This is a genomic window from Ancylobacter sp. IITR112 (genome assembly GCF_041415945.1).
Classification (GTDB): Bacteria; Pseudomonadota; Alphaproteobacteria; order Rhizobiales; family Xanthobacteraceae; genus Ancylobacter.
This window is the reverse complement of sequence record NZ_JBGCUS010000001.1, coordinates 1,192,655-1,249,136: the sequence shown is the minus strand read 5'-3', so window position 1 is coordinate 1,249,136 and position 56,482 is coordinate 1,192,655. Positions and strand designations below refer to the sequence as shown.

General features: G+C 66.6%; 50 protein-coding genes and 4 tRNA genes (2 of these 54 cut by a window edge). 23 read left to right on the top strand and 31 right to left on the bottom strand.

What is annotated here, in order from left to right:
- The 13 genes from rpoB to AAC979_RS05560 form a co-directional block, all read right to left on the bottom strand.
- Positions 1-1,523 carry the start of a DNA-directed RNA polymerase subunit beta gene (rpoB, locus tag AAC979_RS05620; protein ID WP_371345856.1) on the bottom strand. 2,608 nt of this gene lie to the left of the window's left edge, so 1,523 of the gene's 4,131 nt are visible here — the first part of the coding sequence; its start codon is at positions 1,521-1,523; the stop codon falls past the left edge of the window.
- Between the two features lie 275 nt (positions 1,524-1,798).
- Positions 1,799-2,173, bottom strand: coding sequence for a 50S ribosomal protein L7/L12 (gene rplL / locus AAC979_RS05615; RefSeq protein ID WP_244376926.1), 375 nt, complete (start codon positions 2,171-2,173; stop codon positions 1,799-1,801).
- Between the two features lie 49 nt (positions 2,174-2,222).
- A complete protein-coding gene (gene rplJ / locus AAC979_RS05610) occupies positions 2,223-2,741 on the bottom strand; it encodes a 50S ribosomal protein L10 (protein ID WP_371345855.1) in 519 nt (172 codons plus the stop codon).
- Between the two features lie 469 nt (positions 2,742-3,210).
- Positions 3,211-3,912, bottom strand: coding sequence for a 50S ribosomal protein L1 (gene rplA, locus AAC979_RS05605; protein ID WP_371345854.1), 702 nt, complete (start codon positions 3,910-3,912; stop codon positions 3,211-3,213).
- 4 nt (positions 3,913-3,916) lie between these two features.
- The gene (rplK, locus tag AAC979_RS05600) at positions 3,917-4,366 is read right to left on the bottom strand and encodes a 50S ribosomal protein L11 (protein WP_244376929.1); all 450 of its coding nucleotides are present in this window, start codon (positions 4,364-4,366) and stop codon (positions 3,917-3,919) included.
- A 242-nt stretch (positions 4,367-4,608) separates the two neighbouring features.
- The gene (locus AAC979_RS05595; protein ID WP_371345853.1) at positions 4,609-4,980 is read right to left on the bottom strand and encodes a ribbon-helix-helix domain-containing protein; all 372 of its coding nucleotides are present in this window, start codon (positions 4,978-4,980) and stop codon (positions 4,609-4,611) included.
- Between the two features lie 93 nt (positions 4,981-5,073).
- Positions 5,074-5,688, bottom strand: coding sequence for a DJ-1/PfpI family protein (locus AAC979_RS05590; RefSeq protein WP_371345852.1), 615 nt, complete (start codon positions 5,686-5,688; stop codon positions 5,074-5,076).
- Between the two features lie 171 nt (positions 5,689-5,859).
- Positions 5,860-6,390 carry a transcription termination/antitermination protein NusG gene (nusG, locus tag AAC979_RS05585; protein ID WP_371345851.1) on the bottom strand — a complete coding sequence of 177 codons (531 nt, stop codon included), beginning with the start codon at positions 6,388-6,390 and terminating at the stop codon, positions 5,860-5,862.
- A gap of 11 nt (positions 6,391-6,401) precedes the next feature.
- Complete coding sequence (secE, locus tag AAC979_RS05580) at positions 6,402-6,599, bottom strand: preprotein translocase subunit SecE (protein ID WP_018390587.1); 198 nt, start codon at positions 6,597-6,599, stop codon at positions 6,402-6,404.
- Between the two features lie 196 nt (positions 6,600-6,795).
- Positions 6,796-6,872, bottom strand: a tRNA-Trp gene (locus AAC979_RS05575).
- A gap of 176 nt (positions 6,873-7,048) precedes the next feature.
- Entirely contained in the window at positions 7,049-8,239 is a 1,191-nt protein-coding gene (tuf, locus tag AAC979_RS05570; protein WP_371345850.1) for an elongation factor Tu, read from the bottom strand.
- A gap of 179 nt (positions 8,240-8,418) precedes the next feature.
- A tRNA-Gly gene (locus AAC979_RS05565) sits at positions 8,419-8,492 on the bottom strand.
- Between the two features lie 31 nt (positions 8,493-8,523).
- Positions 8,524-8,608 (bottom strand) — tRNA-Tyr (locus tag AAC979_RS05560).
- A gap of 334 nt (positions 8,609-8,942) precedes the next feature.
- On the opposite strand from AAC979_RS05560, the gene AAC979_RS05555 reads away from it, so the two are divergent.
- The gene (locus AAC979_RS05555; RefSeq protein WP_371345849.1) at positions 8,943-9,764 is read left to right on the top strand and encodes a TrmH family RNA methyltransferase; all 822 of its coding nucleotides are present in this window, start codon (positions 8,943-8,945) and stop codon (positions 9,762-9,764) included.
- Positions 9,765-10,123: 359 nt separating this feature from the next.
- On the top strand, positions 10,124-11,794 hold the full coding sequence (locus AAC979_RS05550; protein ID WP_371345848.1) for an MFS transporter: 1,671 nt from the start codon (positions 10,124-10,126) through the stop codon (positions 11,792-11,794).
- A 103-nt stretch (positions 11,795-11,897) separates the two neighbouring features.
- On the opposite strand, the gene AAC979_RS05545 is transcribed toward AAC979_RS05550, so the two are convergent.
- The 3 genes from AAC979_RS05545 to AAC979_RS05535 all read right to left on the bottom strand — a co-directional run bounded on the left by AAC979_RS05545 (position 11,898) and on the right by AAC979_RS05535 (position 13,433).
- Positions 11,898-12,239 (bottom strand): RidA family protein, encoded by a 342-nt coding sequence (locus AAC979_RS05545; protein ID WP_371345847.1) that lies wholly within the window; start codon positions 12,237-12,239, stop codon positions 11,898-11,900.
- A gap of 107 nt (positions 12,240-12,346) precedes the next feature.
- Complete coding sequence (locus AAC979_RS05540; RefSeq protein ID WP_371345846.1) at positions 12,347-12,976, bottom strand: OmpA family protein; 630 nt, start codon at positions 12,974-12,976, stop codon at positions 12,347-12,349.
- 34 nt (positions 12,977-13,010) lie between these two features.
- A complete protein-coding gene (locus tag AAC979_RS05535; protein WP_371345845.1) occupies positions 13,011-13,433 on the bottom strand; it encodes a cysteine rich repeat-containing protein in 423 nt (140 codons plus the stop codon).
- A gap of 358 nt (positions 13,434-13,791) precedes the next feature.
- On the opposite strand from AAC979_RS05535, the gene AAC979_RS05530 reads away from it, so the two are divergent.
- Both AAC979_RS05530 and AAC979_RS05525 read left to right on the top strand, forming a co-directional pair.
- Positions 13,792-14,322, top strand: a complete 531-nt coding sequence (locus tag AAC979_RS05530) for a hypothetical protein (RefSeq protein WP_371345844.1) — start codon at positions 13,792-13,794, stop codon at positions 14,320-14,322.
- A gap of 104 nt (positions 14,323-14,426) precedes the next feature.
- Positions 14,427-14,501 (top strand) — tRNA-Thr (locus tag AAC979_RS05525).
- Between the two features lie 52 nt (positions 14,502-14,553).
- Here AAC979_RS05525 and AAC979_RS05520 read toward each other — a convergent pair.
- Together AAC979_RS05520 and AAC979_RS05515 are read right to left on the bottom strand one after the other, a co-directional pair.
- Complete coding sequence (locus tag AAC979_RS05520) at positions 14,554-15,252, bottom strand: sulfite oxidase-like oxidoreductase (RefSeq protein ID WP_371345843.1); 699 nt, start codon at positions 15,250-15,252, stop codon at positions 14,554-14,556.
- A 90-nt stretch (positions 15,253-15,342) separates the two neighbouring features.
- Entirely contained in the window at positions 15,343-16,152 is an 810-nt protein-coding gene (locus tag AAC979_RS05515) for a TerC family protein (RefSeq protein ID WP_371345842.1), read from the bottom strand.
- Positions 16,153-16,600: 448 nt separating this feature from the next.
- On the opposite strand from AAC979_RS05515, the gene AAC979_RS05510 reads away from it, so the two are divergent.
- The 8 genes from AAC979_RS05510 to AAC979_RS05475 all read left to right on the top strand — a co-directional run bounded on the left by AAC979_RS05510 (position 16,601) and on the right by AAC979_RS05475 (position 23,849).
- Positions 16,601-17,728: an extracellular solute-binding protein gene (locus AAC979_RS05510; protein WP_371345841.1), complete on the top strand. Its 1,128-nt coding sequence runs from the start codon at positions 16,601-16,603 to the stop codon at positions 17,726-17,728.
- 121 nt (positions 17,729-17,849) lie between these two features.
- Positions 17,850-18,953, top strand: a complete 1,104-nt coding sequence (locus tag AAC979_RS05505) for an ABC transporter ATP-binding protein (RefSeq protein ID WP_371345840.1) — start codon at positions 17,850-17,852, stop codon at positions 18,951-18,953.
- Positions 18,946-19,983, top strand: coding sequence for an ABC transporter permease (locus AAC979_RS05500; RefSeq protein WP_371345839.1), 1,038 nt, complete (start codon positions 18,946-18,948; stop codon positions 19,981-19,983). Before AAC979_RS05505 ends, AAC979_RS05500 begins: the two co-directional genes overlap by 8 nt.
- Entirely contained in the window at positions 19,980-20,777 is a 798-nt protein-coding gene (locus AAC979_RS05495) for an ABC transporter permease (protein WP_371345838.1), read from the top strand. The genes AAC979_RS05500 and AAC979_RS05495 overlap by 4 nt, the downstream gene beginning before the upstream one ends.
- A 62-nt stretch (positions 20,778-20,839) precedes the next feature.
- Positions 20,840-21,430 (top strand): hypothetical protein, encoded by a 591-nt coding sequence (locus tag AAC979_RS05490; RefSeq protein ID WP_371345837.1) that lies wholly within the window; start codon positions 20,840-20,842, stop codon positions 21,428-21,430.
- Between the two features lie 104 nt (positions 21,431-21,534).
- Complete coding sequence (locus AAC979_RS05485; RefSeq protein ID WP_371345836.1) at positions 21,535-22,527, top strand: MBL fold metallo-hydrolase; 993 nt, start codon at positions 21,535-21,537, stop codon at positions 22,525-22,527.
- A 153-nt stretch (positions 22,528-22,680) separates the two neighbouring features.
- Complete coding sequence (locus AAC979_RS05480) at positions 22,681-22,926, top strand: DUF3297 family protein (RefSeq protein WP_371345835.1); 246 nt, start codon at positions 22,681-22,683, stop codon at positions 22,924-22,926.
- An 89-nt stretch (positions 22,927-23,015) separates the two neighbouring features.
- On the top strand, positions 23,016-23,849 hold the full coding sequence (locus AAC979_RS05475) for an NAD kinase (RefSeq protein ID WP_371345834.1): 834 nt from the start codon (positions 23,016-23,018) through the stop codon (positions 23,847-23,849).
- Positions 23,850-23,856: 7 nt separating this feature from the next.
- Here the strand turns inward: AAC979_RS05475 and AAC979_RS05470 are convergent, their stop codons facing one another.
- Together AAC979_RS05470 and AAC979_RS05465 are read right to left on the bottom strand one after the other, a co-directional pair.
- Positions 23,857-24,987 carry a DUF2336 domain-containing protein gene (locus tag AAC979_RS05470; RefSeq protein WP_371345833.1) on the bottom strand — a complete coding sequence of 377 codons (1,131 nt, stop codon included), beginning with the start codon at positions 24,985-24,987 and terminating at the stop codon, positions 23,857-23,859.
- 93 nt (positions 24,988-25,080) lie between these two features.
- The gene (locus AAC979_RS05465; protein ID WP_371345832.1) at positions 25,081-26,331 is read right to left on the bottom strand and encodes a hypothetical protein; all 1,251 of its coding nucleotides are present in this window, start codon (positions 26,329-26,331) and stop codon (positions 25,081-25,083) included.
- 1,182 nt (positions 26,332-27,513) lie between these two features.
- Here AAC979_RS05465 and AAC979_RS05460 point away from each other — a divergent pair.
- Positions 27,514-28,086, top strand: a complete 573-nt coding sequence (locus AAC979_RS05460; RefSeq protein ID WP_371345831.1) for a nitroreductase — start codon at positions 27,514-27,516, stop codon at positions 28,084-28,086.
- Between the two features lie 3 nt (positions 28,087-28,089).
- Entirely contained in the window at positions 28,090-28,689 is a 600-nt protein-coding gene (locus tag AAC979_RS05455) for a flavin reductase family protein (protein WP_371345830.1), read from the top strand.
- A 90-nt stretch (positions 28,690-28,779) separates the two neighbouring features.
- Here AAC979_RS05455 and AAC979_RS05450 read toward each other — a convergent pair whose 3' ends face one another.
- Entirely contained in the window at positions 28,780-29,196 is a 417-nt protein-coding gene (locus AAC979_RS05450; protein WP_371345829.1) for a type II toxin-antitoxin system VapC family toxin, read from the bottom strand.
- 1 nt (position 29,197) lies between these two features.
- Positions 29,198-29,674 (bottom strand): hypothetical protein, encoded by a 477-nt coding sequence (locus AAC979_RS05445; protein ID WP_371345828.1) that lies wholly within the window; start codon positions 29,672-29,674, stop codon positions 29,198-29,200.
- A 1,045-nt stretch (positions 29,675-30,719) separates the two neighbouring features.
- Between AAC979_RS05445 and AAC979_RS05440 the strand changes: the two genes are divergently transcribed.
- From AAC979_RS05440 to sseA, 8 genes are all read left to right on the top strand, one after another.
- Positions 30,720-31,418, top strand: a complete 699-nt coding sequence (locus AAC979_RS05440) for a L,D-transpeptidase (protein ID WP_371345827.1) — start codon at positions 30,720-30,722, stop codon at positions 31,416-31,418.
- A gap of 131 nt (positions 31,419-31,549) precedes the next feature.
- Positions 31,550-32,206, top strand: a complete 657-nt coding sequence (gene parA, locus AAC979_RS05435) for a ParA family partition ATPase (protein WP_371345826.1) — start codon at positions 31,550-31,552, stop codon at positions 32,204-32,206.
- A 1,809-nt stretch (positions 32,207-34,015) separates the two neighbouring features.
- Positions 34,016-35,998, top strand: a complete 1,983-nt coding sequence (locus AAC979_RS05430; RefSeq protein WP_371345825.1) for an autotransporter assembly complex family protein — start codon at positions 34,016-34,018, stop codon at positions 35,996-35,998.
- A complete protein-coding gene (locus tag AAC979_RS05425; protein WP_371345824.1) occupies positions 35,998-40,260 on the top strand; it encodes a translocation/assembly module TamB domain-containing protein in 4,263 nt (1,420 codons plus the stop codon). Before AAC979_RS05430 ends, AAC979_RS05425 begins: the two co-directional genes overlap by 1 nt.
- A 236-nt stretch (positions 40,261-40,496) precedes the next feature.
- Positions 40,497-41,945: a deoxyribodipyrimidine photo-lyase gene (locus AAC979_RS05420; RefSeq protein ID WP_371345823.1), complete on the top strand. Its 1,449-nt coding sequence runs from the start codon at positions 40,497-40,499 to the stop codon at positions 41,943-41,945.
- 75 nt (positions 41,946-42,020) lie between these two features.
- Entirely contained in the window at positions 42,021-43,052 is a 1,032-nt protein-coding gene (locus tag AAC979_RS05415; protein WP_371345822.1) for a cysteine synthase A, read from the top strand.
- Positions 43,052-43,765 (top strand): alanyl-tRNA editing protein, encoded by a 714-nt coding sequence (locus AAC979_RS05410; RefSeq protein WP_371345821.1) that lies wholly within the window; start codon positions 43,052-43,054, stop codon positions 43,763-43,765. The genes AAC979_RS05415 and AAC979_RS05410 overlap by 1 nt, the downstream gene beginning before the upstream one ends.
- Before the next feature lie 27 nt (positions 43,766-43,792).
- The gene (sseA, locus tag AAC979_RS05405) at positions 43,793-44,656 is read left to right on the top strand and encodes a 3-mercaptopyruvate sulfurtransferase (RefSeq protein WP_371345820.1); all 864 of its coding nucleotides are present in this window, start codon (positions 43,793-43,795) and stop codon (positions 44,654-44,656) included.
- Positions 44,657-44,784: 128 nt separating this feature from the next.
- On the opposite strand, the gene AAC979_RS05400 is transcribed toward sseA, so the two are convergent.
- From AAC979_RS05400 to AAC979_RS05385, 4 genes are all read right to left on the bottom strand, one after another.
- Positions 44,785-45,582: an amino acid ABC transporter ATP-binding protein gene (locus AAC979_RS05400; RefSeq protein ID WP_371345819.1), complete on the bottom strand. Its 798-nt coding sequence runs from the start codon at positions 45,580-45,582 to the stop codon at positions 44,785-44,787.
- Positions 45,583-45,598: 16 nt separating this feature from the next.
- Positions 45,599-46,975 carry an amino acid ABC transporter permease gene (locus tag AAC979_RS05395; RefSeq protein WP_371345818.1) on the bottom strand — a complete coding sequence of 459 codons (1,377 nt, stop codon included), beginning with the start codon at positions 46,973-46,975 and terminating at the stop codon, positions 45,599-45,601.
- 7 nt (positions 46,976-46,982) lie between these two features.
- The gene (locus AAC979_RS05390; RefSeq protein WP_371345817.1) at positions 46,983-48,173 is read right to left on the bottom strand and encodes an amino acid ABC transporter permease; all 1,191 of its coding nucleotides are present in this window, start codon (positions 48,171-48,173) and stop codon (positions 46,983-46,985) included.
- A 110-nt stretch (positions 48,174-48,283) separates the two neighbouring features.
- Positions 48,284-49,315: an amino acid ABC transporter substrate-binding protein gene (locus AAC979_RS05385; protein WP_371345816.1), complete on the bottom strand. Its 1,032-nt coding sequence runs from the start codon at positions 49,313-49,315 to the stop codon at positions 48,284-48,286.
- A 285-nt stretch (positions 49,316-49,600) separates the two neighbouring features.
- Between AAC979_RS05385 and metC the strand changes: the two genes are divergently transcribed.
- Positions 49,601-50,791, top strand: coding sequence for a cystathionine beta-lyase (gene metC, locus AAC979_RS05380; protein ID WP_371345815.1), 1,191 nt, complete (start codon positions 49,601-49,603; stop codon positions 50,789-50,791).
- A gap of 36 nt (positions 50,792-50,827) precedes the next feature.
- Here metC and AAC979_RS05375 read toward each other — a convergent pair whose 3' ends face one another.
- The 5 genes from AAC979_RS05375 to ureC form a co-directional block, all read right to left on the bottom strand.
- Positions 50,828-52,600 carry an ArnT family glycosyltransferase gene (locus AAC979_RS05375; protein WP_371345814.1) on the bottom strand — a complete coding sequence of 591 codons (1,773 nt, stop codon included), beginning with the start codon at positions 52,598-52,600 and terminating at the stop codon, positions 50,828-50,830.
- Between the two features lie 99 nt (positions 52,601-52,699).
- On the bottom strand, positions 52,700-53,356 hold the full coding sequence (gene ureG, locus AAC979_RS05370; protein ID WP_371345813.1) for an urease accessory protein UreG: 657 nt from the start codon (positions 53,354-53,356) through the stop codon (positions 52,700-52,702).
- 16 nt (positions 53,357-53,372) lie between these two features.
- Positions 53,373-54,080: an urease accessory protein UreF gene (locus tag AAC979_RS05365; RefSeq protein ID WP_371345812.1), complete on the bottom strand. Its 708-nt coding sequence runs from the start codon at positions 54,078-54,080 to the stop codon at positions 53,373-53,375.
- 9 nt (positions 54,081-54,089) lie between these two features.
- Positions 54,090-54,890, bottom strand: coding sequence for an urease accessory protein UreE (locus tag AAC979_RS05360; RefSeq protein WP_371345811.1), 801 nt, complete (start codon positions 54,888-54,890; stop codon positions 54,090-54,092).
- A gap of 51 nt (positions 54,891-54,941) precedes the next feature.
- Positions 54,942-56,482 carry the 3' portion of an urease subunit alpha gene (ureC, locus tag AAC979_RS05355; protein WP_371345810.1) on the bottom strand. It continues 172 nt past the right edge of the window, so only the last 1,541 of its 1,713 coding nucleotides appear in the window; its start codon lies off the right edge, out of view; its stop codon occupies positions 54,942-54,944.

Below are 56,482 nucleotides of genomic sequence, written 5' to 3'. Positions count from 1 at the left end.
GCCGCCACCGGCTTGGCGTTGATCAGGTCCTGCGGCATCACGGTGTCGATGTCGACGGACGACATCCGCTCCTTGATGGCGCGTTCCATGCGCAGCAGGCCGACGCGGTACTGGTTCTCCATCAGCTCGCCGACGGAACGAACGCGGCGGTTACCGAGATGGTCGATATCGTCGATCTCGCCCTTGCCGTCGCGCAGTTCAACCAGCGTCTTGATGACCGCGAGAATGTCCTCGCGGCGCAGCACGCGCACCGTGTCCTCGGCGTCGAGGTCGAGACGCATGTTCATCTTCACGCGACCCACGGCCGAGAGGTCGTAGCGCTCGGCGTCGAAGAACAGCGAATGGAACATCGCCTGCGCGGAATCGAGCGTCGGCGGCTCGCCGGGACGCATCACGCGGTAGATGTCGAACAGCGCGTCCTCGCGGGTCACGTTCTTGTCGACCGCCAGCGTGTTGCGGATATAGGCGCCCACATTGACGTGGTCGATGTCAAGGATCGGCACCTCGTCGTAGCCAAGCTCGACAAGCTGCTTCAGCATCTTCTCGGTGACTTCCTCACCGGCTTCGACATAGATCTCGCCCGAGGTCGGGTTGACGATGTCCTCGGCCACATACTGGCCGACCATCTCCTCGTCGGAGATCTTGAGCGCCTTGAGGCCCTTCTCGGCGAGCTGGCGGGCCTGGCGGACCGTCACCTTCTTGCCGGCCTCGATCACCACTTCGCCGGTGTCGGCGTCGATGAGATCGGCGACCGCCTTGTAGCCCTTCATCCGCTTGGGATCGAAAGGCATGCGCCAGCCATCCTTCGTGCGGGCGAAGGTAATGGTCTCGTAGAAGGTGTTGAGGATCTCTTCGCCGTCGAGGCCGAGGGCGAAGAGCAGGCTCGTCACCGGAATCTTGCGGCGGCGGTCGATACGCGCATAGACGATGTCCTTGGCGTCGAACTCGATGTCGAGCCAGGAGCCGCGATAGGGAATGATGCGCGCGGCAAACAGCAGCTTGCCGGAGGAGTGCGTCTTGCCCTTGTCGTGGTCGAAGAACACGCCGGGCGAACGGTGCATCTGCGAGACGATGACGCGCTCGGTGCCGTTGACGATGAACGTGCCGTTCATGGTCATCAGCGGGATGTCGCCCATATAGACGTCCTGCTCCTTGATGTCCTTGACGGACTTGGAGCCGGTATCGGGATCGACATCAAACACGATCAGACGAAGCGTCACCTTCAGCGGGGCGGCGAAGGTCATGCCACGCTGCCGGCACTCGTCCACGTCGTATTTCGGCGGTTCGAATTCGTAGCGGACGAATTCGAGCATGGCAGCGCCCGAAAAGTCCGAAATCGGGAATACCGACTTGAAAACCGCCTGAATGCCGTCGTCGGCGCGACCGCCCTTCGGCTCAACGATCTGCAGGAACTGGTCGTAGGACGCCTTCTGAACCTCGATGAGGTTCGGCATCTCCGCCACTTCCTGGATCTTGCCGAAAAACTTGCGGACCCGCTTACGACCGGTGAACGTCTGCGCCATGTCGCTCCTCGCTCCGTCCGAGTATCCGTCAGCGCCATCCACGAACCCGGCGGGAGGGCCGGTGGCCTTGCGTGGAGGCTTAAGATCACAAAACAATCTGACAAGGTTGAGGCACCCTTCAGGCGCCGCCTCCGACTGTTCCGCAACCGACGGCTCGCCAGACGACCCGCCGAGGGATCGTCAGGGAAGCCGTCGGGGCTTCCTTCAGGCATGCCTTCGCCGCTGCGAAGGCGAAGGCCGCCGGCGAACCGGCGGCCCCCGAAATGATCAGGAGATCACTTGAGCTCGACCTTGGCGCCGGCCTTCTCGACCTGAGCCTTGATCTTCTCGGCCTCTTCCTTGGTCACGCCTTCCTTGATCGGCTTGGGCGCGCCTTCGACGAGGTCCTTGGCTTCCTTGAGGCCCAGGCCGGTGATGGCGCGGACTTCCTTGATGACCTCGATCTTCTTGTCGCCGGCCGCGGCCAGGACAACGGTGAACTCGGTCTGCTCTTCGACCGGGGCCGCAGCGGCGCCGGCGGGAGCGGCAGCAACCGCCACGGCGGCGGCGGCGGAGACGCCCCACTTCTCTTCGAGGAGCTTCGCGAGCTCGGCGGCCTCGAGAACGGTCAGGGCGGACAGCTCGTCAACGAGCTTCGACAGATCAGCCATTTTACTTAAGTCCTTGGATTTCGGTTCGAACCAGTATTACCGGGAAGCCTCACGCGGCTTCGTTCTCTTTGGCATAGGCCGCAAACACGCGGGCGAGCTTGGCCGCCGGCGCGGTGCTGAGCTGCGCGATCTTGGTCGCCGGGGCCTGGATGAGGCCGACCAGCTTCGCACGCAGTTCATCAAGGGACGGCATGGTGGCCAGAGCCTTCACACCATCCACATTCAGGGCCGTGGTGCCGAACGCTCCACCGAGAATGACGAACTTGTCATTCGCCTTGGCGAAGTCGACGGCAACCTTCGGAGCCGCAACAGGATCGCTCGAATAAGCGATGATCGTCGGACCCTTCAGCAGGGAACCGACATGTGCGACGTCCGAACCTTCGAGAGCGATCTTGGCGAGGCGGTTCTTCGCCACCTTCACGGTCGCACCATTCGCCTTCATCTGCCGACGCAGGGTCTGCAGCTGAGCGACGGTGAGGCCGGAATAGTGGGCCACGACGACGACCGACGTGTTGTTGAACACCTCGGTGAGCGACGTGACGAGCTCTTCTTTTTGTGCTCGATCCACTTCACTTGCTCTCCGGTGGCGAGGAAGGGTGACTTCCCCGCCGGGTTTGCGCCTTGCCACCCCTCCTTGCGGAGCAGCGGCGGTGGTATCCTGTCCCCTGGGACCGGAAATACCGGCCAAGGCGCTGGTTCGAGCCGAAAGCCAGGACCCGGTTGCCCGGAACCCCTTCGTCGGTCGTACCCCGTCTATGCTGGCCCCGGAGTGGGATTAAGCCACCTCAGATGAGGGGCACCGGCAGTCTCGGACAGGACATAAAGCCGGCAAGGCGAACCCTGCCGGCCTCTCCGCCCGATTTTAAGCGGGCGAAAGCTGAAAATTCATCGGCACGCGGCCGACAATGTCGGCAACGAAACCGCCCATATAGTGAGTCGCGTGGGATTTGTCACCCCTGATAGCACCGAGGGCTTGACAAATCCACACCGTCGCAATCACGGGACCGCGACCGGCCCCGTGATGCGCGCAGGAACAATCAGCCCGCAACCAGCACAGAAGCCGGCTCAACCTTCAGGCCGGGGCCCATGGTCGAGGAGACGGCGACGCGCTGCACATAGGTGCCCTTGGCGCCGGTGGGCTTGGCCTTGACCACGGCGTCGGCGAAGGCGCGGATGTTCTCGGCGAGCTTGTCGACCGGGAACGAGGCCTTGCCGATGCCGGCGTGGATGATGCCGGCCTTCTCGACGCGGAACTCGACCGCGCCGCCCTTGGCGGCTTCGACCGCACCCTTCACGTCCATGGTGACGGTGCCAACCTTCGGGTTCGGCATCAGGCCGCGCGGGCCCAGCACCTTGCCGAGACGGCCGACGAGCGGCATCAGGTCCGGAGTGGCGATGCAGCGATCGAACTCGATCGTGCCGCCCTGGATGGTCTCCAGCAGATCCTCGGCACCAACGATGTCGGCACCGGCCGCCTTGGCCTCATCGGCCTTGGCGCCGCGCGCGAACACGGCGACCCGCACGGTGCGGCCCGAGCCGTTCGGCAGGTTGCACACGCCACGGACCATCTGGTCGGCGTGACGGGGATCGACGCCGAGGTTCAGAGCCACTTCGATGGTCTCGTCGAACTTGGCGTTGGCGCGATCCTTCAGGAGCTGAATCGCTTCGTCGAGGCCATACAGCTTGGCGGGATCAATGCCCTCGCGGACGGCGCGAACACGCTTGGAAATCTTGGCCATCAGCTCAACCCACCACTTCGAGGCCCATGGAACGGGCGGAGCCCTCGATCATGCGCACCGCCGCGTCGACGGTGTCGCAGTTGAGGTCCTTCATCTTCTTCTCGGCGATCTCGCGCATCTGATTCTGCGAGATCTTGCCGACGAAGCCGCCCTTGCCCGGGGTCTTGGAGCCGGAGCCGGGCTTCTTCTTGGTCTCAAGGCCGGCGGCCTTCTTCAGGAAGTAGGAGACCGGCGGGGTCTTCAGCTCGAAGGTGAAGGAGCGGTCCTGATAGGCGGTGATCACGACCGGGATCGGCATGCCCTTTTCGAGCTGGCCGGTCTGGGCGTTGAACGCCTTGCAGAATTCCATGATGTTGAGGCCGCGCTGACCGAGCGCGGGGCCGATCGGCGGGGCCGGGTTGGCCGAGCCGGCGGGCACCTGCAACTTGATGTAGCCGGTGATCTTCTTCGCCATAATGAACTCCTCGACGGTGCGACTGCCGGTCGCAAACGCCAAAGCACGCCGTCGCGACGGCTTCATCGCGGGCGGCGTAGAGGGAGGGTCGCGGTAGCGGCACGTTCAAGATGCTGGCTGGCGAACCGGCCGTGCCTCCCGCGTATGAATGCGCGCCGGAAGCGGAAGCTCCCAGCGCACGGGCTCGCTCATACAGGATGAGGCGGAAAAAGGCAACGCCGCTCTCGACCCTCCCACCGCTGCTAGGCCGCCGAGGACAAAGCACGCCGGCTGCGATGCGCCTCGCGGGCGAGAATCGCGTCGGCATCGAGGTCGCGGATCGGCAGGCGCACATCGCGCGGCACGTCGCCCTCCAGCTGCAGCGCGAGATAGCGCCCGCAGCAGACCCGCAGGAAGGAGGCGAAGTTCTCCACTTCGCCATGCGCGAAGGTCAGTTCCTCATGAAGCTTGGCGAGAAGTTGCGACAGGCTCATGCCGTCGCGCTGGGCGATTTCCTCTAGCACCTGCCAGTACAGGTTCTCCAGCCGCACGCTGGTGGAGAAGCCATGCAGCCGCACCGATTTCAGCCGCGTCTGCCAGAGATTCGGGTCGGCCTGGATGAAGAGCTTGCACATGCGGCGCCTCCCTCGGCGGCGGAGTTCCGCGCTCCGCCGCACGCATCATAGCCCCGTTCCACCGGAAGGCGAAACGGACGGACGCTACGGCCGTCACGCCGCCTTGCGCGCGCCCGTCGTCACCTCGCCATGGGTGATGCTGGTGCCGAGAACGGCGAGGAACTGGCCGATCCAGGCCGGGTGCGCCGGCCAGGCCGGAGCGGTCACCAGATTGCCATCCGTCACCGCTGCGTCGATGGCGATGTCGGCATAGATGCCGCCGGCCAGTTCCACCTCGGCGCGGCAGGCCGGATAGGCCGAGCAGGTCCTCCCCTCCAGCACCCGCGCCCCGGCGAGCAATTGCGCACCATGGCAGATGGCGGCGACCGGCTTGTCGGCGTCGAAGAAGTGGCGGACGATCTCCAGCGCCCGGGCGTTCATGCGCAGATATTCCGGCGCCCGTCCGCCGGGAATCACCAGCGCGTCATAGCCGGCCGGGTCGACGTCGGCGAAGCTGGCGTTGAGCGCGAAATTGTGCCCGCGCTTCTCCGAATAGGTCTGCTGCCCCTCGAAATCATGGATCGCGGTCGCGACGCTGTCGCCAGCCTTCTTGTCCGGGCAGACGGCATGCACGCTGTGCCCGACCGCCAGCAGCGCCTGGAACGGCACCATGGTCTCGTAATCTTCCACGAAGTCGCCGACGATCATCAGGATGCGTTTGCCAGCCATTTTGTCCTCCCTGTTGGCGCCCTCCTCCGCGACGAGATCGCGGCGGGGCTTGGCAGTGAGGATAGGCCGGGCGGCCCGGGCGGGGGTGTTAACCCGTTAACGCGGCGGCCAACGAAAAAGGGCGCCGCCGAAGCCGCGCCCTTGCCACATCTCGATCGGACGGACTGTCCGTCAGACCTTCTCGACCTGGCCGAATTCGAGCTCGACCGGGGTAGCGCGGCCGAAGATCGACACCGCCACCTTGAGGCGCGAGCGGCCCTCGTCGACTTCCTCGACCACGCCGTTGAACGAGGCAAACGGGCCGTCCGACACCTTGACCGTCTCGCCCACCTCGAAGGTGATCGAGGGCTTGGGACGTTCGATGCCTTCCTGCACCTGCTGCAGGATGCGCATGGCTTCCTTCTCGGCGATCGGCATCGGCTTGTTGTCGGCGCCGAGGAAGCCGGTGACCTTCGGCGTGTTCTTGATGAGGTGGAAAGCCTCGTCGGTGAGGTCCATCTTCACCAGCACATAGCCGGGAAAGAACTTGCGCTCGGCATCGACCTTGCGGCCACGGCGCACCTCGACGACCTTCTCGGTCGGAACCAGCACCTGCTCGAAAAGCTCGGTAAGGCCGCGCTGCGCCGCCTGTTCCTTGATGGAATCGGCGACCTTCTTCTCGAAGTTGGAATAGGCGTGGACGATGTACCAGCGCATCGGCATCGCGTCTCTCCTCAACGGCCGATCTGCAGGATCTGAGCCACGACGAAGCTCAGAATCTGGTCGGCGACCAGGAAGAACAGCGAGGCCAGCACCACCATGACGAACACCATCGCGGTAGTGATGAGCGTCTCGCGACGGGTCGGCCAGGTGACCTTGCGGGCTTCCGCGCGGACCTGCTGAAAGAACTCGACCGGGTTCGTCTTCGCCATGCTCGTCTCGAAACGCCTCTGATGCGGCCCGCGCCGGTATCGGCTGATCGCGGCACGCCGCCTGCGGGTCCCGCCGCGCGCACCTTACCGGCGGCGCCGCACGACCCTCTAAAAATGCACGAAGCGGGCGTATAGCCCGCAAAGCCGCCTCGCGTCAAAGAACTTTGGCGCCTTGCCTGCCACCTCTCGGGAAAGGTGGCAGGAGTGGAGGGACTCGAACCCCCAACCCCCGGTTTTGGAGACCGGTGCTCTAACCAGTTGAGCTACACTCCTAGAAGAGGCGGACGGGGCAGCGCCCGGATCGTCCGACTCTCGAATCGCGAGGCACTATAACCGGCGCCGCGTCTACGTCGAGGGGCGCGGCGCCCAGTTTCAACAATAAGGTACCGGAACGCGAAAAACGTCGGCACCAGAAAGGGATGCGCGATACGCATCCCCTTCCAGTGGCGTCACTCGATGATGGAGGCGACGACGCCGGCGCCGACGGTGCGGCCGCCTTCGCGGATGGCGAAGCGCAGCTTCTCTTCCATCGCGATCGGAACGATCAGCGCCACGTCAACCGTGATGTTGTCGCCCGGCATCACCATTTCCGTGCCTTCCGGCAGCGTCACGATGCCCGTCACGTCCGTCGTCCGGAAATAGAACTGCGGACGGTAATTGGTGAAGAACGGCGTGTGACGGCCACCCTCTTCCTTCGTCAGGATGTAGGCTTCCGCCTTGAACTTCGTGTGCGGCTTCACCGAACCCGGCTTGCACACCACCTGGCCGCGCTCCACGTCCTCGCGCTTCGTGCCGCGAACAAGGATGCCGACATTGTCGCCGGCCTGGCCCTGGTCGAGCAGCTTGCGGAACATTTCCACGCCGGTCACCGTCGTCTTCACCGTCGGGCGGATGCCGACGATCTCGACTTCCTCGCCGACCTTGATCACGCCGCGCTCGACGCGGCCGGTCACCACCGTGCCGCGGCCCGAGATCGAGAACACGTCTTCGATCGGCATCAGGAACGGCAGGTCGACCGGACGCTCCGGCTGCGGAATGTAGCTGTCAACCGCTTCCATCAGCTTCAGGATGGCGTCGCGGCCGAGCTTCGGATCGCCGTTCTCAAGCGCCACCAGCGCCGAGCCACGGATGATCGGAATGTCGTCGCCGGGGAAGTCGTACTTCGACAGCAGCTCGCGCACCTCGAGCTCAACCAGCTCAAGCAGTTCCTCGTCGTCGACCATGTCGCACTTGTTGAGGAACACCACCAGAGCCGGAACGCCGACCTGGCGCGCCAGAAGGATGTGCTCGCGGGTCTGCGGCATCGGGCCGTCCGCCGCCGACACGACCAGGATCGCGCCGTCCATCTGCGCAGCGCCAGTGATCATGTTCTTCACATAGTCGGCGTGGCCGGGGCAGTCGACATGCGCGTAGTGACGGTTCGTCGTCTCGTACTCGACGTGAGCGGTCGAGATCGTGATGCCGCGCGCCTTCTCTTCCGGCGCCTTGTCGATCTGGTCGTACGCCGTGAACGTCGCGCCGCCCGTCTCCGCAAGAACCTTCGTGATCGCTGCCGTCAGAGACGTCTTGCCATGGTCAACATGGCCAATCGTCCCGATGTTGCAGTGAGGCTTCGAACGGTTGAACTTCTCTTTGGCCATAACTCGTTTCCTTCAGCGGCATTCGGGCCGCGAAAAATCGGGCCGTGGGATAGGCGGTTTCCCGGCGTTCCGCAAGTGCCGCGTTGCACCGCGCCTGCGGAAGTTGGGAATCGCGCCGCCCTCGGGGCTTGTCGGCGCGGACCCGCGCCGCCGCCTCATATAGGGGCTGCGGTGAAAAGTGGAGCGGGTGAAGGGAATCGAACCCTCGTCATCAGCTTGGAAGGCTGTTGCTCTACCATTGAGCTACACCCGCGAGGGTCGGCGTAGTCTAACGGAAGGCGACGTGGTGGGGGAGGTAGGACTCGAACCTACGAAGGCATAGCCAGCGGATTTACAGTCCGCCCCCTTTGCCGCTCGGGACACTCCCCCTCGCACGTCGGCCGATCTGCGGGACAGGCAAATGCCCCTCTGTCGACCCGACCGGAAACCGGCGCGATGCGCGGCTCCCGTGCGGCCGGCTTTATGGTGAGGTGCCCCTTCGCTGTCAACCCCGGTACACATATAGCCGCCGCAGGCTGTGGATCGCGCGCCCTTTCCCCGCCTGCGGCGCTGCCGGCACTGGCCGCAGCGGCGCCGAATCGCAGCCACAAATCCCGTCCTGCCCGCCGCCGAACCCACGCCGCGCGACGCGCGCGGGGAAAATTGCTCAGCCGCGCCCGCGCCGCAAATTGCCAACGCACGCGCGCCATGACAGAAGGCGCGGATGAATGATCGCCCCAGCCGTCCGCCCGGCCGCTCCAAACCTTCCGCCGGCCGCTCCCGCTCGCCGCGCCCGCGCCCGGCGGGGCGGCCTTTCGGCGCATGGCCGGACGATGTGGCGATTCTCTATGGCTGGCACAGCGTGGTCGAGGCGCTGCGCAACCCGCGCCGCAAGCTGCGTCGGCTGATGCTCACCGAGAACGCCGCGCGCCGGCTTCAGGAAGAGTCCATTCCGCTGCGCCTCGATCCCGAGATCGTCCGGCCCGGTGAGATCGACCGTCTGCTGGATCCCGACGCGGTGCATCAGGGCATGCTCGCCGAATGCGATCCCCTGCCCTCCCTCACCCTGGCGAAGGCGGCGGCCTGCGATCTCATCCTCGTGCTCGACCAGATCACCGACCCGCACAATGTCGGCGCCATCGTGCGCTCGGCGGCGGCGCTGAAGGTCGGCGCCATCGTCACCACCGCGCGCCATAGCCCGGCCGCCACCGGCGTGCTGGCCAAGAGCGCCAGCGGCGGGCTGGAGCATGTGCCGTTCTGCTTTGTCGGCAATCTGGCGCGGGCGCTGGACGAATTGAAGCAGAACGGCGTGCAGGTCGTCGGACTCGACAGCGAAGGGCCGGCCGATCTGGTCGACACCCCGCTCGCCGCCCCGGTGGCACTGGTGCTGGGGGCGGAGGGCAAGGGGCTGCGCCAGTTGACGCGGCAGACCTGCGACACGCTCGCCCGCATCGACCTTCCCGGTGCCATTGTCAGCCTGAACGTGTCGAACGCCGCCGCGCTCGCCCTCTATATCGCCCGGCGCGCCATCGGCGCCCCGGCCTGATCCGGGCGGTTATTCGCACCGGCTTTACTTCGCCATGACCGGTTTTTCTGCCGCAATGCAACATGTGCGGCAGTTTACGACCAATTGCCAATCGTCAAACCGCCCCTCTTTCGCCACTCTCCCCTGAGGCACGCGACGGAATCGGAGAATTCCGCGCGCCAAAACACCGGGGAGAGGCACCGCACCCATCGCGGCGGGCCGTCTCCGGGAGGAGACAGCCCGAGCGTAAGGCGCCCCCCGCGGGGACTCCCAAACTCGGCCATCACAACTGCGGCTCTCGCGAGCTGGCTCTATCGCGCGTGCGAGCGGCCTCGCACGCCACTGCTTTGGCGCGACCTAACTTTGGGGAAGGGAAACACATGAGCGTAACCACCGCGCCCGCCGGCAAGGCGGCGCCGATGACCCGGGAAGAGAAGAAGGTGATTATCGCCTCTTCCGCCGGCACCGTGTTCGAATGGTACGACTTCTATCTTGCCGGCTCGCTGGCGGCGAACATCGCCGCCACCTTCGTTCCCGGCACCAACGATACGGCGAAGTTCATCTTCGTTCTCTTCGGCTTTGCCGCCGGCTTCGCGGTACGCCCGTTCGGCGCGCTGGTGTTCGGCCGCCTCGGCGACCTGATCGGCCGCAAATACACCTTCCTCGTCACCATGACGCTCATGGGCATCGCCACCTTCCTTGTCGGCGTGCTACCCAGCTACGAATCGATCGGCTATGCCGCGCCGGTGATCTTCATCGTCTGCCGCCTGCTCCAGGGCCTTGCGCTCGGCGGCGAATATGGTGGCGCCGCCACCTATGTCGCCGAACACGCGCCGCATGGACGCCGCGGCTTCTACACCTCGTGGATCCAGACCACCGCCACGGTGGGCCTGTTCCTGTCGCTGCTGGTGATCCTCACCCTGCGTCTTTCCATGTCGCCGGAGGATTTCCGTGAGTGGGGCTGGCGCATTCCGTTCCTGCTGTCGATCATCCTGCTCGGCTTCTCGATCTGGATCCGGCTGTCGCTGAACGAGTCGCCCGCCTTCCAGAAGATGAAGGAAGAGGGCAGCCGCTCGAAGGCCCCGCTCACCGAGGCTTTCGGCCGCTGGTCGAACGCCAAGATCGCGCTGATCGCGCTGTTCGGCGGCACCGCCGGCCAGGCCGTGGTCTGGTATTGCGGCCAGTTCTACGCGCTGTTCTTCCTCACCCAGACGCTGAAGGTGGACGGGACGACGGCAAACCTGCTGATCGCCTTCAGCCTGCTGATCGGCACGCCCTTCTTCATCTTCTTCGGCTGGTTCTCGGACAAGATCGGCCGCAAGCCGATCCTGATCGCGGGCTGCCTCATCGCCGCGGCGACCTACTTCCCGCTGTTCGAGAACATCGCCCGCATCGCCAATCCGAAGCTGATCGCGGCCACCGAGTCGGTGAAGATCGACATCACGGCCGACCCGGCGACCTGCGGCACGCTGTTTGATCCCGTGGGCGTACGAGTCTTCACCCGCCCCTGCGATGTCTATCGCCGCACGCTGGCGACCAACTCGATGCACTACACGTTGCTGCCCGGCGCGGCCGGCTCGGCAGTCTCCGTCACCGTCAACGGCACGCCTGTCGTGGTTCCGGAGACCGACAAGACCGGAGCGGCGATCGTGGCGGCGGCGCAGGCTGCGGGTTATCCGACCGTCGGCGACCCGACCATCGTGAAGCAGCCGACGATTGGCGGCGTCATCTCGGACGGTCGTACCCTGTCGCTGATCGGACTGCTGTTCATCCTCGTCTTCTATGTGACGATGGTGTACGGCCCGATTGCCGCCCTGCTGGTCGAACTGTTCCCGACCCGCATCCGCTACACCGGCATGTCGCTGCCCTACCACATCGGCAATGGCTGGTTCGGAGGCTTCCTGCCGCCCACCGCCTTCGCCATCGTGGCGGCGACCGGCAACATCTTCTCCGGCCTCTGGTACCCGATCATCATTGCGGTGATGACCGCGATCATCGGCCTGCTGCTGCTGCCGGAGACCAAGGACCGCGACCTCGAAAACTGGCACTGAGGCGTGCCCTCGCTCCGCCCTGTGCGGAGCTGACAAAGGAAAGGCCCCGGCAATGCCGGGGCCTTTTTTATGCGCCGTGCCGGCGGCAGGAGCCGGCCGCGTCTCAGACCGCCGCGGTGACGACGATCTCGACCTTGTAGTCCGGCGTCGCCAGCGCCGCCTCGACCGTGGCGCGGGCCGGCGTGTTGCCGGCGGCCACCCAGGCATCCCACACCGCGTTCATCTCCGCGAAGGTGGCGATGTCGGCGAGATAGATGGTGGCGGTCAGCAGCCGGCTCTTGTCGGTGCCGGCCTTGGCCAGCAGCGCGTCGATCTGGCCGAGCACGGCCTGGGTCTGCGCCGTCACACTGTCGCCCTTGGCGACCTGCCCGGCGAGATACGCGACCGATCCATGGACCACGGCCTCGCTCATGCGCGGACCGACTTCGATTCGGGTGATGCTCATCTGCTGAAACTCTGGATGTGACGGAAAACGGGGCGGCCAAAACAAAGCCGGCCGGTGCGCACAGGCACCGGCCGGCTTCCTATCACAGGAAAAGGCGGGCGTCCCGCTCAGGGGGCGCTGGTCGGGACCGGCTTGCCCATCGGGCCGACCGTGCCGATGGTGAAGATCTGCACCCGGCGGTTGATCGGGTCGGTCGGCTTGGACGGCACCTGCAGCGCCTCCTGGCCGAGGCCGACAGCCTCCAGGCGGTCAGGCGAAACGCCGAACACGACCACCAGAGCCTGCACGATGGCGTTGGCGCGCTCCTGGCTGAGCTTGAGGTTGAAGGCGCGGGTGCCGGTCGTGTCGGTGTTGCCGACGACGATGAACTTGTAGTTCGCCAGGATCGGGTGGTGCATGGCGTCAGCGATCGACCCCAGCGTCCGGTAGGATTCCGGGCGGATGATGTCCGAACCCAGCGCGAACTGGATCTGCACGGTGATCTGCGCCAGCTTGTCGAGCCGCTTGGCGATCTCGGACTTGTCGAGCGTCAGCGGGGCGTTCTGCGCCACGGCGTCCTGCGCCATCTGGCGCAGCACCTGGGCGGTGAGCGACGGGTCGAACATGGTGGCCTGCGACAGGCCCTGCATGATCTGCGCGTCGGAGTCAGCGGTCTGCGCGGTCGCGGTGCCGGCGAGCGGCGCGGCGAGCGCGGCGGCGAGGGCGAGCCCGCCGACGAAACGGGTGATACGGGTCATGATCTGTCTCTTTCCCTAGCGTTTCGCCGTTTCGTCACTGCCACCAGCCGGCATCGACCAGAATGGACTTGCAGGCCGGCCGGATCACCTTGCTGGCGTCGATCAGGCAGTTGAGGATGTTGGCGTCGCCCGGCTGAACGCCGGCGCAGGCCTGGCGGATATTGGCGTTGCACACGTTCCAGGCGTCGCTCTGCGCGGCAATGCGCTTGGAGATGGAGGCGCGGGCGGCCGCGTAATCGTCGAAGCACTGCTGCGGCACCTGGTCCTGATGCGCCATCAGGCAGTTACGAACCTCGCCCGTGCCGAGATTGTCCTTGGCGCAGAACTTCTCGATGGAAGGCCCGCAGCTCTTGGCGATCAGCGCCCCGGCTTCCGCATAGCTCATGGTCTGGGCCGACGCGCTGCCGGCCATGCCGGCCAGCAGCAGCGCCGCCAGTCCGAACAAAAATCGCTTCATAGTCCAGCCTCCCAAATGGCGTGCCCGTGGTGATCCTCACCCCGGGGGGATTCGGCACGCGCCGTTGCGAACGACTTCCCACGGATTCGTCTCGCAGAAGGCCGCGCTCGGCGCAATGGCGTATTTTGCACGATTTGCGCGTCACGGCCGGTATTTGAGGGATGGAGGCGCTCTCACGCGGCTTTACCGGCCGCGACGGACCCACCTACCGGCGCCGCGACGCGCCCGCGGCCTGCCCGTCCGCCCGGCGGTCGCCCCGGCGGGGCCATCACTCGCCGGCAGCGCCCCCGCCATCCCGTGCTTGACAGCCCCGCCGCGCCGCCTCAGGCAAAGGGCGTCTCACGGGGGAACCACGATCTTGAAAAAGCTGCTTTCAGCCGTCGCGGTGGTGCTGGTCACGAGCGCACCCGCACTCGCGCAGTATTACCCGCCGCCCCCGCCCTATCCGCCGCCCTACCCGACGCCGGATCAGGCGGACGATGCCAAATGCCGCTCCTGGGGCCTGGTACCGGGCACGCGGGCCTATTCCGACTGCCGCATCACGCTCGACCGCAACCGGCCACCCCCGCCTCCCTATCCAAACCCGCCCTACCCCACCCCCCCCTATCCAAACCCGCCCGGCCCATGGGGACCGGGTCCGGGACCGGGTCCGGGCCCGATGCCGGTGGAGATTTCCGACAAGGACGCCATCAGCTACTGCGAGAAGGCGGCCATCGCCGCGCCGGCCTACCCGATCGTCAAGCTCGCCGCCAAGGTCGTGCTGCCCGGCCGCGAGAAGGTGGCGAAGCTCTCGTTCAACGTCATCAAGCCCGGTGGAAAGCCCGGCTTCTGGAATGTCGAATGCCGGTTCCGCGGCGGCAGGATGATAAGCTTCAGCGGGCCGAAATAAGCCCCGCGCCGACACACGCGCCGCGCGCCCGACTTGACCGGGCGGCGGCCATCGGCGAAGAAACCCTCCTCGCCGCTCCGGCGAGCCCCGGCGCCCGCCGGCGGGCCGGCTTAGCACAGCGGTAGTGCAGCGGTTTTGTAAACCGAAGGTCGGGGGTTCGATCCCCTCAGCCGGCACCATTTTCCCCGCCGGCCCGAACGGACGAAGCCGCCGGGCCAGGCGGGGCGCCTCTCACTCCTCGTCGGAATAGCGCTCTTCCTTCCACGGGTCGGCGTGGTTGTGGTAGCCGTTCTCCTCCCAGAAGCCGCGTTTGTCGGCGACGACAAACTCGATCTTCTTCAGCCATTTCGCGCTTTTCCAGAAGTAGAGATGCGGCACCACCAGCCGCGCCGGGCCGCCATGCTCCGTGGTGAGCGGCTTGCCCTCCCAGCTATGGACGATCAGCGCGTCTTCCGCCGCGAAGTCTTCCAGCGCAAGATTGGTGATGTAGCCGTCATAGGCGTGCAGCAGCACGAAGCGCGCGCCCTCGCGCGGCATCACCACATCGAGCAGATCGCGCGTGGCGAGCCCCTCCCAGCGATTATCGTAGCGCGACCAGGTGGTGACGCAGTGAATATCGGTGGTTTCCGCCGTCTGCTTCTGCGCGCGGAAGGTCGGCCAGTCCCAGGAGACCGGGTTTTCCACCTCGCCGGTCACATCGAGCCGCCAGCGGTCCGGTGCGATGCGCGGCTGCATGCCGAGATCAAGCACCGGCCAGTCGCGCACCAGATGCTGGCCGGGCGGAAGGCGGTCCTCTTCCGGGCGGGTGACGCGGCCGGTGAGGAATTTGCCGGCCTGCGCCCAGGCGCGCTTGGTGCGGGTGAGCTTGCTGTCGGGAGGAAGAACGCCGCCGTCCTCCGCGGGGTGGTGCGGGCCTTCGGGATCCGTCATGGGCCGGGCTCCTTCAGTGGAGAAAGAGCCCGATCCTATCATTGTCCGGCGGCGCGGGCTTTTGCTTTCCCACGTCGCCGGCCGTCACATTCAGGCGCTGAGCCGGCTGGAATCCGCCGGCGCGGCGTCCGGCGCGGGGTGAGGATGCCCGGCCGCCGCCTGCCCGGCCGCGGTCGGCCGGCGCTTGCGCTGCAGCATGTTCAGCCCCTCGACGCCAGCCGAGAACGCCATGGCGGTGTAAATATACCCCTTCGAGACATGGGCGCCGAAGCCTTCCGCGATCAGCGTGGTGCCGATCAGCAGCAGGAAGCCGAGCGCCAGCATCACGATGGACGGGTTGCGGTTGATGAAGTTCGCCAGCGGGCCGGCGGCGAACAGCATGGTGAGCACGGCGAACACGACCGCGATCACCATGATCGGGATGTGCTCGGTCATGCCGACGGCGGTGATGATGCTGTCGACGGAGAAGACGAGGTCGAGGATCAGGATCTGCACGATGGCGGCGCCGAAGCTCACCTGCAGCGTGCCGCCGAGCGAGGCTTCCTGCTCGTCATGCGGGGCCATGCTGTGGTGGATTTCCTTGGTCGCCTTCCACACCAGGAACAGGCCGCCGGCGATCAGGATGATGTCGCGCCAGGAAAAGGCATGGCCGAACACCGAGAATACCGGCTCCACCAGCGTGACGATGATGGCGATGGTGCTGAGCAGACCGAGACGCATCACCAACGCCAGCCCGATGCCGATGCGGCGCGCGCGCGGGCGAATATCCTCGGGCAGTTTGTTGGTCAGGATCGAAATGAACAGCAGGTTGTCGATGCCGAGCACGACTTCCATCGCGACCAGCGTCACCAGAGCCGCCCAGGCCGCCGGGCTGGCGGCAAGTTCCATCAAATATTCCACCGGATCACTCCCCAGACTTGGCCAAGACATGGCGGAAGGCGCGGCCGCCCCCACGGTGCGTCAACGCACGAAGCGGACATGCGGATGCGGCGGCTAAGGGTAAAAGGATCATTGCGACACAGTCCTGCCGGCGCGACATCGGAAGCGATCCGACATCACGCGAACGCCGGCGGCTCGCGTCAGAGGGGCCCGGATCAACGGGTCGTGAGAAGGTAAGGCAGGTGCGGGTCAAAGCCATCCTGTCTGTGCATGACAGATTGTCGCACCCCCGGCAAGGATGTGCCGCAGCGGCAAGGCCCTCTCCGGTTGAAGCGCTGGACAAATCCCAGCGGCGGCTGCCGCCGCGCGACAGCCGCTTTCGCGCGCACCGAGGCCGTGTCATCGTCCATTCATCGCCCCGAACTAGAGCGGACGCCGTTTCGCCCTCCGGGGGCAATGGGAGGTACCTATGACCCGCTTTTCCCGTCGTGACCTGATGAAGGCCGGCGCCTTCGCGCTTGCCGCGCCGGTCGTGCTGCGCGCGCACGACGCGCTTGCCACCTCCGGCTCGCTCAACGTCTATGCCTGGGGCGATTATTTCGACAAGAACACCCTGCTGGCCGACTTCACCAACGCCACCGGCGTCAAGGTGAACCTGTCGACCTATGGCTCGAATGAAGAGTGCGAGAACAAGCTGCGCGCGGCGGGCGGCAAGGGCTTCGACATCATCTTCCCGTCGGTCGACACCGGCCCGAATTACTACAAGGACAACCTGCTCCAGCCGATCGACGAGGCGAAGTTCCAGTCGAACCTCATCATCCCCTCGATCTACCGCAACTCGCTGAAGCTCGGCGCCGCCTATCGCGGCAAGCGCTATCTCGTGCCCTTCGACTGGGGCACCGAGGGCATCACCTGGGATTCGACCAAGTTCCCCGGCAAGAAGTCCGGCGAGATTTCCTATGGCGACATGTGGCTCGCCGACCATCCCAAGCAGACCGCCATCCGCCAGAAGTCGGTGTTCAACGGCGTCGCGCTCTATCTCGACGCCACCGGCGAGCTGAAGTCGGACCGTGGCATGGACCTCTACAAGTCGGAGGCCGAGTCGCGCCGCGTGTTTGAGGGCGTGCTCAAATACATCCTCGCCCATAAGGGCAATATCGGCGCCTACTGGAACAACGCCACCGAGGCGACCGCCGCCTTCACGGACGCCGGCTGCTCCATCGGCCAGACCTGGGACACGACCGGCATCCTGCTCCACCGCAACACCGACAAGAAGTGGAGCTACGGCATGCCGAAGGAAGGCGGTCTCGCCTGGACCGACACGCTCGGCATCCCCTCGGGCGCGGAAAATGTCGAACAGGCCTACGCCTTCGCCAATTTCATCTACCAGCCGGAAGTCGGCGCCCGCTTCGCCAACACCACCGGCTACAACAGCTGCGCCGCCGGCGCCCAGCAGTTCCTCTCCGAGGAAGCCCGGGCGGCGTTCGATGCGGCCTATCCGGCCGGCACCATCGACAACCTGTTCTGGTGGCCGATGCAGACCGATTTCTACGCCAAGCTGCGCGGCGAGTATGTCGAGAAGCTGACCAATAGCTGATCGACCGGCCGCGACCGACACCACCGCATCCCCGGGGCACGCTCCGGGGATGCCTGCCGCCCGCCGGGCACGGCCCCGACGACATGGACGGCCGGACACGCCGGCGAGGACAGACCCCACCATGGCTGAAGCAAGCTCCCTGCGCGGCAAAGATGTGCGTCTCGACCAGGTGTCGATCCGCTTCGGCGATTCCACCGCCGTGCAGCCCACCGACCTGTCCATTCACGCCGGCGAGTTCTTCTCCATCCTCGGCCCCTCCGGCTGCGGCAAGACCACGCTGCTGCGCACCATTTCCGGCTTCATCGAGCCGAGCGCCGGCCGGGTGCTGATCGGCGGCGAGGACATGGCGGGCAAGGGCCCGAATGAGCGCCCCACCGCGCTGATCTTCCAGAATCTCGCGCTGTTCCCGCTGATGAGCGTCGCCGAGAATGTCGCCTTCGGGCTGGAGGCGCGCGGCGTGCGCAAGGCCGAGCGGCTGAAGCGCGCGCAGGAACTGCTCGAACTCGTGGCGCTCGGCGGCTATGGCGACAAGAAGCCGGCCGATCTGTCCGGCGGGCAGCGCCAGCGCGTCGCCATCGCCCGGGCGCTGGCGGTGGAGCCGGCCGTGCTGCTGCTGGACGAGCCGCTCTCCGCCCTCGACCTAAAGCTGCGCCAGCATATGCGCAGCGAATTGCGCGCCATCCAGAAGCGGGTGGGCATCACCTTCATCTACATCACCCACGACCAGGGCGAGGCGCTGGCCATGTCCGACCGCGTGGCGGTGATGAGCCGCGGCCGGCTGGAACAGGTCGCCGACGCGGACACGCTTTATGCCGACCCTGCCACGCCGTTCGTGGCCAGCTTCGTCGGCGAGCAGAATGTGCTGCGCGGCACGGTCGCCAGCATGGCCGACACGCAGGCGCTGGTCGACACGTCGATCGGCCGGCTCGAAGGGCGCGTGAAGGGTCCGCTGCGCGTCGGCGAGGAGGCGCTGCTGCTGGTGCGGCCGGAACGCATCGCGCTCGGCAGCGGCGACGCCGCCACGGCCAACACGGTTCCGGTCCGTCTCGCCGCCCGCAGCCTTGAGGGCGCCTCGGTGCATCTGCAATGCGCCGCCGCCGGCCAGACGCTGACCGTCACCGTGCCGAACGGCCCGGCGGTGCGTGCGCTGCCGGACGAATTGACCCTCTCCTTCGGTATTGATGACGCGCTCGTCTATCCGCCGGGAGCGCTCGCCCATGGGTAGCCTGTCGCGCGCCTATGGCCGGCCGCTCGCCGCCGTCATCATCGGCATCGCCGTCGCCTGGGTGCTGGTGCTCATTCTCGTCCCGCTCGGGGCGATGGTGGAGCAGTCACTGTGGTGGCGCGAATCCAAGGGCGATGTCTCGCTCACCATCGACCGGCTCTATAACGACATCTCGCTGATCGAACTCGATCGGCAGGCCGAGACCGATCCGGCGAAGAAGGCGGCCTTCGACCAGAGCCTGGCGCAGAAGCAGGCCGAAATCGCCACGCTGGAGGCGCAGGAAAAAGACCCGCCGAAGAGCTACGGCCTCGCCAATTTCACCCGCATGAGCGGGCTGCATTTCTACATCTTCGTGCGCACCATCCTCTACGCGCTGATGGTCACGGCGCTGGCGCTGATCGTCTGCTACCCCGTCGCCTATGTGGTGGCGCTGGCGAGCGGGCCGCGCAAGGCGATCATCCTGATGGTCGCGCTGATCGTGCCCTATGCCATCAACGAGCTGCTGCGCGTCTATGCCTGGCTGATGATCCTCGACTATCGCGGCGTCATCAATGGGCTGCTGCAGTGGATGGGTTTCCTCAATCTCGACGCACGCGAGTGGATACCCTTCCTGGAAAACCCCTCCGCCGTCTTCCTGGCGATGATCTACACCTATGTGCTGTTCATGGTGTTCCCGATGGTGAACACGCTGGAGACGCTGGACCGCAACCAGATCGAGGCGGCGCGCGATCTCGGCGCCTCCACTCTGCGCATCCATCGCCGCGTCATCATTCCCCATGCCAAGCCGGGCATCGCAGTGGGCTGCATCATGACCTTCATGTTGTCCGCCGGCTCCTATTCCGTGCCGGCGATCATGACGCGCGGACAGGGCGGCGACTGGTTCAGCCAGCTCGTCTACCGGCAGTTCTATGAGGCGAACAACTGGAACATGGGCTCGGCCTATGCCGTGTCGCTGCTCGTCGTTTGCACCGCCTTCATTCTTCTGATGATGCGCCTGTTCGGCGTCGGGCTGAGGGATATCGCCAAATGAGCGCCGCGACCGAGAGCGCCGGCGCGCGGCTGGTGCTGAACATCTATATCGGCCTGTTCGTGCTCTACCTGTTCCTGCCGCTGGCGGTGATGTCGGCGGCGGCGTTCAATTCGTTCGATTATCCCTCCGTCACCCAGTGGCACGGCTTCACGCTGAAATGGTTCGTCGCCCTCGCCCATGACCAGCGGCTGCTGCAGGGGCTGGTGAATTCGGTGCTGGTGGCGCTCGGCGTGATCGCCGTGTCGATCCCCGCCGGCCTCGCGGGGGCGCTGATCCTCACCCGGCTCGGCCAGCGCTCCGGCACCGTGCTCTATTCGGTGCTGGTCTCACCGGTGCTGACGCCCGGCATCATTCTCGGCATTTCCAGCCTGATCTTCTGGCGCGAATTCGGCGTACCCGGAGGGCTGTTCGTCGCCGTCATGGCGCAGTCGAGCTTCATCGCCTCCTACGCGATGCTGCTGTTCCTCGCCCGGCTGCAGCGGCAGGACCGCACGCTGGAAGAGGCGGCGCTGGACCTCGGCGCCAGCCACACGCTGGTGTTCCGGCGCATCACCCTGCCCTTTCTCGCGCCCACCTGCTTCACCGCTGCCGTTGTCGCGTTCCTGCAATCATTCGAGAACTACAACACCACGGTGTTCGCCATTGGCGGCGAGTGGACGCTCGTTACCGAGATCGCCTCGCGGCTGCGCTTCGGGCTCTCGCCGGTCATCAATGTGGTCGGTGTGATCTTTGTCGGCCTGACGCTCATTGCCGCCGTCGCCTATGTCGCGCTGAAGAAGAGGCCGCAGGCGTAGCCGCGCCGGGCGCCCGCCTGCCGCTATTGCCCCTGCTCCGCACCTCACTTCCGGGGACGCTCATGCGCGCCGTACCGCTTCTCGCCGCCGGCCTCCTGCTCGCCGGCCCGCTCACGCCCGCCCTTGCCGGCAGCACCACGCTTTATGGCAATGTCACCACCGAGCGCCGGGCGGACGATTTCAGCGACACCACCGGCACCGATTGGGGCCTCGGCCTCACCCACACCTTCGACAACAATGTCGTGGTAGCATTAGCCGGCAAATATTATGACACCGCGCGAACCACGGACTACAGGATCAATGTCGACGGCTCGCTGGGCTACACCCATAATTTCGGTGCCTTCGCGCTGACATTCATGGCCGGCGCCGGCCAGCATTTCATCGAATCCCGCCGGCCGGAGAACTTTCCCTATTACTTCTTCACCGGCAGCCTCGACATTCCCATCACGCCGCAGCTTACCTGGACAGCAGTGAAGCTGCGCTACCGCAACGCTTTCGACAACAGCAACAATTACAACACGCCCGAAGTCGCCACCGGCATCAGCTATTGGGTGAGCGAACACACCGCCATAACCCTCGTGGTCGAACGCGACTGGACCGATGGCCGTCCCGCCTATGACGGCATCGAACTGGGCTTCAAGCAGAAATTCTAAGCCGGCTATCTTCACCCGAACGTGATGCCTGCGGTCGTGACCGCCCGGCGCGGTCGCACTAGCGTGCGCTAGCCCTCGACGCACGTCACACAATGGAGACCGCCATGAGCCCGATGTCTCGCCGCCATGCGCTCGCCGGCGCCGCCAGCCTGGCCGCGCTGCCGGCCGCCCTGCCGCTGCTGGCCGCGGCTCCCTCGCCGGCGGCGGCGCAGACCGGGTCCGGACAGCAGGTGCCGGGGCTGTACCGCTACCGCGTCGGCTCGGCGGAGATGACGGCAGTGAATGACGGCATGCGCACCTTCCCGCTGCCGGATGGCTTCGTCCGCAATGCCACGCGCGAGGAGGTGAACGCGGCGCTCGAACGGGCCTTCCTGCCGAAGGACACGATGTCGATCCCGTTCAACCCGCTGCTGATCAATAATGGCGGCAAACTCACCCTGATCGACACCGGCAATGGCCCACAACCGGGCAATGCGCCGGTCGGGCGGCTGCAGGCCAATCTCGCCTGGGCCGGGGTCAAGCCCGCCGATATCGAGACGGTGGTGATCTCGCATTTCCACGGCGACCACATTAACGGCCTGCGCACTCCCGATGGCGGGCTAGCCTTCCCCAATGCGGAAATCCTGGTGCCGGAGGCCGAATGGGCGTTCTGGATGGATGAGGGTGAGATGAGCCGGGCGCCCGAGGCGCTGAAGGCCAATTTCGCCAATGTCCGCAGGGTGTTCAAGGATATTGACAGCAAGGTCAACCGCTATGGCTGGGACAAGGAGATCGCCCCCGGCCTGACCAGCGTCAATGCCGCCGGCCACACGCCGGGCCACACGGCGTTCATCTTCGCCTCCGGCAATGAGCGCCTGTTCATCCAGTCCGATACCACCAACACGCCGATCCTGTTCGCGCCGAATCCGGAGTGGCAGGTGCAGTTCGACATGGACGGCGCCAAGGCGGTGGAGACCCGCCGCCGCATCTACGACATGGTGGCGGCGGAGCGGCTGCAGCTCACCGGCTATCACTACCCTTTCCCGGCCACCGGCTTCATCCGCAAGGAAGGCGAGGGCTACGCCGTGGTACCGGTACTCTGGCGCCCGGTGCTCTGACGGCGCCGGCGCGACGCGGGGTGCGCGACCTGACGCGCCCCTTGGCGCGCGACGTGGCGCGCCCCTTGGCGCGCCCCTTGGCGCGCGACTTGGCAAAAGCGGCGGGGCGGGGCTATGTCTCGCCCCATCTGTTTTGCAAGCTGAGGCCTCGCCATGTCCGACACCCTTCCCGACCGCCTGTCGAGCGATCCGAACAGCCCGTTCCACGACGCGGAACTGCTGGAGCGCGGCATCGGCATCCGCTTCAAGGGCGTGGAAAAGACCAATGTCGAGGAATATTGCGTCAGCGAAGGCTGGATTCGCGTCTCCGTCGGCAAGGCGCGGGACCGTGCCGGCAACCCGATGACGGTGAAGCTGGTCGGGCCGGTCGAGCCCTATCTGCGCACGCCGGGTGAATGAGCGGCTCGACGGCCCGCCGTTACGGCGTATAGATCACACGCAGGCGGCCCCGTCGGGCCTGTCACCGCACTCCACACCGGGCTGCCCGCATGAACGACATCGCACGCCCTGCCGTTTCCAGCCCCGCCGCTTCGAGCCCCGCCGGGGCCGAGGCTGCGCCTGGATTCGGCCGCATCGCCTTCGTCGCCAGCGAGGCGCCGGATGCGCAGCAGGCGCAGGCCCGCCTGAACGCGCGCTACGGCGCGGTGGCGGCTGAGGATGCTGATGTCATCGTCGCGCTCGGCGGCGACGGCTTCATGCTGCAGACCCTGCACCGCTTCCGCGACACCGACCGGCCGATCTATGGCATGAATCGCGGCTCGGTCGGCTTCCTCATGAACAGCTTTCGCGAGGAGGATCTGCCCGCCCGCCTCGCCGCGTCGCAGCGCGTGGTCATCCACCCGCTGATGATGGAAGCCACCGATGTGAAGGGGCGCCAGCATCGCGCCTGGGCCATCAACGAAGTGTCGCTGATCCGCCAGTCCTACCAGGCGGCGAAGCTGCGCATCGCCATTGACGGCAAGGTGCGCATGGAGGAACTGATCTGCGACGGCGTGCTGGTGGCGACGCCCGCCGGCTCCACCGCCTATAATCTCTCCGCCCAGGGCCCGATCCTGCCCATCGGCACGCCGCTACTGGCGGTCACGCCGATTTCCGCCTTCCGCCCGCGCCGCTGGCGTGGGGCGCTGGTGCCCGACCGCGCCCGCGTCGACATTGCGGTGATGGAGTTCGAGAAGCGCCCGGTGAACGCCACGGCGGATCATTTCGAGGTGCGCGACGTGGTCGCTGTGCGCGCCCGGCTCGACCCCAACTCCTCCATGACCATGCTGGTCGACCGCGATCACTCGATCGAGGAGCGCATTCTGGCCGAGCAGTTCGGCTGAGTCGCCCTCACGCGGCGAGGCTCTGCCGCTCCGACCGCTCGCGCGCTTCCGTCTGCCAGCGGTGCAGCATGCCGACGATGCGGTTGCCCTGCGCGCTCTCGCCCGCTTCCTCATAAGCGGCGAGCACCTCGTCGAGAATGCGCAGCCGCAGCCCCGGCTCCTCGTCGAGATCGTCGACATAGGCTTCGCACTGCACGACGCCAAGCGCGGTGCGGAAGGCGATATAGGCGCCCGGCGGCAGTCCCAGCCGGTCATAGAGCACCCTGAAGGCGTCGCCCGAACGGTCGGCGGCGAGCGCGGCGACGTGGTCGACGGCGATGCCCGACAGCACCGAGACCGCTTCCAGAAACAGCCGCATCTGGCCGGAGAGCAGCGAGCGCAGCACCAGCGCCGAGGTCAGTTCCCCCCTCGCCTGCAGGCCCTGAACCAGCGCGCGGGTCTGCGAGAAATCCGCGGCGGCGGCCTGGGTCACCGTCGCCTGGTCGCAGGCTTCGCGCGCCAGCCGCGCCGCCTCGGGCGGCGAGAGCCACTGGCGCTCCTCGATGAAGGCCGAGAGCGCGCCGGCCACCACCCGGATCAGCGCCTGATGCGCCGCCGCCGGCAGGTCGGGCCGGCTCAGCAGCGCCTCGCGCAGTTCCGGCACGCGGCCGAAGCGCGAGACGATATGGCCGAGAGCGAAGCCGGGCACATCCGCCGTGGGGTTGCTTACCAGCGCCAGCACCACGCCGACATCGCCGATCTCGGCCAGCAGCGCCGCCACCGGCGCCGGCAGGCCCTCGCGCCGGGCGATGGCTTCCTGCCGCAGCGCGTCGCCGCTGGCGGACAGCGCAATCAGTTCGCGCATGTTGAGAACGGGGGAATGCTGCAGCATCTGTTCGCCGGCCTCGCCGGGAAGCCGCGCCAGCCGCAGCGCGATATCGGCCGGCACCAGCGGGTGGCGGCAGAGCGCGGCGGCGAGCTCTCCCTGCACGCGCGGCGAGGGATCGGCCACCAGCGCCGGCAGCGCCTCGTCGATCTCGGCGCGCTCGGCCGCGCCGAGTTCCGGGCGGACATAGGCGCGGGCGAGCGCGGCGACCGCCTTGGCCCGCGCATCCTCCGGGGCGGTCCGCGCCCAATCGAGAAACTGACGCACGATCATGGCGCACTCCCGGCCCGGTTCAACTCGGCAGCGATGATGCGCGCACCCGGCTTAAGAAAGCGTTGACCATAGCGGGCCGCGATGACGGGACGATCAATCGCCGCTGCCGTCCTGCCCGTCGAGCGCGCCCGGCGTCACCTGTTCGCCGACAAGCACCTCGACCTGCTCGTTCTTGCCGGTCTCGACCGTGAACACCTTGCTGTAGGTCTTACCCTCGAAGCGCGCCAGCGCGGTATATTCGCCTTCGGCGAGGGCGAAGGTCGGCTCGGCATTGATCGATTCCTTGACGCTGTCGCCGCCCGGCGTGCTGATCGACCATTGCGCCTCCGGCAGCGGATCGCCTCCGGCCACCTTCACCAGACGCAAGGTCACCTCGCCCGCGCGGTGGTGCAGCGTGGCGTCCGTCACCTTGCCCGGGGCCACGGCGAGATCGGCCTGAATCACCGCATTGCCGTCGCCATAGGTGGAGACGACATAATAGTCGCCGGCCGGCAGGATGATGAGATCGCCGGCATTGGCCCCGCGATAATAGGGCCGGCTCGACGCCCGCCCCTGCAGGAAGCTGCCTTCGAACAGATCATAGGTCACCTTTTCCGGCGGCACCGGCTTGTCGCCGACATCGCTGTGCAGGGTGACGGCGCCGGCGGGGACGACCAGTTGCTCGCGCCGCGATTCCTCGCCGACCACGATGCGCCGCGCCACGCTGGCAAGGCCATAGGCGACATGCACGACATAGCCGCCGGGCGAGAGGAAGAACACCGGGGCGGGATCGGCCGCCTCCGCCACCAGCGGATAGGCACCCGACGCTTCCGGCCGATCGGCAAAGACACGCCAGATGAGGCCGCGCGCAATCAGCCCTTCCTTTTCGCCGAAACGCGCGCTCATGCCGATCGCCACCTTGCCGGCCGGTGGCTGCGGCAGGATGGTGTGCGGATCGCCGCCCTCCGCCCGCCCGGTGGCAGGAATCCGGGCCGAGGGCCCGGCGCTGCCGGACGGCGGGGGCGCCGGCGGCGGCGCGCCGACAAAGGGCAGCGCGCGGGAGGGCTGGATCTGCGGCGGGTTGAAGGGCGAGGGCGTCGGCGACTGGAACGGCGCAAGCTGCGCCAGCCGCTCCCCGTCCGCGCCCGCATTCGCCGCGAGCCCGGCGGCAATCGGCGCCCCGGCCATCTGCGTCATCGTCGGCTGCGCCGCCGCCTGCTGAACCATGGCCCCGCTTGCAAACGCCAGCGCGCACAGAAGCGCTGCCGCTCGGCGCACCGCCGCGGCGGCGGCATAGCCGCGCTTCTGCGTCGGCCGAACAGGGGCAGGACACCGGCGATCAGGGGAGTGCACACGTTGGGACATCGCCGCCGTTCGTGCCTCCAAACAGAGGCGAATTCAAGTCAGCTCTTCGCGCGCGGACGGGCCGCGAGCCCTCCACCCGATAAGACGCCCCCGGCCATTGGCGAGAGCCGCCATTGGCGAGAACCGCCGCCAGCGACAGGCACCGGCACGGGCGAACACGGGCACGGGCAGAAATCGGGAAGGAAAGCAACCGCCCGCCTTGCAGCGCGAGGGCTGCCGGCGCGGCGGGGCCGCGCCCCACGGCGTGAGGATCGACGGCCCCTGTCGCAGCCCGGCAGGCGCAAGGGCACATCACCTCCCGCTCCTCGTCCGGGTCGCGCCGTGCGGCGAGCGTTCGGCGGAGCGAGGCTCAAGGCGTTGCGCGTCCTCTCAGCCGGGTGACGGGGAGTCGGCGCGACTCTCCTCCGCCCCCCGGGACGCACTCTTGCAGCACCATCGCCCCGCCCGCGCCCGGACAAGGAACACAGCCGATAGCCCGGCGGCGCGAAGCTCATCGGGTACGGGTCGCGGTGGAGCGACACGGGCAAAGGAGCGCTCCTGCCTTCCGGCACCACGGCACGCCGGCCCGCATTCGGCGGAGCGAGGCACGGCAGCCCGAAGCTCGTGCCCCGTCGCCCGCATCTGCAGCCGGCGATGCCGAGCCGGCGCGGATCAGCTCTGTCCCTGGGGCGGATCAACAGCAGCAGCGTGCACCGCCCCGCTGAGATGCCCGGCGCGATGCCCCCACTCCCGGGTTGTGTCTCCGCGGTTCTGTCACCCATGGGAGAGGAAACCTCCGGCCCCACACCGGGCCCGCTGCCGGCGCCGCCTGGCCCCGGCCCTTTCCGGCACTCCCTGCAGGAAGCCGAGCGCCCCTTACCCCCGCGGGCGCCGTCCCGAAAAGCACCGCGCGCCGCCCCCCGTCCAGCCGCCCGGCCTCGCGTGGTCCGGCCGCGCACGACCCAGCCGAGACACGCATGGCTCCTGCCAGCCCGGCCACCTTTCCGGCCGCCTGCCTCCCCGCGACCTCGGCTCTGCGGGCTCGGGGCGGCGGCGACTCCTTATTATACTGCAGGGGTGATTCCCCCGGCGCCGCGGCGGCCGGTAGCAGCCGTGTTTGGGGTGATCCGCTTCCCGCCGCCCCGTGGCGGCTCCCGCACCGGTCGGCACGATCGCCTTCCGAATTCACCGTGGAACGCGCCCATGAGCTCCGCCGACCCTGCCCTCGAACTGCTTCGCACCCGCAAGAGCCCCAAGGTTTTCGACCTCACCTTCCCCGCGCCGGATGCGGCCGAGTGCGACTCGATGCTGGCCATCGCCTCGCGCGTGCCCGATCACGGCAAGCTCGCCCCCTGGCGCTTCGTCGTCTTCGAGGGCGAGGCGCGCGAGTGCGCGGGCGAGGCTATTGCCGCCGTCTTCGTCGCCGACAATCCGGCGGCCGATGCCGAGCGGGTCGCGCTCGAACGCACCCGCCTGTCGCGCGCCCCGCTGGTGATCGCGGTGGTCTCCCGGGCAGCCCCGCACGCCAAGATCCCCGAATGGGAGCAGACGCTCTCCGGCGCGGCGGCCTGCACATTGCTGCTGCTCGCCGCGCACGCGCATGGCTATGCCGGAACCTGGCTGACCGAATGGTACAGCTACGATCCGCGCGTGCGGGCAGCACTGGGCCTGTCGACGGAGGAGCGCATCATCGGCTTCGTGCATATCGGCAGCCTGGCCCGGCCGCAGGATGACCGCCCCCGCCCTGCCCTCGCCGACCTCGTCACCCGGTACTGAGCCATGTTCTACGAACCCGGCCTCAATAATCACGGCCTGCCGCACAATCCGCTCAAGGCCATCGTGGCGCCGCGCCCGATCGGCTGGATCTCGACCCTCTCCGAGCAGGGGGTGGCCAATCTCGCCCCCTATTCCTTCTTCAATCTTGTCAGCGAAAATCCGGCCATCGTCATGTTCTCCAGCAGCGGGCTGAAGGACACGGCCCGCCACGCGCGCGCCACCGGAGCCTTCGTCTGCAATCTCGCCACCCGCGCTCTGATGGAGGCGGTCAATCTCACCTCCACGCCGCTGCCGCCGGGCGAGAGCGAATTTGACCTCGCCGGGCTGGCCCGGGCGCCCTGCCATGTGGTTTCGCCGCCACGTGTGGCCGAAGCGCCCTGCGCGCTCGAATGTGTCTGGATCGACACAGTCCAGATGGTCGACCGCTTCGGCCGCGCGACCGGCTCACACGTTACCTATGGCGAGATCGTCGGGATCCATATTGACGACCGCTTCCTCGATGCCGGCAGGGTATGCATCGAGAGGTTGCAGCCTCTCTCCCGCGCCGGGTATCTCGACTATGCCTGGGTCGAGGCTGTGACCCCGCTGCCACGCCCCCGCTGACCTATGGCACGCAGCGGCGCCCGTCCGTGCGTGTCCTGCGCGCCACAGGGACGTCGGCCGCCCTCGCCCGCGACAGCCCAAGAACCGTCCCTAGCAGGCAACCGCCTGAACATAGCCGGTTGCGGCGTAGTCCAGAATAACCCGATCCCGCGTCATCAGCCGGTAGCCCTGGTCGCGCGCCGTCGCGATCAGCACCCGGTCGACCGGGTCCAACGGCGGCAGGCCGGGCAGGAAGGAGGAGGCAATCAATGTCTCCGGCGTCATCAGGGCGATGCTCATGCCTGGCAGGCCGGCAAGGGCGGCGAACCACTTCGCCGGCTCCATCGCAAGGCGCACCCGCCCCTGTTCGACCAGGCGACCCAGTTCCCAGGCGGTCATCGGCGAAAGAGAGATCGGCGCGCCGCGCAGGCGGGCCTCGATCAGCGTGCCCCGCGCCTCGTCGGCAATAGGCGCACCCTGCGCCACCCAAAGCGCTGCGCAAGTATCCAGGAGAAGCGGCATGCCCATCTCAATTCTCCCCGGAAAGGTTGCGCCGCAACAACGGATTATTTTCCTGTTCCATTAGGTCGAGTTCGGTCGTGTGATCGGATCGCCACAGCGGCTGCGACGGCGGATCGGTGCCCTCGATCTGGGCCTCCACTTCGCTGCCGCCATAGAGATAGATGGGCGCCGTGCTGGGCAGGGTCAGATCGGTTCCGGCCTCAATGTGCAGCGTTCCCTTGAGCCCGCCGAACAATCCAGCAAGCGGCGAGCCTGTCGACGCAGGCGCAACCCTGTTCGCCCCTGCCGTGCTTGGCAGTGGCACCTGGCGACTGAACACCAGCTTGCGCGCGGTCATGTCCACCTCTTCCGATCGGAAGCCCGCAGCCAACCAGGCTTTTGTCATCACACTGTTGGTTGGATTGTTGCTCCACCAGGCCCGGTGATTGAAGGCGGATTGCGGAAGTTTTGATCCAACGATTCTCTCTATGTCCTCGAATGACATAGATATTCGCGGCTGAGAGCGACTCGAGAGAAACGTTGTAAGGGCACTGTATTTAGACATGGCCGACCCTTCTCATATCCATCATATGCCGATGCTACTTATATCACTGTTTCTTTCAAGTCCGTCCCGAAGCTCGATTCACCACCTAGAACCGGCCATCAGCGGCAGCCGCCCTCCCGGCCAGCACCCGGCAATGCCCTCATCCAAACGAGCCGCTCGCCCTACTAGGCCGCGATAAATATTCATTCAACACACCTATCTCTACCACTGCCTTTTTAGTTCTGCGTGCCGGCACGCGACCTAACTTTACGCTCAATGTTTCTCGCTTAACTACTTGGTATAACCCCATTTTTTATACCGTTTATGACGCTCGCTTCAGCTAATTTCCCGAAATCGGTCACTGAGACAGTGGATATGTCAATCGAAACACTAAGCCGGGCATTCATACACTATTGCTAACTGAGCTCCACGCCTGGACGCGGCGTGACTCGCGCGCGTGAACAGCCGAGAGCCTCACCCCGCGCCCCATCGACGCAGCACCGCCCGATTGTCGAGTTCGGCGCGGCACCGCATCCGCCGATGTACCCAGGGAGCCCTTTTAGCCAACCCCACTTCACGCTGGGTAGCCTCACAAATCGCAGCGACACCAGGCCATTGGATGAAATTGAGCCTTCATATGTCTAGGCGTTGGTTTGCAGTGATGTTACCGCCAAATGCAATCACTCGATCTATTAGATTTTTCAGCCATCCCATTGTTTAAACACTATTATCGCGTAACAAATGATCCGACACATGATTGCGGTTGATAGATGCACTCTTTGGGGGAAATGGCCAGGACTGAATGAGGAGAGATAGTTAGTATTTATGCTTAAGTGCCTTCGCGGCGCGCCGATCAGCACCCATATTCAGAGTACATGTCGTGAGTCGCCAACGGGTGACTGCCCGCACGGATCAACCGAATCGTCCGCTTACCCGCTTCCGGTGCAAGCATTTGTTTACCAAACTAAGGTTAAGATTCAGCAAACAACGCCCGAAAGGTTGCTCTATGCCTGACGTTCATCGCCGCTCGTTCCTCGGGTTGTTCGCCGTCGGCGCAGCCGTAACCCTGGCCGGATGCAAACGCACCACCGCGACCAGCAGCCCCCTCACCTCTCTGGGCGCCACCACAGGATACGCACCTCCCGGCCAGTATGGAGCGGTGTCGGATAAATTTCCTATTGCTGCGGTTGATACGTCACAGATCGACCCTGTCTATCTCCGCCGCGAGGTGGCCTATACCTCCAGCTACCCACCGGGCACCATCGTCATCGATCCGCGGGCGCATTTTCTCTATTTGGTGCAACCTGGCGGTCGCGCCATCCGCTATGGTGTCGGTGTTGGCAAGGAGGGGTTTGGTTGGTCCGGCGTTGCAACCATCAACAGCAAGCAGGAATGGCCGGACTGGTACCCACCCAAGGAGATGATCCAGCGTCGCCCCGACATACAGGCGCAACTCACAAAGCTGCAGGGTGGCGACGGGGTACCTGGTGGCCTCTCCAATCCGCTGGGGGCGCGGGCCATGTATCTCTGGCAGGACGGACGCGACACACTCTACCGGATCCATGGGACCCTTGAGCCCGACACCATCGGCACAAATGTCTCATCCGGCTGCATTCGCATGATCAACCAGGACGCCATCGACCTTTATGGCCGCGTGGGAGTAGGAACCAAGGTCGTCGTGCTCGGTTCGCCGGCCGGCACCTAGGCCGGCGGCGGGTGACGGCTCCACAATCTCAAGGTGTGACGTCCCCACAATCTCTCCACCCGCATGATGCGCCCGCGAGTCGTTGCTTCTGAGACACCCTCTGAACGTGCCGTCGAAAGCGAGGTCATGAGATGAGTGGCAGAATTATCACTATCGCCCAGCAGAAGGGCGGTTCGGGCAAGACGACGCTGGCGGCCCATCTCGCTGTTGCCCTGACGCGACACATGGTTCTGGGGCTGCCGGCCCGTATCGCCCTGCTCGATTGCGACCCCCAGGGTAGTCTGGGCGAATGGTTCGAAGCCCGCGAAGCCAGCCTCGGCGAACGGGGCACCGGATTGTCGTTCCGTACGGCCTCGGGCTGGGGCGCGCGCCGCGAGGCCCGCAGCCTGACGCGGGACCACGACATCGTCGTCATCGACACCCCACCGAAATCGGACGTGGAATCCCGTCCGGCAATCGAGGTCGCCGATCTCGTCGTCGTGCCCGTTCAGCCGACGCCCGTCGATCTGTGGGCCACCCGTCCCACGCTGGAGATGATCGGCAAGGAAGGCACGGCCTGCCTGCTGGTGATCAATCGGGCGCAGCCGCGCGCCGCGCTGACGCAGGAGATGGCGGCGGCCATCGAGGCACTCGGCCATCCCGCCGCGCAAACGCGGCTCGGCAACCGCGTCGGCTTCGCCGCCAGCATGGGCCGGGGCCTGACGGCGCTGGAGACCGAGCCCGGCTCGAAAGGCGCGGCCGAGTTCGGCGCGCTCGCCGCCGAGCTGGCGGCGCGCCTGGATCTCTGACTTTAAGCGGCGGCAATCGGCGGCCGGCCGGTCACCAAGCGCTGCTGTCGGCGCCGAGCCCCGCACCGGACGCGCGCGCCGGCGGGCCGCACCATCACCGGCAGGCAGGTCGACAGGGAGCGGGCGCCAGCGCCGGGCGAGGGTGCTTGGACGCCGCGCGACGGCTCCGGCGCCTTCCCTTCTCAGGCGCGGCGCAAGCGGCACATGCCGGACGGGTGCGCTGCCGGGCGCCATCCCGGCCGGCCCGCGCGGCCTTCGGGGGAAAGGCGGTGCGGCGGGCCGCTGGCGGCCGGCGGTGGCGTCGCGGCCGCCCGCCTATCACCGCCAATGCCCCGTCGCCCGATCCGTCAGGATGCGCCACGTCGCCCGTTCGGCGTGAGGGTGCCCTCGGCGACGGAACGGCGACGGCGCGAGCGCGCTGCCGCCCACGGGAAGGGTGATCGCCACCGGGGAGACGCCGGACCCCTCACCGGCGCCGGCGGGGCCACGCTCAGGACGGACGGCTGGCGGGAGCGAGGCCGGGGACCGCCGGCAGTTCAAAGATCGTTCACGTTCCGGCACAGCACGGGCATGGTAGGAACCGCCGATGTCGGCGCGTCCGTGCGCGTCGGACGACATGGCCTCGTCGCCGCGACCTTGGCGGCCCATCCTCGCCCGGCATCGGGGCCGAGACGGCCATGGCCGGGGCGACACGACGTGATCATGGAGACCGCTGGTATCGGCGAGAGGCTGGCGAAGCACGGCGCTCGTCTCCTTGGTCTCGATCACCGCCGCTTCCGGCACTCCTGCGGGAAGCGCTCACCCTCGATCATGGGGGACACCGGCCTCCCGCCTCCGGCCGGCAATATCGCTGGCCGGAACGCGCCGGTCGGATTCCGCCGGTGGAAATCCGCCGACCGGAGCCCGCCCGCCTGCGCAGGGCTGCCCGGCCGGGCGCGCCCAGGTTGTCTCCGGGGGTGTCGGCACGCGCCGCCGGCAAGGCGATCACCACTCGGCCATGTCGGCTCGGCCGCGGGCGCGGGCGGTGATGCAGGCCGGCGGCGAGTGAGGTGTCGTCGTCCCCCGTCTCGGCCGGATTCTGCCGCTGATCGCCGTGACCGCATGCCATGGCCGCATGCCCGCACCTTGTCACCTCGTGGGCGCGCCGCGCCGGCAGAAAATCGCCGCGTCCGCCATTGGCGAGGTTCCGCCTCGGGGGGCAGGGAGGAGTTTTCGCGACAGGGTCTCGACGGGCCGCCGCCCCGGGAAGCTGAATTGGCGGGCCCAGCCTGCCGGAAGGACAAGGGGAGCGAGCCACGCGGGAGAAACGGAGGCAGAGGCGGAGGCCGCGCGGCCTATCGGCACCTCGCCGCCGGGGATGGGCCCGCTGGGGCGGCGCCACCCACGGCAGCACCACGGCGCCCCCGAGGAGACCCACCAATAGCGGGCGCCCTGGCGAGGCCCCCGGTGCCTCACGGCCGGCCGGCAGCGGACCGCAGGTCGCATCGGCGGCGTCCCGCCGCCGGGCACAGTCCGCCACGCCCGCCCGCCAGGCTGGCGCGGCGTCCAGAGGTACCCCGCACCGGCACGCACGGCCAAGCCGTTGCGTCATGCCGGATTTTGCCGTCCGAACGGCGCGGAAATTTGCATTCTTCGGCCAGAAAGGTTGACGCTTGCCGTCCCGGCACGGCAATCAGGGGCAGGTTCTCCTATGGAAAGCCTGCGTTCATGATCGGCGCGTTAGGGTCGCGGCCGACAGAGAGCGTCGCCACCGGCCGGGGCCCGGCGACGATCGAGGGGGGAGGAAGCAGGTTGGCGGTTGGAAGGCGGATGCGGCGGTTCTGGCAGGTGCTCGCTCTCAGCGTGCCGCTGCTGCTGTCGGCGCTGTGCCTGCCGGCTGCGGCCCAGCTCTTCGGCGGCCCGCAGGACCAGAGCGGCGACAGCGACACGTCGGGCGGCTTCTTCGGGCCGATCATCAATCTGTTCAGCCCCAAGCCTCTCGCCGAAGGCCCTCCCGCGCCGGACGCGACGCCTTATACCGTCACGATCAACGTCGCCGGCGGCGACAGCGACCTTACCGAGCGCATCGAAGCCGCCTCGAATCTCGAGCGGCTCAGCAGCCGCGCCCCTTCCGGCGCGGCCGGGCTGGTGCGCCGCGCGCTGGCGGACCGGCGCGACATCAATGCCGCGCTCTATGCCGCCGGCTATTACGGCGGCATCATCCGCATCCGTGTCGCCGGCGTGCCGCCGGATGCGGAAGATGTGTTCCAGCGGGTGGAAGCGGCCCGCGCGCGCGGGCCCGTGCCGGTCGAGGTCCGGGTGGAGACCGGCCCGCTGTTCCATTTCGGCCGCGTCGAGCTGCTGGATGCCGCCACCAAGCGCCCGCTGGCGCAGGCGCCCTCGCTGGCGCGGCTGCGGCTGGAGCCGGGCGAGCCGGCGCTGGCGACCGCCATCGTCCGCGCCGAGAGCGCCGTCGTCGATCACTGGCGTAACCTCGCCCATCCCTTCGCGCGCGTCGCCGAGAAAGAAGTGGTGGCGGATCACAAGACGCAGAAGGTCGATGTCACCTTCTTCGTCGCGCCCGGTCCCGTCGCCACCTTTGGCCGCTTCACCGTGACCGGCGCGGATTTCCTCACCCCCGGCTTCATCGAAGACCGCATCGAAATCGCCCCCGGCACGCCCTATTCGCCCGAGGTGCTGGACCGGCTGCGCCGTCGCCTGCTGGAATATGAGGCCATCGCCAGCGTGCGCATCAGCGAGGCCGAGACGCTGGCGCCCGATGGCAGCCTGCCGATCACCATCGAGGTGTCGCCGCGCCTGCCGCGCTATGTCGGCTTCAGCGCCACCTATTCCTCGACGGAAGGCTCGGCCGCCAACGCCTATTGGGGCCACCGCAATCTGTTCGGCGGCGGCGAGACGCTGCGACTGGACGCGCAGGTGTCCTGGTTCGGCGAGAAGTCCGAGGCGGTGCCCGATGCCGATCCGTTCGGCTACAAGCTCGCCGCCACTTTCGTGAAGCCCGGCATCTACACGGCGCAGGACGATCTCGTCGCCAATGCGGCGGTGCTGCGCGAGGTGACGAACGCCTATGTGCGCGAGGCGGTGACGCTGCTGGCGGGCATCCGGCACCGCTACAGCGACGACCTGACGCTGCAGGTGAGCCTCGATCTCGAACAATCGCGGGTGGAGGACACCACCGGCACCCATGATTACGGCATTGTCGGCGTGCCGATCGAAGTCACCTATGACAACACTGACAGCAAGCTCGATCCCTCGCGAGGCTGGCGCGCCACGGCGACAGTGGAACCCTTCGCCTATCTCGGCGATGCCGGCGCGGGGCCGACCCTGTTCCGCGGCTCGGTGGCGACCTACCACGCCTTTGACGAGAACAAGCGCTTCATCCTCGCCGGCCGCATGGCGGCGGGTAGCATTGTCGGCGCCGGTCTGTATGACGTGCCGCCCCAGCGGCGTTTCTATGTCGGCGGCGGCGGCTCGCTGCGCGGCTATGACTACCAATCCGCCAGCCCGCGCAATGAGGAAGGCGTGGTCATTGGCGGGCGCAGCTTCTTTGAAGCATCGCTGGAGGCGCGCCTGCGCGTCACCGACACGATCGGCGTCGTGCCCTTCTTCGACATGGGTTCGGCCTTCGCCTCCGAATGGCCGGACTTTGACGGCATGAAATATTCGGCGGGCATCGGCCTGCGCTATTACACGGCGATCGGTCCTCTGCGGGTGGACCTCGCCTTCCCGCTCAATCCGGGACCGGAAGACGGCGATTTCGGCGTCTATGTCAGCCTGGGGCAGGCCTTCTGATGACGCGCGCGCTCAAACTCCTCGGAACGGTCGTGCTGGCGCTACTGGTGGCGCTGGCGGCGGCCTTCGGCGCGCTGCAGACCCCGCCGGGCAAGGCGCTGCTGGCCAATCTCGTCTCCTCCCTCGCCTCCTCGCCCGGCCTCGCCGTCTCCATTCGCGGGATTGGCGGCTTCGTGCCGTTCGACATCAGCGTCGCGACCGTCGAGTTGTCCGATGCCGACGGCCGTTTCGCCCGCATCGACGATGCGCGGCTCGACTGGCGGCCGCTGGCGCTGCTCTCCGGCCGGGTTGACATCACCGCGCTTTCGGCGGCGCGAGTGGCGCTGGAGCGCCGCCCCGTGCTGCCGCCCTCGCCGGCCGAAACGCGGGGGGATAGCTCCTTCGCCTTGCCGGTGCGACTGCAGCAACTCACCATACCGGAGATCGAGCTGGCCGAGCCGGTGGTCGACCATGCCGCGCGGCTGTCGCTGAACGCCTCCGCCGATCTCACCTCGCTGGCACAGGGCGTGTCGGTCAATTTCACGCTTGCGCGGCTGGATGCGCCAGGCACGCTCAGTGGCTCGGCCGGGTATGCGCCGCAGAGCGGCCGCCTCGACCTCGACCTCGTCGCCACCGAGCCGGCCGGCGGGCTGATGGCGCGCGCGGCGGGATTTGACGGGCTGCCGGAAATCGCCGCGTCGCTCAAGGGCGCGGGCCCGCTCGATGCGTGGGACGGCCATGTGCGGGTCACGGTGGGCGACCGGGCGGAAGTCAGCGGCGCGGCCGGCATCCGGGCGCTTGCCAGCGGGCATAAGATCAACCTCGCCCTTGACGCCGACATCGCCAATATTTTGCCGGCAAACATCGCACCGCTGTTTGAAGGCCGAAGCGAGATAGCCGGCTCCGCAACGCTGGATTCCAACCAGAATCTGGCCATTGAGGCGTTCTCCGCGCGCACCGCAGGTTTCCAGGCGCGGCTGAGCGGATCGGTGGCGGCCGACCTCAACGCCGACCTCGCCTTTGACGCGACACTGGGCGAGGCGGAGCGTTTCGCCGGGCTGCTGCCGGGCCTTGGCTGGGCCGATATCGGCCTCAACGGGACGCTGAAGGGCGCGCTGCGCGCCCCCACCCTCGCGACACGGCTGAACGCGACCGCACTCGCCGGGCAGGACTACAGCGCCCGCACGCTGACGGCGACGCTGCGCACCCTGCCGGAGGCCGGGGACGCCCTTGCCTTCGCCGTCGAAGGCACGGCAGAGGGGCTGGCCGCGCCCGACCCGCAGGTGGCCGCCGCCCTCGGCACGCAGGGCCGCTTCACCGCCGAGGGCACCCTGTCGGCGGATCATCAGGCGGTGCTTGAAGTCGTCTCCATCGACCTCACTGCACTGACTGCCCACTTCATCGGTCGCATCGAACCGCGCGCGATCGAGGGCGATCTCAGCATCAGCCGGCTCAACCTTGCCGCCTTCTCCCCTCTCGCCGGCCGTACCCTCGCCGGCTCCGCCACCGCCGAGGCCCGGCTGTCCGCCTCGACCGACCTCACCCGCGCCAGCGCCGCGATCAAGGCCCGTGCGCGGGGGTTGGAAACGGGCGTGGAGCGGCTGGATGCGCTTATCGGTCAAGAGGTTAGCATTGACGGCACGGTGGCCCGGGATGGTGCCAATGCGCTCGCCGTGGACACGCTGAAGATCAACAGCGACGGCATCGCAGCCACCGTCAATGGACGCCTCGCCACCGATCTCGCTAATCTCACCGCGACCCTCACCCTGGACGATCTCGCCCGCCTCGACCCGCGCCTCGCCGGCGCGCTTCAGGCCGATGCCGCCTTTTCCGGTACGCTCGACGACCTCGCCGTGACGGCGAAACTGACGATTCCGGACGGATCGGCGGAAGGTCGCCCGCTGCGCGACGTGACGCTCGACATCACGGCGACCGATGTAACCCATTCTCCAGGCGGCACTTTTTCGCTCACGGGCGATATTGGCAACAAGCCGGCGCGCGGTACCGCCACGCTGGCGAGCCAGCCGGACGGCACGCACCGCCTCTCCAATCTCGATCTCGCCATCGGCTCTGTCACCGCGCGCGGCGATGTCGCGCTGGACCCGGCGGGCCTCGCTTCCGGGCACCTCGCCATCGCCGCCGGCGACCTCGCCGACATCGCCGCGCTGACGCTCACCGAAATGGCCGGCGCGCTGAACGCCGATGTCACGCTCACCAGCGCGGAGGGGCGGCAGAACGCGGAGATCCGCGCCGAGGCGCAGCGTCTCAGCGCTTTCGGCCAGAGCGTCGGCGCCGCCAGCATTGATGGCCGTGTGCTCGACCTGCGCGGCGTGCCGCTGCTGGATGGCAGCGCGACCCTGCAATCTCTTGACATATCCGGCGTTTCCGTCGCGAACGCGACCCTGCGCGCCGCGGGCGGTGCGTCGGGCACCGATCTCTCGGTTGAGGCGCTGGCGCAGGGCACTACGCTGCGCGCCGCCGGCCGGCTGGAGCCGCGCGGCGACGGCGCCCGACTGCGGCTCGACCGTCTCACCGCCACCCGCCCGGGACTGAACGCGGCACTGAGCGCGCCGGCGACCTTCACCCTGTCCGGCGGCACGGTGGCGATCGACCGCTTCGCGCTGACTGCGGGCGGCGGCTCCGCCACCGTATCGGGTACCGCCGGGGAGCGGCTCGACCTCGCGGTGGATCTGCGGGCGCTACCTCTCTCGCTGCTCGACATCGTCGCGCCGCAGACCAGTCTTTCGGGCACGCTGGCGGGCACGGCGCGCCTCGGTGGCACCCTCACTGCACCCACTGGCCCGTTCGACCTCCGCCTAACCCGCCTCTCCCACCCGGATCTTGCAAATTCCGGCGCCGGGCCGTTCGATATCACGGCCAATGGCACGCTGGGCAATGGCCGCGCGCAGGTGCGTGCGACCATTGCCGGCGCGAACGTGCAGAACTTTGTCGTCAGCGGCTCGGTTCCCCTGGGCCCGGGCGAGCTGGACCTTGCCTTGCGTGGCGCGATCAACCTCGCCATCGCCAATCCGATGCTCGCCGTTACCGGCGCGCGCGTCACCGGCATCGCCAATGTCGACGCGACGCTGCGCGGCACGGCGTCCGCGCCCCGCGCCGGTGGAACGGTGCGGGTGAGCGGCGGCCGGTTCGATGACTCCGTCAATGGCGTTGCGCTGAGCAACATTGATGCCGTGCTGACCGGCACCGACCGCTCGGTGACGATCACCAGCTTCCGCGCTGCGACCACGAATGGTGGCAGCATTACCGGTCGCGGCAATGTCGCGCTCGATCCGGCCGCCGGCTATCCCGGCCGCATCGACCTCGATCTCGCCAACGCCGCGCTGGTGAACAGCGACCTCATGCGACTGGTTGCGGAAGGCCGCCTCGGTATTGAGGGCGCGTTTCTCAACGGCCCGCGTCTGACCGGAAGGCTGGTGCTCCGCGCCCTCGACATTAACGTGCCGGACCGTTTCCCCGGCGGGGTGCAGGATCTGAATGTCCGCCATGTCAACGCTGGCGCCGAGTTCAAGCGCAAGAGTCCCACCGTTCAGCGTCAGCAAGGCGCGCCCGCTCCGAGCCGCGACGGCGTAGCGCTCGACCTCGTGCTGTCGGCCCCGAACAACAACGTGTTCGTGCGCGGCCTCGGCATTGAGGCTCAGCTTGGCGGCGAGCTGAAGCTAAGCGGGACCACCCGGGCGCCGGTGACGCTGGGCGCCTTCCAGCTTAGGCGTGGCTCCTTCGATTTCGGCGGTCGGCGCCTGACCTTCACGCGGGGCACCATCACCTTCACCGGCACGACCGACCCGGAACTCGATTTCGTCGCCGAAACGACCACGACGGACATCACCGCCCGCGTTCTGGTCTCGGGACCGGCCTCCCGGCCGGTGGTCAGCTTCTCCTCAACGCCCACCCTGCCGCAGGACGAGGTGATCTCGCGCCTGCTGTTCGGCCGTTCCGCCGGGTCGCTCAATAGCGGACAGGCCCTGCAGCTTGCGCAGGCAGCGGCGCAGTTTTCCGGTGGTGCCGGAGTGCTGGAGAATGTCCGCCGCTCGCTTGGCGTCGACAGTCTCGAACTCGGCACCAATGCGGAAGGCACCGGCGGCCAGGTCGGCCTCGGCCGCCGGCTCAACGACAATATCTATCTCGGTGTGCGCCAGGGCACATCGGCGGGATCGAGCCGGGTCACGGTCGATGTTGATGTGACCCGGCACATCCGCCTGCAAGGGGCCACGGGTGCCGACGGTGCCGCCGAGGTCGGCATCGGCGCCCAGTGGGATTACTGAGTCGGCGCGCAGGTGCGGCCCCGCGGCCGCACAGCCTGTGGTTTCGCGGCAAGCTGGCGAATACCCGCCCTGTGAGGCGCAGCGCGAAGCGGCTTTTCATCTGCCCCCAAGTTCCCGTCCCCAGCGCGGCACCTGCCTTGCGGTCGCCATCTGCAACGTTTGTGGTGATGTGACTCGAAAGACTGATCGGCCTCCCGTGCGGTTGCGTACAAAGCCGACACAGCGGGAAATGCTCCATGCCCTCCTCCCTCGACCGCGTCGCCCTTGTCTGGTTTCGCGACGATCTGCGTCTCGATGACAATCCGGCGCTCCATGCGGCGCAGGCGAGCGGGTGTCCATTGCTGCTTGTCTTCATTCATGACGAAGAGACCTCCGGGCAGCGCCCGCTCGGTGGCGCCGCCCGCTGGTGGCTCGGCCGTTCGCTCAAGGCTTTGGAAGCCGCGGTCATGGCCAAAGGGGGAGAGTTGCTCCTGCGGCGCGGGCCGGCTCTCAACACGCTCACCCGTCTGGCGCGAGAGGTGAACGCCCACACGGTCTATTGGAACCGGCGCTATGGCGCGGCCGAGATCGCTGTCGACACTGCCGTGAAGTCCACCCTCTGCCAAAATGGCATCGCCGCGGAGAGCTTCGGCGGCAATCTCCTTCATGAGCCGTGGAAGGTCGAGACGCAGTCCGGCGGGCCTTTTCGTGTGTTCACGCCATTCTATCGCCGTGCGCGGATGATGACGCTCCGCATGCCGTCACGGCCCGGGGCGCACTGGCGCTTCGGTCATCTGCCCGCCAACGAGCGGCTGGAGGACTGGGATCTGGAGCCAAGGTCGCCCGACTGGGCGGGTGGTCTGCGCGCCGCCTGGACACCAGGAGAGGAAGGCGCTCGGGAGGCGCTTACCGGCTTCATCGACGGCGCCATCTCCGGCTATGCGGAGCGGCGCGACCGGCCGGATCTTCCGTCGACATCCCGCCTTTCTCCGCATCTGCGCTTTGGTGAGATTTCGCCGCATCGTGTTCTCGCCGCGTTGCGACACGCCGAAGCGGACGGCAGCGCCGCGACGCGCGACGTGGAGAAATTCGTCTCCGAAGTCTATTGGCGGGAGTTCAGCTATCATCTGCTGTTCCACTTTCCCGAGATTGGCACTGCCAATTTCAACAATCGCTTCGACGCTTTCGCGTGGGAGGACACGCCCGCGCTTCTGCGCGCCTGGCAGCGCGGGATGACCGGCTATCCCATTGTCGATGCCGGCATGCGGCAACTCTGGCAGACCGGCTGGATGCATAATCGGGTGCGCATGGTGGCTGCCTCATTCCTCATCAAGCACTGCCTGACCGACTGGCGCCGGGGAGAAGCGTGGTTCTGGGACACGCTTGTCGACGCCGATCCCGCGAACAATCCGGCGAGTTGGCAATGGGTCGCCGGCTCGGGCGCAGACGCCGCTCCTTATTTCCGCATCTTCAATCCGGTCGCACAGGGCGAGAAGTTCGATCCATCGGGCGACTATGTCCGGCGCTACGTGCCTGAGCTCGCAGCCCTCCCGTCTGAGACGATTCACCGCCCATGGGAGGCCACGCCCGAGGTGCTGCGGCAGGCGGGCGTTCGCTTGGGCGACACCTATCCCCGCCCCATCGTCAACCACGCGCTTGCCCGCGACCGGGCGCTTGAGCGGTTTCAGGCCATTCGCGGGGATTAGCCGGACGGCCGGTTGCCGAGCCCGGCACGGATCACTACTTTCGTGGACCTTCGAATAGGCAAAAGAAACAGGTCCATGGAACTCCGTAACGGCCTCGTCGAGGCGATCGGCAACACGCCGCTCATCAAGCTCAAGCAAGCCTCCGAGGCGACGGGCTGCACCATTCTCGGCAAAGCGGAGTTTTTGAATCCGGGCCAGTCGGTCAAGGACCGTGCGGCGCTGTTCATCATCCAGGACGCGGTGGCGCGCGGCCAGCTTCGTCCCGGCGGTGTCATTGTCGAGGGCACGGCGGGCAATACCGGCATCGGTCTGGCGCTGGTGGGCAATGCGCTCGGCTATCGTTCTGTGATTGTCATCCCCGAGACGCAGAGCCAGGAAAAGAAGGACATGCTGCGCCTCGCCGGTGCCACTTTGGTGGAAGTGCCGGCGGTCGGCTACGCCAACCCGAACAACTATGTGAAGGTTTCCGGCCGACTGGCGGAGGCGCTGGCCGCGACGGAGCCGAACGGCGCCATCTGGGCCAACCAGTTCGACAATGTGGCGAACCGCCTCGCCCATATCGAGACGACGGGACCCGAGATCTGGGCACAAACCGATGGCAAGGTGGACGGCTTTGTCTGTGCCGTCGGCACAGGGGGCACGTTGGCGGGCACGGGCATCGCGCTCAAGTCGCGCAATCCTGCCATCCGCATCGGCCTCGCCGACCCCTTCGGCGCCGCATTGTACAGTTACTACACCACCGGCGAGCTCAAGGCCGAAGGCTCGTCCATTACCGAAGGCATCGGCCAGGGCCGCATTACCGCCAATCTGGAGGGTGCCCCCATCGACTGCGCCTATCAGATCGCCGACGCTGAAGCGGTGCAGATCGTGTTCGACCTGCTGGAACATGAGGGACTGTGCCTCGGCGGCTCGTCCGGCATCAATATCGCCGGTGCGATCCGGCTGGCAAAGGAACTGGGCCCCGGCCACACGATCGTTACGGTGCTGTGCGACTTCGGCACACGCTACCAATCGAAGCTCTTCAACCCCGCCTTCCTGCGCGAGAAGGGCCTTCCCGTTCCGGGGTGGCTCGAGCGCCATGTGGATGTGCCCAACGTGCTGGTGTGATGGCTACGCTCCTGCTCTTCCGCGACGACGCCTACAGGACCGAGACGCCGGCCGTCGTCACCGCGCTCACGCCCGAGGGCGGGATCGTGGTGGATCGTACGGTCTTCTATGCCAGCGCCGGCGGTCAGCCGGGCGACCGCGGCACACTGCTCCGCGCGGATGGCCGGGAGATTGCCGTTGAAACGGCGATCTACGGCCCCTCCAAGGTCGATGTGGTGCATGTCCCGTCGCCTGGTGCAGAACTTCCTGAATTGGGGGAAGCAGTTGTTCTGCGGCTGGACTGGGCGACACGTCATAAGCGCATGCGGATGCATACCGCGCTCCATCTTCTGTCTGTCGCCCTGCCCTTTCCGGTCACGGGTGGATCCATCGGCGAGGAGGAGAGCCGCCTCGACTTCGATATTCCAGATGCCGGTCTCGACAAGGAGGCGATCACGGCCAAGCTCGCCGCCATGATCGCCACCGGGGGCCGGGTGACGGAACGCTGGATTTCCGATGACGAACTGCTCGCCAATCCCGGCCTGGTCAAGACGATGTCAGTCAAGCCTCCCATGGGAACCGGCAAGGTGCGCCTGGTCGAGATTGAGGGGCTCGACCTGCAGCCCTGCGGCGGAACCCATGTGCGCAGCCTCGACGAGATCGGCGCGGTGCAGGTGACCAAGATCGAAAAGAAGGGCCAGCAGAACCGCCGCGTGCGGCTGGCCTGGGCATGAATATGGCACGCGGCTGCGGAGGACCCCATGCCCGAGACCGATCTGCCCGACGTTAGCCGCTTCGTGTCGACGGAATGGTTGGCGGCTCATCTCGGTGCGCCCAACCTCGTCATCGTCGACGGCTCCTGGCATATGCCTGCGACGGGCCGGAACGGGCGCGAGGAATATATCAAGGCGCATATTCCCGGTGCCGTGTTCTTCGACATTGACGCCATATCCGACCTGTCGAGCCCGTTGCCGCACATGCTGCCTTCCGAAACGCTGTTTCGGGCAGCGATGGAATCGCTCGGCATTGGCCGGCAGATGAAAATTGTCGTTTACGACACCCAGGGGCTGTTCTCGGCACCGCGCGTATGGTGGACGTTGCGCGCCTTCGGAGCAGTGGACGTCGCGATCCTCGACGGCGGGTTTCCGAAGTGGCTGGCGGAAGATCGCCCAACCGAATCGGGTGAGGCGCCCTATCTGCCGGCCCATTTCGATGCCCGGCTCGACCGAGACTGGGTAGCCTCGCTCGAGGATGTCGCTAACCGCCTCGCAACGCGCAGCGTCCAGGTGCTGGATGCACGCGCGGCGGAGCGCTTCCGCGGTGAGGTACCGGAACCACGGGCCGGCGTCCGGCCAGGGCATATTCCCGGCGCCCGCAACCTGCCGGTTTCGGAGGTTGTGAAGGATGGCCGCTTGGCGGACCCCGTCTCCATTCGGCGAGCCGTCGCGGCGGCCGGAATCGACCTGTCCCGTCCAGTCATAACGAGTTGCGGCTCGGGTGTGACCGCTGCCATCCTGTGGCTGGCGCTGGAGACCATCGGCGCCCCGCCCAGCGCCCTCTATGACGGCTCCTGGACGGAATGGGGTTCCTCAGACAAGCCCGTGGCGACGGGCCCGGCAGACTGATATGGGCACGGCTGCGCTGAGGCCGGACGCGCAGCCGTGCCCAATCTCAAACTGAAAACGGCCGGAACGCTGTGCACACTCCGGCCGTTCGACTCGGTCGCATCCATGTCTGGGTGCAGGTCGGGTTCTCAGTGCAGTATCTGGCTGAGGAACAGCTTGGTGCGCTCATGCTGCGGGTTGGAGAAGAACGCTTCCGGCTCGTTCATCTCGATGATCTGCCCGGCATCCATGAAGATCACCCGGTTCGCTACCTGACGCGCGAAGCCCATTTCATGGGTCACGCACAGCATGGTCATGCCCTCTTCCGCCAGGCTCACCATGGTCTCCAGCACTTCCTTGACCATTTCTGGATCGAGCGCCGAGGTCGGTTCGTCGAACAGCATGATCTTCGGCTTCATGCACAGGGCGCGGGCGATGGCAACGCGCTGCTGCTGGCCGCCGGAAAGCTGGCCGGGATATTTGTGGGCCTGCTCGGGTATCTTCACCTTGGTGAGAAAGTGCATCGCCAGTTCGTCCGCGTCCTTCTTGGGCATCTTGCGGACCCAGATCGGCGCGAGCGTCAGATTTTCCAGAATAGTGAGGTGCGGAAACAGGTTGAAATGCTGGAAGCACATGCCGACCTCGCGGCGGATCTCGTCAATGCGCTTGAGGTCGTTGGTAAGCTCGATGCCATCGACAATGATCGAGCCCTGCTGGTGCTCTTCCAGCCGGTTGATACAGCGGATCATGGTCGACTTGCCCGAACCCGAAGGCCCGCAGATGACGATGCGCTCGCCGCGATGCACTTTCAGATTGATGTCCTTCAGCACATGGAATTCGCCGTACCATTTGTGCACGCCGACGAGATCGACGGCGACCTCCCGGCCTGGCGTTGCGTGGACGGCGTGAAGAGCCTCGGGGGAAACGGTCGAATGCAGCTCGCTCATATGGGTTCTCCGTTTCTCAATGCCGGTGGGAGGTGTTGAGCCGCCGCTCGACGAAGAGCGAATAGCGTGACATGCCGAAGCAGAAGAAGAAATAGACCACGCCGGCAAAGGCGAAGCCGGTGTAGAGGGTGACCGGTGTCGCCCAGTTGGGGTCGGTAAAGGCGGCGCGCAACTGGCCGAGGAAGTCGAAGATCGAAACGATCAGCACCAGCGTCGTGTCCTTGAACAGGCTGATGAAGCTGTTGACGATGCCGGGAATGACCAAGGTGAGCGCCTGCGGCAGAATGATGAGGCGCATCATCTGGCTCCAGGTCAGCCCCACCGCCATCGCGCCCTCATACTGCCCCTTGGAGATCGCCTGCAGCCCGCCGCGCACCACTTCGGCCATGTAGGCCGCGGAGAACAGCGCAACGCCCACCAGAGCCCGCAGCAGCGCATCCGGGTTGGTGCCCTGCGGCAGGAACAGCGGCAGCATATAGGTGGCGAAGAACAACACCGTGATCAGCGGCACGCCGCGCCAGAACTCGATGAAGATCACCGAGAGCAACCGGACTACCGGCATTTGCGACCGCCGCCCGAGCGCCAGCAGGATGCCAAGCGGCAGCGAGGCGACAATACCGGTCACTGCGATCACCAGCGTCACCAGGAGACCGCCCCACTGGCGGGTCTCGACATAATCGAGCCCGACATCCACGTCCCAGCAGAAGATGACCACCCCTAGCGCCAGGAAGACGAACAGGGTGGTGCGGGCGGCGGAGCGGCCATTGCCTCCCAGCACCGCGATCAGCCCGCCAATGGCGGCCATGAACAGCAGCGCGGTGAGCGCGAAGTCGACCCAGAAGGCGAGGTTGATGCCAGCCACCTGCACATCCCCGACCAGCGGCCCGATCAGCCCGAAGCGCTCCAACAGGAAGGCGGAGGCGTCAATATTGCCGCCGGTCAGCAGCACGAAGGCGACCACGGGATAAACGACGAAGAACAGCAACGATCCGACACGCTTGAACGGGAAGCTCGGCACCAGAAGCGGCACCAGCAACAGCGCGCCGGCGGCGAAGACGATATCGACCCGCCAACGCTCGGCGATGGGGTAGAAGCCATAGATCAACTGGCCGAACTTGGCCTCGATGAACGGCCAGCACGCCCCGACCTGGGGGCCGAGACAGGCTTCACGGTTCTCGCCGGTCCAGACCGCGTCAAGAAACATGAAGCGGACAAAGGGCGGCACAACCCAGATCACGAGCAGAATGCCGAGAAGGGTCAGCACGGTATTGAAGATGCCGGAGAACAGGTTCTCCCGCATCCAGGCAATGGGGCCGATCCGCTGCTTGGGCGGTGGCAGCACCGGGGCCATCTCGTTGCGGATGAAGGTTCCGTCGTCGAAGGTCAGACTCATGGCCGCCTCACCGTTCCACCAGCGCGACGCGCTTGTTGTAGGCGTTCATGATGATCGCTGTAATGATCGAGAGCAGGAGATAGACGCCCATGGTGATGGCGATGATCTCGATCGCCTGGCCGGTCTGGTTCAGCGACGTGCCGGCGAAAACCGCGACGAGATCGGGATAACCGATGCCGACCGCGAGCGAGGAGTTCTTGGTCAGATTGAGATACTGGCTCGTCAGCGGCGGGATGATGACCCGCATCGCCTGCGGGATGACCACCAGCCGCAGCGTCTGTCCGTTGCGCAGTCCGAGCGAATGCGCCGCTTCGGTCTGGCCGTGGCTGACGGACTGGATGCCGGCCCGCACGTTCTCGGCAATGAACGCGGCGGTATAAGTTGCGAGCGCGACCGTCAGTGCGACGAATTCCGGAATGACCTGGATGCCGCCGGCGAAATTGAAGCCCTTCAGGACCGGCGTTTCGAAGCTGATGGGAAACCCCGTCGCAATCATCGCCGCGAGCGGCAGGCCGATGAACAGCGCGAGCGACACCCACAGCACCGGAAGCCGGCGGCCCGTCTCCTCCTGCCGGCTCGCCGCCCAGTGTCGGAACAGGATGCTGCCGAGAAGGGCGAAGCCGATCGACCACAGCACGATGCCCGCCCCGTCCCCGAACAGCGGGCGGGGAATGATGATACCGCGGTTGGAGATGAAGACCTCGCCGAACAGGCTGATGCTGTTGCGTGGCCCCGGCATGGCGCTGAGCACGGCGAGATACCAGAACAGGATCTGGAACAGGGGCGGAAGATTGCGCAGCACCTCGACATAGACCGTCGAAATAGTACGCACCATGAAGTTCTTCGACAGGCGCCCGATGCCAACAAGGAAGCCGATGATCGTTGCGAGGAAGATGCCGACCACGGCGACCAGGATCGTGTTCAGCAAGCCGACGACAAAGGCGCGGCCATAGGTCGACGTTTCGGAATAGGGGATCAGCGTCTGGTTGATGCCGAAGCCTGCCGTATTGTCCAGGAAGCCGAAACCGGTGGCGATCTTCTGCGCCGCCAGATTATCGCGGGCATTCTCGGCAAAGCTCCAGCCGAGAAAAATGACCACGATCAGGGCGATGAGCTGAAGGCCGATGCTGCGGACCTTCGGATCGTTGATGAATGAACTCTTCTCGTGCCCGCCGACGGGCCCAGCCAAATCCGTCATAGTCCCCCTCGCCTCGGATCGAGGCCCCTGATCTCCCCGGCGCCGGACTGCCGCCAGCTTTGCCGGAGCGGGGAGGCTCCCGTCGTGCGGGAGCCTCCATTGTGTTTGCGTCAGCGGATCGGCGGGGCGTACTGGATGCCGCCCTTGTTCCACAGCGCGTTCAGGCCGCGGCTCAGCTTGAGCGGGGTGTCGGGACCAACCGTGCGGTCATACATCTCGCCATAATTGCCGACGTTCTTGATGATCAGGTAGCCCCAGTCATTGCCGAGGCCGAGCCCCTCGCCATACTTGCCTTCGGTGCCCACCAGGCGCTTGACCTCGGGGTTGGTGGCGTTCTTGAGCTGGTCGTCGACGTTCTTGGAATTGACGCCGAGCTCTTCCGCGTTCAGTTGCGCGAAGAGCACCCACTTGACGATATCGAACCACTGGTCATCGCCATGCGCGACCACCGGGCCGAGCGGCTCCTTGGAGATGATCTCCGGCAGCACGATGTGGTCGTCAGGGTTGGTCAGCTTGAGGCGTTCACCGGCAAGGCCCGAGCGATCGGTGGTGAGCACGTCGCAGCGACCGGCGTCATAGGCCTTGACCACCTCGTCATTGGTGGCGAAGGCAATGACCTCATAGGTCATGTTGTTCGCGCGGAAATAGTCGGCAAGGTTCTGCTCGGTCGTGGTGCCGGTCTGCGTGCAGACGGAGGCGCCGGACAATTCGAGCGCCGAGTTCACCTTCTTGTCCTTGCGGATCATGAAGCCCTGGCCGTCATAATAGGTGACGCCGGTGAAGTTCAGCCCCAGCGACGTGTCGCGGGTGATGGTCCATGTCGTGTTGCGCGACAGGATGTCGATATCGCCGGACTGCAGCGCGGTGAAGCGATCCTTCGCCGAGAGCGGGGTGAACTTCACCTTGGTGGCGTCGCCGAAGATGGCAGCCGCGACGGCGCGGCAGAATTCCACGTCGAGGCCGCTCCATTCGCCCTTGTCATTGGGGTTGGAGAAGCCGGGCAGGCCCTGGCTCACGCCGCACTGGACAAAGCCCTTCGACTTCACCTGCTCGAGCTTCGACGGCTTGGTCTGCGCCTGCGCGGCGACGGCCGAAAGGCCCATCACACCGGCAAATGCGAGCGTGGAGAGGAGGCGTTTCATGGTGGCAGCCTTCTTCATTCGGATTGGAGCTGACGTATCCGCCGCGACGGTGCGGGGCGGCACGGGCGATCGGTAAGGCAATTCGCATGCCGCAGATGGTTTCTGGCGACCTGTCATGCCTGCGTCCTTCGTCTTACAGTGCCCAGAAGACCCCCCTCTGGCACCACCGCAGCGAACGCAGCGTCATCAGAGCGCCGCATTCGGGCCCGGTCAAGCGCTTGACGGCGCAACGGCGCTCCCTTCCCTATGCGACCTTCGATAAATCGGCTCCAGCAGGCTACAACCATGGCGCACAAGACAAAAACCTCCCTCCCCGGCAAGCTGTCGGTGGAAACCGAACTGGTACTCGCCGGCCGCGATCCCTTTCGCCATGACGGCTTCGTGAACACCCCCATCGTCCGGGGATCGACCGTGCTGTCTCCCAGCGTCGCTGATCTCGAGGGTCATACCGGCCGCTACAGTTACGGCCGGCGCGGCAACCCGACGGTGGAGAGCCTGGAAACCGCACTCACCCAGCTTGAAGGTGGCGCCGGCGTCGTGCTCACCCCATCGGGACTTTCGGCTGTAAGCCTCGCCCTGCTCGCCGTGCTGAAAGCCGGCGATCACCTGCTCATGGTGGACAGCGCCTACCAGCCGACACGCCGGATTTGCGACGAAGTGCTGACGCGCTACGGCATCGAGACCACTTATTATGATCCGCTCATCGCCGGCGACATCGCCGGCCTCCTTCGCCCGAACACGCGGGCAATCTTCCTCGAATCGCCCGGCTCGCAATCCTTCGAGATTCAAGACATTCCCGCCATCGTTGCCGCCGCCTCCGCGCGCAACATCACGACGCTGATGGACAATACATGGGCAACGCCGCTGTTTTTGCGTCCGCATGACTTGGGCGTGGATGTCTCGATTCAGGCTGGCACGAAATATCTGAGCGGCCATTCGGACCTCAACATCGGTACGATTTCCGCCAATGAGAAAACGTTCCGCCGAATTCTTGTCACCCATGGCGACCTCGGCATCACCGTCGCGCCGGAGGATGCGTTCCTGGCTTCGCGCGGGCTGCGCACCATGGCGGTGCGGCTTGAGCGCCACCAGCAATCCGCGCTCACGGTGGCACGCTGGCTCGCCGAGAGGCCAGAGGTGCTGAAGGTGCTGCACCCGGCGCTGCCGGAGCATCCCGGCCATGGCTTGTGGAAGCGCGACTTCAAGGGCGCCTCCGGCCTTTTCAGCATCATCCTCCAGCCCGCTCCCAAGCCGGCGGTGGATGCCTTTCTCGACAATCTCGCCCTGTTCGGCCTCGGCTATAGCTGGGGCGGCTATGAGAGCCTTGCCATTCCCTTTGACTGCAGCGCCTACCGCACAGCTACCGCGTGGAAACCGGGCGGCCCGGCGATCCGCCTGCAGATCGGCCTTGAGAACCCTGCGGATCTGATTGCCGATCTCGATTGCGGCTTTCGCGCCCTGGCGGCGGCGCTCTGAGAGAACAGCCGCCCGCGGTGGCGGGGCGCGGGAGCTTCAGCCCGGCCGATAGGGGGCCAGCCGGACTTCCCGCAGGCCGTTGTAGTCGAACCCGCGCAAATCGGCCCCGCGCTGGATGCGCAGGCCGATCGCTTCCGCTCGGCGGGCAAAGCGCGGCTCTTGGCGTCGCTCGACAAAGACGACCCGGCAGGTGCCCCCGGCCTTGAGGAAGTCCGCCGCCGCCGCCCCATCCAGGAAGCGGGGCGCGTTCGGCATGAGCAGCGCAAAGCTCGGCTCATTATAGCCGGCGATGCCGACCTCGATGGGGCCCGTCCCGGCACCGCACGGCTCGCGCGCGGCGGCCGCAACGACGCGCGGCGCCAGCCAGAAACTGTCAATATTAGGCAGGACGAGTTGCATGACGCCAAAGCCGGAAATCAGCATACCGGCGAGGGCGGTGAGTGCCGCCTTCTCCACGCCGTACTCGCGCACCGACGCGGCTGCGATGACGAGGGCAAAGAACCCGACGAGCAGTAGCGGCCACGCCAGCACGCTCGTCGTGCGGTCAAACACGGCCATGCCAAGCAGCGCGCCGACAGCGATGACGGCCCCGATCAGCGGCCACAGCCACAGCACGCGCGTCAGCCGCATATTTCCCAGCGCCAGCGCCCCGCGCTCGACGGCAAGGGCAATGAGAATGGCGATGGCCGGCAGAGTCGGGGCCACATAGGCGGGCACCTTGGTCGGCAGGATCTCAAACAGCAACCAGACCGGCACCACCCAAGCCAAGAGGAAACGCACCGTGCCGATGCGACGCGCTTTCCAGACGATCGGCAGCGCCAGCACGGCTAGCGGCGCCGCCGGCCAGAAGATCACGAAGAACAGCAGGAGATAGACGCCCGGCGGGCCGGTGAAACCCTGATATTCGCGGGCCACCGGCCCGAGAAGCGTGCGGGCGACAAACTCCGCCTGCGTCTCCGGCATTCCATAGCGACGTAGAAGGAACCAGCCCACAACCACGACAAGGAGAATGGCTAGTCCACCATAAGAGCGTGCCCGCCGCAGGAACAGCGCCGAGCGGTCCACCGCCACCAGCGCCGCCAGTGGCAACACGACATAAAGCGGTGTCGCCAGCCCCTTGGTGAACAACCCCATTGCCAACGCCGTCCAGAACACAAGCGCCAGACGGGACTCGTGGGCGGATTGCTGCCACGCAACCCCTCCCTCACCATGGCGCTCGGCCAGATAGAGCCGCGCCATCGCACCCATCATTGCCGCCACCGAGCCGAGGAGAAACACTTCCGGCACGGCGAGCCGCCCCCCGACGCCGAGCGCGACGCTGGCCGCGATAAGGCTGCCGGCGAGCATGGCGGCGCGGCGCTGGATGAAGGCGAGTGCGGCCCAGAAGGTCAACAGCACCGCAGCGATCGCCGCCGCCAGAGACGGGATGCGATACAGCCAGATGCGGGTGGGGGCTTCGGGTATACCGACCAGTTCGGCCGCCCTCACCACACCGGCCTGCAGCCAGTGCAGTCCCAGCGCCTGAGTGCGCTTGGGCTCCCACCCGAGGCGCGTATCCGTCAGATTTCCCGTCTCGGCCATGTGTCGGCTGACAAGTGCATAACGGGCCCCATCCCGATCCACGGGCGGAATCGAGAAGAAGCCGGGAAGCAACGCCACCAGCGTCAGCCCGGTCAGGAAGAGGCAGGCCCGGAGATTCGTGCGGCTGCACGCTGCGAACAGCGCGACGATCCGATCCGGAAAGCGTGGTCCGCGCGAGGAATAGAGCGGGGCGGAACGCGCCTTGCGGCCCGCAGCAAATGACTTCATCGACCGGAATCCCTCCCACCTCGATGAACCTTAGCAGACCGGACCGGTCCGCCGCATCCCGCTCTGCGGTCGTCCACGCCAGTCGCGGACAAAGCGTCGTCAGGCTGGCACAGCAGTCCCTGCCGCGCCGGTTGCCGCGGCAACGAGGCCGCCGGCCTGCTCGATGAAGCGCGCGACCTCGGCGACGCCGTCACCGGCGCGCACATTGGCGAACACAAAGGGACGCCGCCCGCGCATGCGTCGCGAATCCCGGTCCATCACATCAAGCGAAGCGCCGACCAGCGGCGCCAGATCCACCTTGTTGATGACGAGGAGATCAGAACGGGTGATGCCTGGCCCCCCCTTGCGCGGGATCTTCTCCCCGGCAGACACGTCGATCACATAAATGGTGAGGTCCGCAAGTTCAGGCGAAAAGGTCGCGGCGAGATTGTCGCCACCGGATTCGATGAGGATCAGGTCGAGCCGAGGGAAGCGCGCCCGCATCTCGGCGATAGCGGCGAGGTTCGCGGAGGCATCCTCGCGGATGGCGGTGTGGGGGCAGCCGCCCGTCTCCACGCCCATGATGCGCTCGGCGGGAAGCGCGCCGGCGCGGGTGAGTATTTCCGCATCCTCCTTGGTGTAGATGTCGTTGGTGATGGCAGCGAGGTCGTAGCGCTCGCGGAAAGTCCGGCACAGCGCTTCCATCAGCGCGGTCTTGCCCGAACCGACCGGCCCGCCAATGCCGACCCGCAGCGGGCCGCTCGTGTCGCTCGCCATGAATGCCTCCTCGCCTTCAACTTCGGAACAGCCGCGTGTACTGCGTCTCGTGACGCATCGACGCGATATCGGATTTGAGCGCCGCCCCGCCGAGTTGGTCGAGCGGCACTCCGTCGACCAGCGGCGCCACCTCACGCACCGTCTGCGTCGCCGCCGCCAGCGCCCGGTTGCCGTCGGTCTGGCCGAGCGGCACGAGCCTCACGGCGGCAGAGATGAGGTTCGCTGCGACGGCGTTGAGGAAGGCGGAAGTCGTGGCCGCGAGAGGAAGCCCATGCGCCGCCGCCGCGAGGCCCACAGCTGCGGGATAGGCGACACGCCCGTCCCAGAGTGCGGGCAACCGCTCCAGCAGCGGCGCCGGCCACGCGGCGCGGGTGGCGGCGAGAAAGGCGTCGCCCTGGTTCAGCGTTTCCATCTGCCGTTCGCGCGAGGGGGCGAAGGCGGCGGCGAGTTCCAGCACCTCGCGCAGCCGTGCGTCGTCGCCCTCCCGCGACGCTTCAAAGGCGTGAGCCAGCAGGACGGCGTCGGCAAAGGGCCCGCCATGGCGCAGCAGATCGTCAACCCAGTGCGTAAGCGAGGCGAGATCGGAGACTTCCTGCGTCTCCACCGCCCATTCGAGACCGTGCGAATAGGCGAACGCCCCCACGGGATAAGCCGGAGACAGCCAGACGAACAAGGCCAGGAGATCGGGCGAGGCGCCAGGGAGCGCCACAGGTGCCTCGCTCATCGCCGCGCCCTAGTGACTGTGCTTATGGCCGTGACCATGTTCATGGTCGTGATCATGGCCATGATGTTCGTGGTCATGGCCATGCTTGTGGTCATGGCCGCAGCCGCAGTCGGGGCCGTGCTCGTGAGCATGCTCATGCTTGTGATCGTGGCTGTGGCTGTGCTCGTGCCCATGGACATGCAGCACGTCCCGTTCATGCGGGGCGTGACAGTGGCCATGATGGACATGTTCATGGTGATCATGACCGTGGTGGTCATGGTCGTGGTGATCATGGTCGTGGTGATCATGGCCGCAGCCGCAGGCCTCGCCATGAGCGTGGTCATGAGCGTGGTCATGATGGTGCTCGTGGCCGTGAGCGTGGTGCCCGTGCGCCTCGGCGGCTTCATAGGCGCCGCCTTCCGGCTCGAAGGCCGAATCGACCACCTCGACGGTGGCGCCAAGGCCGCGCGCCATCTCCTCCAGCACGCTGTCGCGGGCGATGCGGATGCGATCCGCAAGAAGCTCCGCCGGCACATGGCGGTTGCCCAGATGCCAGGCGAGCCGCGCCAGATGATGCGCATCCTGCGCGACGATCTCCGCCACCGGCTCCTCGGCCGCGACTACCGCCACGATGCGCTCGTCATCCAGTTTCAGACCATCGCCGTCCCGCAGCCGCGTCGCCTCGGCAAGGTCGAGCAGAAACGCCACGTCGCCCTCACCGCGCATGGCGATACGGCGGCGGTAGCGCCCGTCATGCGGCAGCACCACCCGGTCAGCGGCGGTGGCGGCATCCCAGCTGCCGGCGGGGAGCACAGTGCGGGCACGGATCATGGGAGAACTCCGGTGGGTGCGACGCGCGGTTTAGGCGTCCTCTCCCAACCCTTAGAACAGGAAATAGCGCTGCGCCATGGGGAGTTCGCTAGCGGGGGCGCAGGTCAGCAACTCGCCATCGGCCCTCACTTCATAGGTTTCCGGGTCGATCTCCAGATGCGGGGTCGCGTGGTTGTGAATCATCGACGCCTTCGAGATGCCGCCGCGCACATTCTCCACCGCCACCGCGCGCTTCTCCAGTCCCAGCTTGTGGGCGACATTCAGCTCCATCGCCGCCTGCGAGACGAAGGTGAGCGAGGTTGCGGTGCGCGCCTTGCCATAGGCGCCCCACATCGGCCGGTAATGCACCGGCTGCGGCGTGGGGATGGACGCGTTGGGATCGCCCATGACCGCCGCCACGATGGTCCCGCCCTTGATCACCATGTCCGGCTTGGTGCCGAAGAAGGCCGGCGACCAGACCACGAGATCGGCCAGCTTGCCGTTCTCCACCGAGCCGATATGTCGGGAGATGCCGTGCGCAATGGCGGGATTGATCGTGTATTTGGCGATGTAGCGCTTGGCGCGGGCATTGTCGTTGCGCTCGCTATCCCCCGGCAGCAGGCCGCGCTGCAGCTTCATCTTGTGCGCGGTCTGCCAGGTACGGGTGATCACCTCGCCCAGCCGGCCCATGGCCTGGCTGTCCGAACTCATCATCGAGATCGCGCCGAGATCATGCAGAATGTCCTCGGCCGCAATCGTCTCCTTACGGATGCGGCTCTCGGCAAAGGCGAGATCCTCCGCGATCAGCGGGTCGAGGTGGTGACAGACCATGAGCATGTCGAGATGCTCGTCGAGCGTGTTGATGGTGAAGGGCCGCGTCGGGTTGGTGGACGACGGCAGCACATTCGGCAGGCCCGCCACCTTCATGATATCAGGCGCATGGCCGCCACCGGCGCCTTCGGTGTGGAAGGCGTGAATGGTGCGCCCCTTGAAGGCGCCGATCGTGTCCTCGACAAAGCCGCTTTCATTGAGCGTGTCGGTGTGGATCATCACCTGAATGTCGTACTCGTCGGCCACCGACAGGCAATTGTCGATGGTCGCCGGCGTCGTTCCCCAGTCCTCGTGCAGTTTCAGCGAACAGGCGCCGGCCTCGATCTGCTCGACCAGCGGGCCCGGCAGTGAGGCATTGCCCTTGCCCGACAGGGCGAGGTTGACCGGGAAGCTGTCGAAGGCGCGAAGCATCATCTCGATGTGCCACGGGCCGGGCGTGCAGGTCGTGGCGTTGGTGCCCGCCGCCGGGCCGGTGCCGCCGCCCAGCATGGTGGTGACGCCGCTCATCAGCGCGTGCTCGATCTGCTGTGGGCAGATGAAGTGGATATGGCTGTCGAAGCCGCCGGGGGTGATGATCTTGCCCTCGCCGGCGATGACTTCCGTCGATGCGCCGATGACGATGTTCACGCCCGGCTGAATGTCCGGATTGCCGGCCTTGCCGATGCCGCAGATCCGGCCGTCGCGGATGCCGATATCCGCCTTGACGATACCCCAGTGGTCGAGGATCAGCGCGTTGGTGATGACGGTATCGACCGCCCCCTCCGCCCGCATGACCTGCGACT

What these genes read in the sequence shown, in the direction of transcription:
- rplL (WP_244376926.1), bottom strand. Translation starts at nt 2,173, where the DNA reads ATGGCTGATCTGTCGAAGCTCGTTGACGAGCTGTCCGCCCTGACCGTT.
- rplA (WP_371345854.1), bottom strand. Translation starts at nt 3,912, where the DNA reads ATGGCCAAGATTTCCAAGCGTGTTCGCGCCGTCCGCGAGGGCATTGAT.
- rplK (WP_244376929.1), bottom strand. Translation starts at nt 4,366, where the DNA reads ATGGCGAAGAAGATCACCGGCTACATCAAGTTGCAGGTGCCCGCCGGC.
- AAC979_RS05595 (WP_371345853.1), bottom strand. Translation starts at nt 4,980, where the DNA reads ATGTGCAAGCTCTTCATCCAGGCCGACCCGAATCTCTGGCAGACGCGG.
- AAC979_RS05590 (WP_371345852.1), bottom strand. Translation starts at nt 5,688, where the DNA reads ATGGCTGGCAAACGCATCCTGATGATCGTCGGCGACTTCGTGGAAGAT.
- nusG (WP_371345851.1), bottom strand. Translation starts at nt 6,390, where the DNA reads ATGCCGATGCGCTGGTACATCGTCCACGCCTATTCCAACTTCGAGAAG.
- secE (WP_018390587.1), bottom strand. Translation starts at nt 6,599, where the DNA reads ATGGCGAAGACGAACCCGGTCGAGTTCTTTCAGCAGGTCCGCGCGGAA.
- tuf (WP_371345850.1), bottom strand. Translation starts at nt 8,239, where the DNA reads ATGGCCAAAGAGAAGTTCAACCGTTCGAAGCCTCACTGCAACATCGGG.
- AAC979_RS05555 (WP_371345849.1), top strand. Translation starts at nt 8,943, where the DNA reads ATGAATGATCGCCCCAGCCGTCCGCCCGGCCGCTCCAAACCTTCCGCC.
- AAC979_RS05550 (WP_371345848.1), top strand. Translation starts at nt 10,124, where the DNA reads ATGAGCGTAACCACCGCGCCCGCCGGCAAGGCGGCGCCGATGACCCGG.
- AAC979_RS05545 (WP_371345847.1), bottom strand. Translation starts at nt 12,239, where the DNA reads ATGAGCATCACCCGAATCGAAGTCGGTCCGCGCATGAGCGAGGCCGTG.
- AAC979_RS05540 (WP_371345846.1), bottom strand. Translation starts at nt 12,976, where the DNA reads ATGACCCGTATCACCCGTTTCGTCGGCGGGCTCGCCCTCGCCGCCGCG.
- AAC979_RS05535 (WP_371345845.1), bottom strand. Translation starts at nt 13,433, where the DNA reads ATGAAGCGATTTTTGTTCGGACTGGCGGCGCTGCTGCTGGCCGGCATG.
- AAC979_RS05520 (WP_371345843.1), bottom strand. Translation starts at nt 15,252, where the DNA reads ATGACGGATCCCGAAGGCCCGCACCACCCCGCGGAGGACGGCGGCGTT.
- AAC979_RS05510 (WP_371345841.1), top strand. Translation starts at nt 16,601, where the DNA reads ATGACCCGCTTTTCCCGTCGTGACCTGATGAAGGCCGGCGCCTTCGCG.
- AAC979_RS05505 (WP_371345840.1), top strand. Translation starts at nt 17,850, where the DNA reads ATGGCTGAAGCAAGCTCCCTGCGCGGCAAAGATGTGCGTCTCGACCAG.
- AAC979_RS05500 (WP_371345839.1), top strand. Translation starts at nt 18,946, where the DNA reads ATGGGTAGCCTGTCGCGCGCCTATGGCCGGCCGCTCGCCGCCGTCATC.
- AAC979_RS05495 (WP_371345838.1), top strand. Translation starts at nt 19,980, where the DNA reads ATGAGCGCCGCGACCGAGAGCGCCGGCGCGCGGCTGGTGCTGAACATC.
- AAC979_RS05490 (WP_371345837.1), top strand. Translation starts at nt 20,840, where the DNA reads ATGCGCGCCGTACCGCTTCTCGCCGCCGGCCTCCTGCTCGCCGGCCCG.
- AAC979_RS05485 (WP_371345836.1), top strand. Translation starts at nt 21,535, where the DNA reads ATGAGCCCGATGTCTCGCCGCCATGCGCTCGCCGGCGCCGCCAGCCTG.
- AAC979_RS05480 (WP_371345835.1), top strand. Translation starts at nt 22,681, where the DNA reads ATGTCCGACACCCTTCCCGACCGCCTGTCGAGCGATCCGAACAGCCCG.
- AAC979_RS05475 (WP_371345834.1), top strand. Translation starts at nt 23,016, where the DNA reads ATGAACGACATCGCACGCCCTGCCGTTTCCAGCCCCGCCGCTTCGAGC.
- AAC979_RS05470 (WP_371345833.1), bottom strand. Translation starts at nt 24,987, where the DNA reads ATGATCGTGCGTCAGTTTCTCGATTGGGCGCGGACCGCCCCGGAGGAT.
- AAC979_RS05465 (WP_371345832.1), bottom strand. Translation starts at nt 26,331, where the DNA reads ATGTCCCAACGTGTGCACTCCCCTGATCGCCGGTGTCCTGCCCCTGTT.
- AAC979_RS05460 (WP_371345831.1), top strand. Translation starts at nt 27,514, where the DNA reads ATGAGCTCCGCCGACCCTGCCCTCGAACTGCTTCGCACCCGCAAGAGC.
- AAC979_RS05455 (WP_371345830.1), top strand. Translation starts at nt 28,090, where the DNA reads ATGTTCTACGAACCCGGCCTCAATAATCACGGCCTGCCGCACAATCCG.
- AAC979_RS05450 (WP_371345829.1), bottom strand. Translation starts at nt 29,196, where the DNA reads ATGGGCATGCCGCTTCTCCTGGATACTTGCGCAGCGCTTTGGGTGGCG.
- AAC979_RS05445 (WP_371345828.1), bottom strand. Translation starts at nt 29,674, where the DNA reads ATGTCATTCGAGGACATAGAGAGAATCGTTGGATCAAAACTTCCGCAA.
- AAC979_RS05440 (WP_371345827.1), top strand. Translation starts at nt 30,720, where the DNA reads ATGCCTGACGTTCATCGCCGCTCGTTCCTCGGGTTGTTCGCCGTCGGC.
- parA (WP_371345826.1), top strand. Translation starts at nt 31,550, where the DNA reads ATGAGTGGCAGAATTATCACTATCGCCCAGCAGAAGGGCGGTTCGGGC.
- AAC979_RS05430 (WP_371345825.1), top strand. Translation starts at nt 34,016, where the DNA reads ATGCGGCGGTTCTGGCAGGTGCTCGCTCTCAGCGTGCCGCTGCTGCTG.
- AAC979_RS05425 (WP_371345824.1), top strand. Translation starts at nt 35,998, where the DNA reads ATGACGCGCGCGCTCAAACTCCTCGGAACGGTCGTGCTGGCGCTACTG.
- AAC979_RS05420 (WP_371345823.1), top strand. Translation starts at nt 40,497, where the DNA reads ATGCCCTCCTCCCTCGACCGCGTCGCCCTTGTCTGGTTTCGCGACGAT.
- AAC979_RS05415 (WP_371345822.1), top strand. Translation starts at nt 42,021, where the DNA reads ATGGAACTCCGTAACGGCCTCGTCGAGGCGATCGGCAACACGCCGCTC.
- AAC979_RS05410 (WP_371345821.1), top strand. Translation starts at nt 43,052, where the DNA reads ATGGCTACGCTCCTGCTCTTCCGCGACGACGCCTACAGGACCGAGACG.
- sseA (WP_371345820.1), top strand. Translation starts at nt 43,793, where the DNA reads ATGCCCGAGACCGATCTGCCCGACGTTAGCCGCTTCGTGTCGACGGAA.
- AAC979_RS05400 (WP_371345819.1), bottom strand. Translation starts at nt 45,582, where the DNA reads ATGAGCGAGCTGCATTCGACCGTTTCCCCCGAGGCTCTTCACGCCGTC.
- AAC979_RS05395 (WP_371345818.1), bottom strand. Translation starts at nt 46,975, where the DNA reads ATGAGTCTGACCTTCGACGACGGAACCTTCATCCGCAACGAGATGGCC.
- AAC979_RS05390 (WP_371345817.1), bottom strand. Translation starts at nt 48,173, where the DNA reads ATGACGGATTTGGCTGGGCCCGTCGGCGGGCACGAGAAGAGTTCATTC.
- AAC979_RS05385 (WP_371345816.1), bottom strand. Translation starts at nt 49,315, where the DNA reads ATGAAACGCCTCCTCTCCACGCTCGCATTTGCCGGTGTGATGGGCCTT.
- metC (WP_371345815.1), top strand. Translation starts at nt 49,601, where the DNA reads ATGGCGCACAAGACAAAAACCTCCCTCCCCGGCAAGCTGTCGGTGGAA.
- AAC979_RS05375 (WP_371345814.1), bottom strand. Translation starts at nt 52,600, where the DNA reads ATGAAGTCATTTGCTGCGGGCCGCAAGGCGCGTTCCGCCCCGCTCTAT.
- ureG (WP_371345813.1), bottom strand. Translation starts at nt 53,356, where the DNA reads ATGGCGAGCGACACGAGCGGCCCGCTGCGGGTCGGCATTGGCGGGCCG.
- AAC979_RS05365 (WP_371345812.1), bottom strand. Translation starts at nt 54,080, where the DNA reads ATGAGCGAGGCACCTGTGGCGCTCCCTGGCGCCTCGCCCGATCTCCTG.
- AAC979_RS05360 (WP_371345811.1), bottom strand. Translation starts at nt 54,890, where the DNA reads ATGATCCGTGCCCGCACTGTGCTCCCCGCCGGCAGCTGGGATGCCGCC.